Source organism: Pedobacter polysacchareus (assembly GCF_019802255.1).
Taxonomy (GTDB): Bacteria; Bacteroidota; Bacteroidia; order Sphingobacteriales; family Sphingobacteriaceae; genus Pedobacter; species Pedobacter polysacchareus.
In genome coordinates this window covers 1-57,671 of record NZ_JAHYSS010000011.1, presented here as the reverse complement: position 1 = coordinate 57,671, position 57,671 = coordinate 1, and the positions used below count along the sequence as shown (strand labels likewise).

The following is a 57,671-nucleotide window of genomic DNA, read 5'->3' as shown; positions in this document are numbered from 1 at the left end:
GTAAAATGCTGCGGGTATTTGAAGCCGAGTTCATAAGCAACTTCGCTAATGAATTTCTCTCTATCAAAAATCCTTTCTTTAGCCACATCGATCACTTTCGACTGGATGTATTCCTGTGCTGACTTCCCGGTTTCTTTCTTCATCAAATCTCCGAAATAATTAGGAGAAAGGTTCAATTCCGAAGCACGATACTTCATTCACATCATAAGCGCTGAGGCTAATCAGTAAGTAGGAAGCCCCAGCCAGGTTAAAGGTGAATTTTTATCGCCAATACAAGCCTCCAGGACAGCTCCATATACCCCTTCATAGTTCTCACTGTTACTCAATAAAACAACTGCAATCCCTTTATCAGGATAGGCCACCATATAATTTATATTAGCTTCACCACGGCCGGTATGAAAGAATGCCGTGCCATCTGGGCTTTTGAACAGCCCAATTCCCATTCCCCAAGCCAATTCAATACGGTCATTATCCGTCGTCAGTGTATCTTTCAAGGGACCAAAGCCACGTTTACTTTTTACCAGAATCTGAGGCGATAACAGCTGGTCATACCCCTTCTTCGACAAACCTTTTTTATTCATCAGGTTCGCCACAAACTTCGCGTAATCAGCTGCAGTGGTCGTCATTGATCCTGCTGCACGCGTACTTTCCCTTCTTTCAGAACCGTATTTTTTACCATCTTTAAAATAAGCATAAGAAAAGTTCTTTTCAAACTCAGGCTCCCAAACCATACTCGTGTGTTTCATTTGTAACGGTCCGAATACCTCTTCTATGGTCCATACTTTAAGGCTTTTGCCAGTATACTCTTCCATCACGAAGCCCAGCAAGTTCATTCCTTCGTTGGAGTAATAGAATTTCTCTCCTGGTTTGGCGATCAATCGGAGTTGATCACCATATTCGGAACGCAAGACCGGCATTCCTGAACTATGGCTCAGGATCATTCTTGGCGTGATTTTATCAAAAGAGACCGTGTCCTCCCCCAGCTGTTTCCATTTCGGGTATTCAGTGATGGGCAGTTTCAGGTAGTCTCGAATGGGTTTATCCAGGTCTAAAATGCCTTTATCCACCAAACGCATAAAAAGATAGCCAAAAACCGCTTTGGTCAGAGAAGCAGCGTACATCACGGTACTGTCGTTGAGCGGCATTTGTCTTTCTACATCTTTAAAACCGAAGCTTTTAGCCCATACAGGTTTTTTGTTATTAAGTATCACGACCTGTAAACCGGCCACTTCTGCGCTATCTAAGAGCTGGTTCAACCGGGTTGTCAATGCCTCTGTAGACACTGTCCGGCCATTTAACTGTTTGATGGTTTTGGCATTTTGTGCATTACTTGCTGTTAATCCCAAACAGAAAGCAATAGCTAGCATTAGCTTTTTCATGTTGTCTATTTTTTACTAAATCTCCAACAAAATCCAATTGACTACAACGACATCCTTACGTCATATACCCGACAAATCATGCCTTATTTATTCAAAAAGCGTCATTTGTCAATTCTTAGTTTCCCAGATTTAAAAAAACACGTAAGAGAATGGATATTTTACAGGTTGTAATTTGATGGAACGGTACAGGTTTAACAGGGTCATGATCACCATGAATACATAGATCAACACGGTTAAGGGGAAGCCCAATGGAAAATAGAAGACCATCAGCGCAATTGCTGGAAAAAGCAGCATACTCATGCTGAGTTGAAAATTCAATACCTGCTTGCCTTGATGGTTATATTCCTGATTCTCCTCTCTTTTGAGCAGCCACAACAGAAATGGAAGTAAGATATTCAAAACAGGCAGACTCAAACCGATCAGGGCTAAAAGATGGAATAATGGCGTAATGGAAGCCGTATTTGCAGTCCCCTCCGGTTCATCCATTAACAGCTCCGGATCTATTTCGAGGCAGTCTGCCAATATTTTCAAAGTTTGGATATGTGGGACTACGCTTCCTTTTTCTATCCGTTGAATGGTACGAGTAGTCACACCCGATAGTTCAGCGAGGTGTTCCTGAGTCATTCCTTTTTTACGGCGATAAAGGGCAAGCTTTGAGGGAGGCATAATTTTACTTTAAGCTAAAATCGGAAAAATAATTGGGAATATGGAACGGAAGATTAAAGCCTTAACAATTTACTCCCCATCATTCTGGACAGCATTCCTTCTTTGAAAGTCCTAGACATATTCAACTGATGATCACCGATACTGATGATATTGCCATCAATACCGGTGATCATTTCTGTATTCAGCACATATGATTTATGGATTTGTATAAATGCTGCAGGCATTTTCATCAAAATCGTTTTTAAAGTCATCAGGACCATGTGTTTTTTATTCGCAGTATGGATCCCTACATAGTTTTCCATTCCTTCGATAAACAGAATTTCCTTCCAGCTAAGTTTCAGCAACTTTCCTTCTGTTTTGATAAAAAAGGCATCATTTTCAATTTCTCTTTCCTGCCTGATCAGTGCTAAGGCTTTGTTGGAGGCTTTTAAGAACCGGTCAAATGAGATGGGTTTAAGCAGGAAATCAACAATATCCAGGTCATATCCGTTTATCGCATACTTTTCAAAGGCTGTGGTGAAAATTACCTTTGGCGGAGCGGAGAGCGATTGTAATACGGCCAATCCAGAGCGATAAGGCATTTCAATATCCAGGAACAGCAAATCAACAGTATTTGCGTTTAAAAACACTTCTAATTCATTTGCATCCCTGCATACGGCACTGAGTTCCAGGAATTCGATCTCTTCTACATATCCCTTTAGCCCTTTTCTGGCTACAGGTTCATCATCCGTAATGACACAGGTTATCTTCATATAGTGATTTTTAAAATGGCCAGGAAATGATCATGATCTTTTGCTGTGATCAATTGATGTTGATTGGGATAAAGCAAATCTAATCTTCTTTGTAGGTTTTCCAGACCGATCCCAGCCTTTTTCTTTTCATATTCTGGAAGTACCGGGATGGAATTGCAGACCTCGAACCTCAGTTCATTGTTAGTTATAGTCATAGCAATTCGAATCGAGCCTGTACCTCCTACGTATTTAAAGGCGTTTTCTACTAAAGGTAAGAGTAATAAAGGATAGATTTGCACTGTGCTGTCCCCCTCCTCCTGCAGCTGAATACTCAGGTTTAAATCCTCTTCCATTCTTTGTCTTTGCAAGGCGATGTAAGTTTGCAGATAATCCAGCTCCCGGCTCAATGGAACCTTTTCCGACTGATCATACAGCTGATACCTGAGTAATTCTGATAGCTTTTCTATGCTAAACTTTGCCGCTGTATTGGCTTTATCGACTTGAAAATAAATCGTATTTAAAGCATTAAATAAGAAATGCGGATGAAATTGTGCCTTCAGAAATTGCAATTCGGTCTGCAGTTTATCGCTTGTAATCTGCTCTATTTTAACCTGCTGCTCATGTGCTTTTTTCAACAGATTTATACTTCTGGCAAAAGAAAAATGTAAAAGCCAGAATAAAACTGGGATCAAGCTCAGGTTAATGGCATCGTACCATTGCAATCCGTCGTCTGTAAAAGCAGCTAAAGGAAAAAATGTTATGACCACCAATAGTTCCAATGCGAGAATTAGACTTAAGAACTCTTTAAGGGCGGATCCAGAATTAAATACCACTTTTTTTAGGCTAGCACGAAGGAAGTAGTCGACCAGCCCTTTAAAAAGGTAACCGAATATAATGGAGCAGCCAATCTCTATTGCATTCGTTCTCCAGTCCCTGGTCCAGAATTGTTCTCCGGAAATCACATCATTGACTAGTCGGATGCAAGCATAAATCAATAACCCATAAACGGCAGGAAAAACAGTTTGCAAGTATTTAGATGACATCTTCTATTCTAGCTTTTTTTAGGGCTTTCATACCAAACAGCAACCTCATTGGAGGATAGGGTCTGATAAAAAGATGAAAGATAAGCATGCAGATGGCAAAAGAAGTCAGCAGGATAAACAAATATTTCATTCCTACAGTATCGTCTGTACGCACTACATAATAGGCGACCACTACAATGATGGTTTGGTGGAGAATAAAAAAAGGATAAGCACATTGATTGAGGTAAGGTAAAATATCATGCGATTTATTCAGGTAATGCTTTCCATATCCAAGAATGGCAAAAACCCAGAACCAGGAGTTTATAGGCTGTCTGGCTAAAAACAGGTAAGCCCTCCAACCATGTCCGCCAGGATACTGCGCAAAAAAATCGTAGTCATTCCAGCGCATCACGTTGATCAGCACTAAGGTTAAAAACGCAATTTTTAGAGAAAAATGACGATTACGGTCCAGGCTATCCATTATTTTTGGCTGCAGCATAGCGATAAAACCTACCATTAGAAAGAGCAGCCAGTAAAAGAAATACAGCGGGTCATGGATGAGGTCATTTGTACCTGGATAATCATAAGCCATTACTGCAAAAATGAATATTGAGGGTAATGTGAGCAGATATACATATTTGCTTCTGCCAAAAAACTCCAGCTTTTTAATGAAGCGACTGGCATTTGCTGATCTGCACCACACAAAGAATGGGGCTAGCATCAGGTCATAAAGAAAAAGGTAAGCAATGAACCAAAGGTGGTGCCAGCTGAAGTTTCCTTTTGGATAGGGATGAAAAGTGAAAATACTGGGATAGAAATCTAAATAGGTTCCGCTGTAACCCTGATTAACACGCTCCAGGTAAACCTGAGGAGGAACAATGATCAGCATACCAAAGAGCAATGGAATAAACAGCCTCCGAAGCCTTAAAATGATAAACCCGCCAATTGTTTTTCCTTTAATCATAAACCAGGAGACTGCTCCTGAAATGAAAAACAATAAAGGCATTCTGAAACGACTCAGCCAATAGCTGAATTCCCCTAGTATTTCAGATTTAACGGCATTGTTGACGTGCCAGGGATCTTCGGGTTGAAATGGCCTTGCGGAATGGAATAAAAGCACGCCTATAATGGCAAATATCCGGAGCCAATCGAGGTAAATTACACGGGAATTAAAGTCTTTCATTGTCTTAATTTTCCCTAAAACTATTCCTGTTTTTGATTCTAAAGAAATCAGATTGACCAAATGCAGGATATTATTGACAAGATGAAAACAGGTACTAAAGCACGTCAATTTATCAGTTGAATGGTGTGATGACAGGAAAATAAAAATAGTTCAATTCTCCTACATCACACCATCCTGATGGTTAAAAATGATCTTTAGTTCGATAAATCGTCGTTCTTGATGCCACGCTTATTCTTTTTTATCTCGTCTTTCAGCTTACCAAAACGATAGTTCAGACTGACCTTAAATCGTCTGAAATATGTCTGGTAATTATTGGTTTGCAGAAAATCAGGACCGATGGTCTCTTCATTCACAAATCTGTATTTTGTAAATGGATTACTCACTGCTCCTGAGAGCGTTAGTTTATTTTGAATAAAATCTTTGTTTACAATAAAAGTGGAAGATTTAAATCCATTGGTTTTCCCTAATGGCAATAAAAGTCCGCCAGACTTTAACGTGAAATCTGCATTGGCTCGCCATCCTTTTTCAAAACGGTATCCAGTAGAAATATACACGTAGGCTTCAAAACTTGAATTCTTAACTTCCACCTGATCGACCTTGCCATAGAACGCAACATGTCTTAAGTCACTATTAAAGCTGGCATCCCAACGTTCCGTGAAGGGATAACTAAGATAGATATTGGTTTTAAAGACGCGGCCTTTACCATAATTTTCATAGCGCGTGAGGGTTACATTGGTTGAAGGGTTATAGGAAGAAAATGCATTGATGACACTGTTAAAGTAAAGATAGCCCAAGGAAATACTGACCACACCTTTCTTAGCTTTCAGGTAACTGAGCTGAAAAGCATTAGAAGTAATCGGCTTCAGATCCGGGTTTCCACTGGTTTCAAAGTTTGGGTTGGAGCGGTCTACAAAAGGATTTAACTGCGCAATAGCCGGTCGCTGTATCCTTTTGGAAAAAGAGGCGCTCACACTACTCTCGTCTTTAAACTTTCTATTGGCAACAATAGCGGGCACTACATTCAGGTATTTCTGCTGCAGTTTCGCATTACCTTCCAAATAATCTCCATTAATGATGGTCTCTTCTGCTCTTAATCCAGCCTTGAACTGCCAGTTTCGCGTCTGGTAAGCATAGCTGTTATAAAGGGCGAGCACATCCTGATTGTTATTGAAAACATTGGAACGTGCAGCATCTATTTCATATTGGCCGGTCAGCGGATTTAGGTTCTGGTATTGAAAATCACTTTTGTTTGTCCGGAAAATTCCTTTTATACCAGTCTCCATTCTTACTTTTCCAATCGGCTGGACATAATCTGCCTGCACCGTATGTTCATCCATGCTTGCGGCATTAGACTGACGGTAGTCCGACAGATCATAATTGACCTGATCGAATAGATCGATCACATTAAACAGCGAACTGTTGTTTTTCATATAGCGGTAAGAAATCGTCAATAGCTGGTCTTTATTTGCTTTAAAACCTAACTGATAATTCATGGCCGCATCCAGTCCGTCTCCCTTATTACGCTGATCATTTGACAAACGGTATTGCTGCTGATTTGCTCCGGTCAATACAGAATTTTGTGTAGCCCAGCCTGTAGTATTGGTCTTACTCCAATTGAATTGGCTGGAAAGCAGCTGCAGGGAATCCAGTTCGTAACTGGCTTCCAGACCGGCATAACTGGTATGACTATTGGTCTGATTCGTGTTCTGCTGTTCTAAATGTGTAGGCGCACTCCCTCTGGTTGTCCGAATCATTTCTCCTATAGTCTCAGGAGCATTATTTCTGCTTATTCCTGCAAATGAAGACAAACCAAATTTCCCTTCTTTAAAAGCGAAGGATCCAGCACCTCCAGGGCCACCTACCGGCCCTTTTTCGCTCACATTAACCGTTCCCTGATAGCCATTAGCGATCTCTTTATTGGTAATGATATTGATAATTCCGGCCAGCCCTTCTGCATCATATTTAGAAGGTGGTGTGGTAATTACCTCGATACTTTTAATGGTAGAGGCAGGAATACTGCGGAGTACATCTTTTGGGTTTCTTTCAATCATCGCCGATGGCTTTCCATTGATAAAAATACGGTAACTAGAGCTGCCTTTCAGCAACACGTTTTCTTGTCCATCTACCGACAGAAAAGGGACTTTTCGCATCATGTCCAGCAAACTACTGACCTTGCTTTGTGGATCTTCCTGAAGATTATAAATGATCCGATCTGCTTCCTGACTAATGACTGGCCTGCGACTGGTAATCGTGACATTGTGGAGTTGTTTACTGGAAGAATTGAGTACGATATCCGGCAGTTGAATTGACGTCATATCATTTACGGTGATCTTTTGTGTCAGGCTATCTGCTCCGATAGAAGATACTTTGATCAGGTAATCTCCTTTTTCATAAACCGTCAGATTAAACTTGCCATCCACATCTGCGAGTGCCGTAGCAATGATCTTTTGATGAGCTGCTCTGATGATCCGGAGGGTTGCAAATTCAATCGCTTGCTGGTTATTGCCAATTACCCTGCCTTTTATAGTATAAACAGCTTGCTGTTTCCGCTTTTCCAGTAAGATATTGTTGTCCATCTGACGAAATGAAAAGTCGGTATTTTTCAGCAGTTCAGTTAAGGTTTTTTCCAGGGTTCTGGTGTTTAAACTGAGCTGGAGCCCTTTGATTTCCTTAACATCAGCTTTGCGATAGTAAAAACGAAAGGTAGTTTGAGCCTCTATCTTTTTTATGCCGGATAATAGCCCTTCATTATCGAGTTTCATTGTCACTTTTGTATCGCCCATCCCCTGTCCATTTACGGGTAGAGCGAGCAACAATTGAAAAGAGCATAACAGAAATAAGGAAATGATAAAACTTACACGCATCAGCCAGATGATAAATTGTTTATTTAATGATATTGCAATAGTGAAAGGTGCATAAAACCTCCCTTTCCTCCACACATGTGCAGAATTTTTCATAGTTTTAAATGTTTTAAATGAGTCCAATTGTTTAAAACTCCGGAATTCCGGGATCCCTGTAGGCCGATAGCCGTCGGCTTACAGGTGATTATAGCTGCAGATGCTTCCTTGAGCATATTTGAGCAGTTTGATGAAGCTTAGCTGATATCCATTGTTCTATTATTTTGATTGTGGTTAATTGCAGCCTGGACCATCAATCATGATGATTCCATCTGGCCTGGTCTCCCATGTAGCGTTATTAAAAGCACAAATCACTTTTAAGATCTTTTCCAGATTGTCTCCATTCAAGGCGCTGCCACTAAATCTACAGTGCTTTAGCTGCTCATTATTAAAGGCAATCCTGACCTGGAAATGTTGTTGAAGTTGTAGGGCAGCATCAGCAAAAGTGATGTCATCAAATAACAGATCGCTGTCTTTCCAGTTGATAACAGCTTTAGCGTCGACTGTCTTTTCGGTAATAGCGCTGTTTGATAAATTGACGCTGACTTGCTGGTTGGGTGTAAGAATACTCAACAGTTTGCCATCGTCCTCTACTTTCACCTTCCCACGCGTGACAGTAACAACCAGCATTTGCGCATCCGATTTGATGTTAAAAGCCGTCCCAAGAACGGTAGTTAGCAACTTACCAGTATGGATCAGAAATGGTTTACTGCGGTCATGCTGGATATCGAAATAAGCTTCTCCGGAAAGATAAACTGCTCTTGATTTGCCATTAAAGGCTTTAGGATATTCCAGTTTTGAACCTTCATTTAACCAGACTTTACTCCCATCAGGCAGCGTGATCTGTTTATTTTGATGATCAGGAACCGTAACAGCAGTTAAGTCGGAGAACAACCTTCCTTTTTCCAGAAGCGGCCAGCCAAAGTAAACACTTAGAGAAATAAACAGTATGGCCGCAGCGGCAGCAATTTTATAAGCCCGTTTCTTTTCAGGCTTCATTTTAACTACGATAGGTTCATTTACAGGAATGCTATCTTTAATATCTGTAAATACGCTGGCAAGCCATTGATTTTTACCAGACTGGTCCAATGCCTGCCATTCAGTACCTGGGTTTCCCTGTTCTGCCAGCCATTTTTCAACGAGTTGATTTTCTTCGGCGGAAGTTTCCTTTTTTAGGTAACGGTCCAGTAAATCTTCAATATGATCTTGATTCATTTTCTCGGAATTTCACAATAGCCGTTTGAACCAGGGTTTGGTACTATAAGAAAATGAAATATATTTTTAAGGTTGGAGTATTTCTTGAATTAATGACACCAAAGGATCAATGCGGTGACAGATAGATACGCCAGCGATTCCCGTAAATGCTTGAGCGCAAAAGTCAGCTGATTTTTTACGGTCTGCTCAGAAAGCTGTAATTTTGCTGCTATTTCGGGGATACTGAGCTGTTCTTCGCGACTTAACAGATAAATTTCCTTCACTCTGGGAGATAGTCTATCCAGCGCCTGTCCGATTCCTTGTTTAATCTCCTTCGCAGCGATTAATTTTTCTGTTTCTGATTCGTAATTAACGCGTAAAGCCTGTACGATTGCAGCATAATCTTCACAGGTGATGTTCTTCCTGATTTTATCAACAATCCGGTAACGAATTAAGGTAAACAAATAAGCTTCCAGGTTTCGATCTACTTGTAATTGCTTCCGCTCCTCCCATAATTTCACAAAAACATCATGGATTACATCGCGGGAATCTTCTAAACTGTAAAGTTTAGCACTGGCAAAACCAGTTAGTTTTTCTGCATAACGGCTGTAAATCTCTGCAAAAGCGTGTTGATCATCTTCTTTTAAAAGATGGATCAATTGAAGATCGCTTAGAGGTTGATGGAAGGCCATTAGCTTTTAGAGTAGATGCTAAGGGCTAAGTTACAATAAATAGCTGCTTAACCTACAAATGACCTTCCCTCATCCCGCTCAAAATCAGAAAGTACGCTTAAAATCCCAGGCCACAATATTCCAATGCTCTACGCCATCATGATAAGTACCAATCACCTCAAAGCCCATCTTTTGATGCACCTTTAGTGACCGTGGGTTTCTAATAGAAATTTCAGTAACGCAAGCCTCATAATCTTTTGACACCCTGTTTTTTGTTTCACAGTAAAGTCTTTTTAACAAACCATGGCCTCTAAAATCTTCAGCTACACATACCTGCCCTCCTACTAAATACTGATAATCAGTTAATGGTTTTTGATTAAAAATGCAGGTTTCGAAAGCATTAAACATGGGTGTGATGGATGGCAACACGGTTTTCATCGAAGCGGTCATCGCTAAATTATAGCCGACCACTTTGCCTTGATGAACTGCAACAATCTGTGGTAACTCCATTGCAAGCGTTTCCAATAGGTCCAAGGTATGTTCTGCGAATACAAATCCTTGCTTTTCCTGATCTTCTTTACTGATCAAAGTATATAAATTTTGTCGTTGAAGTGCTAATATCTGTTCAAAATCCTGCTTCGTTGAAGCGCGCTTAAATGTAAATTCCATAGTTATTCATTTCTGATCAAATTTATTAGCTTTACGAATAGCATAACAGATACAATTTCGATAAAAACGACCATAACAGTTTGGTAAAATAACGGCGCAAATGAAGACAGACACCTTTTTGTATGAGAAAATTGCGGCCGACTTTAGTCGGCAGATGATCAATGGATTGCTTTTGGCCAATGATCAGCTGCCTTCTATCAGAAGTATCTGCAGCAGTTATCAAGTGAGCATGAGCACTGCTTTGAAAGCGTATGATATCCTGGAAAGTCAGGGTTTGATACATAGCAAACCTCAGTCTGGGTATTTCGTAAACCCTATCCGCAAACTGCCGGCATTACCAAATGTAAGTGTTCCATCTCCCAATATGGGGAACGAAGATCCATCTGCGCTGGTGAGTAAGGTATACCAAGCAGTCAATTCAGGTCAGGTGATGTTTTCTTTAGGTGTCCCCTCAAAAGCATACCTACCACTTGCTAAATTAAACAAGCTAGTGTGTAAGACCGTTTGGCAATTGGAAGACCATGCATCAGGTTATGAAAACCTCAATGGCAGTGCAAATCTACGCAGACAGATCGCCAGGATGTCTTATCAATGGGGCGGACAGCTCAGGGAAGATGAAATCTTACCAACAGCCGGCTGCACCGCTGCTATGGCTCATTGTTTAATGGCATTAACGGAAAAAGGTGACACTATAGTGGTAGAAAGCCCCATCTATTTTGGCATCCTGCAATTGGCAAAATCACTCGGTTTAAACATATTGGAATTGCCCAGTCATCCGCAAACAGGAATAGATCTGGAAGCTTTAAAAAAATCACTGCAGACAAATAAAGTGAAACTGTGTTTATTAGTTCCTAATTTCAGCAATCCAATGGGAGGAACTATGCCTGTTGAACATAAAAAGGAGTTGGTCCGTTTGCTGGAACAGTATGATATTCCCCTGGTAGAAAATGACATGTATGGCGACCTGTATTTTGGTAATGAGAGACCGGTTAACTGCAAAGCTTTTGATGAAACTGGCTTGGTCCTGCTGTGCAGTTCTGTCTCTAAAACACTGGCGCCAGGTTATCGCGTGGGTTGGCTTACACCAGGGAAGTTTGCAGAAAAAATCAATAGGGTTAAGTTTTCAAACACCATATCTTCCAGCAGACTGACGCAGGAAGTTGTAGCTTCATTCTTAGAGAAAGGGCGTTATGAACAGCATTTGAAAACATTGAGAAGAATTTTACATTTTAATAGTATGCGTTATCTAGAGGCTATTGAAAAGTACTTTCCGGATGACGTAAAAGTCAGCAGACCAGACGGTGGTTTTATGCTATGGATCGAGCTTGCAAAATATATCAATACAGCTGATTTATATGATAAAGCGATGAAACTGAACATCAGCATTGCACCAGGAAGGATGTTTACGCTACAAAATCAGTTCAACAATTGCATGAGATTAAGCTATGGATTACCGTGGAATGAAAGCAGCCATCAAGCCATTAAGACGATAGGCGCTTTACTATAATTTAACTAATCAATTTTAGCATTCCTAAGCCTTAATGAGTTTAGAATCACGGAAACAGAGCTAAAGCTCATGGCCAATGCAGCGATCATTGGAGAAAGCAAGATTCCAAAAAACGGGTATAAAAGACCTGCTGCTACTGGAATTCCCAGTACATTATAGCCCAAGGCAAAGAAAAGATTTCCTTTGATATTGCCCATTACTTTATGACTCAGTAATCTGGCTTTGGCAATTCCATTCAAATCGCCTTTTACTAAGGTAATTGCCGCGCTTTGAATCGCTACATCTGTTCCTGTACCCATTGCAATCCCAATATCAGCCTGCGATAATGCCGGGGCATCATTAATCCCATCGCCGGCCATGGCTACCATTTTACCCGCAGCCTGTAGTTTCTTGATTTCATTTAACTTGTCTTCCGGCAGCATCTGCGCTATGAAACCATCTAGGTTTAAAGTCTGACTTACCGCTTTTGCAGTATCTTCGTTATCCCCGGTAAACATTAAAACCTGCAATCCCTCCTCCTGTAATTTACGGATTGCAGCTGCACTGGTTTCTTTAATCTTATCTGAAATGACCACGAAACCTACCGCAAACTTCCCTACCGATAAGTAGGAAACTGTTTTACCCAGTTTTTGTGCAGACTTCACCTGTTCATTCATCTCAGCAGAAATTTCAGCACCTACATGCTCCATCAACTTCTGGTTGCCTAAAGCAAGATCCTCAGCTCCGAGTTTCCCAATAACGCCTTTACCTGTTACGGCTTCAAAATCAGATATGGGTTGTACCGCGACTTTCTTTTCTTCGCCATAACGAAGGGTTGCTGCCGCCAGTGGATGCTCACTGCTGCTGTTCAAAGCAACTATTCTTTCTAAAATATCATTTTCGCTGAAATCCGGCTGGACGCTGATTACTTTTTCAACGGATGGCTTTCCCTCCGTTACTGTCCCTGTTTTATCAATGATGACTACCTCAATCTTATTCATTTTCTCCAGGGATTCTGCGTTTTTAATGAGGATACCAGACTGGGCACCCTTTCCTACACCCACCATTACAGACATTGGCGTAGCTAACCCTAGGGCACATGGACAAGCAATAATCAGTACGGCAATCGCGTTTACAAAAGCGTACACATAGGCTGGATCGGGTCCATAAATAGCCCAGACCACGAATGTTGCGATCGCAATCAATACCACAACTGGCACAAAATATCCAGAGATTTCATCGGCTAGCTTTTGAATAGGTGCCTTAGAACGACTCGCAGAATTGACCATTTCTATGATTTGAGAAAGCAAGGTTTCCGAGCCTACTTTTTCGGCCAGCATCACAAAGGTTTTATTCCCATTGATCGTTCCTGAACTCACTTTGTCGCCAGGGTTTTTCTCTACCGGTACGGGTTCACCGGTGATCATTGATTCATCAATAGTCACCTCACCGGTTTTGATGCTGCCATCTACAGGGATTTTTTCTCCAGGTTTCACACGCAGCAGATCCCCTTTTTGAATGTCATCAATGGATACCATCAGCTCTTTTCCATCCACAATTTTTGTCGCCGTATTGGGCGCCAATTTTAAAAGCTCTTTGATGGCTGAATTCGTTTTTCCGTGTGCTCTGGCTTCCAAAAGTTGCCCCAGCAACACTAAGGTCAGGATCACTGTTGCGGCTTCAAAATAGACGTACACTGTTCCATGATGGGTTTTAAACTGATCTGGAAAGATATCCGGGAAAAGCATGGCGACAATACTAAACCACCAGGCCACTCCTGCACCAATTCCAATCAGCGTAAACATATTCAGCTTCCAGGTTGCAATTGATCTCCAGGCGCGTTCAAAGAACATCCAGGTTGCATAAAACACCACTGGTAAAGAAAAAACGAATTGAACCCAGTTCCAATATTTAAGGGCCATTAGTTTAAATAATGGGTTATCAGGCACCATTTCGGTCATGGCGATGATGAAAATAGGAACTGTAAATATTGCCGCTATCTTAAATTTACGCAGCAAATCTTCATAAGTATGGTCCTCTGCTTCCACATCCAATCCAGTGGGCACCAGGTCCATCCCACATATTGGGCATGCCCCAGGTTGATCACTAATGATTTCCGGGTGCATTGGACAGGTAAATTGGGAGGCCTTTTGTACAACTGGCTGCTTTAAAAGATCCATACCACAGACAGGGCAATTACCCGGTTGATCATAAGTCTTCTCTCCCTCACAATGCATCGGGCAATAATATACGCCAGCGGCTTCATTAACTTTAGGTGCCGGGGATACATGAGCTGCTTGATGTACCTGTGCTTTCTGAGGAGTCGAATGATGACTCGCCATTTCAATCTTATAATTTCCCACAACTGATAATGCTTCCTGCAATTTTTCAGTTGGAATATGGGTATCCATCGTAATCACAGCTTCTCCGGGGTCCAGAGTTACTGTTGCTGCTACTCCATCCATTCCATTTAAGGCGCTTTCAACTTTGGTTCTACAACCATCGCAGGTCATTCCGGTGATTTGGTAAGTATGCTTCATCATAGGAGGATTATAAGGTTAGTATTAGAAGATCAACAAAATGTCTGTACATATGTTTTTCTGCCATAAAACACGAGCAGTTTTACATTTCATGAAGAAACAAACCTAGAATAAAGACGCTACTTAAATTTATATAATTCTGTCCTTTTTTTATATAATCGGTATTCCTATCGAGTCATCTTTTTATAATCATTTCATAAAAAAAAGCCCCCAAATAGTTGGCTAACTTTTTGGGGGCAGTGCATAAAGGCTAAGCCTCTTTCATTTAATTATCGCTTATCTATTGAGGGAAAACGATGTCGGTAATCTGGTACCCTGCTTTCTTCACTTCTTTCCTAAGCTTTCCGCTTTTATCAAAAATGAAAAGATTACTGAATGGTTCAGCTCCCGAGAATATCTCCGGACTATCAGCGACATAAAGTTCTCCATTTTTAGGGTTCACTTTCCAGCTAGTGGCAAATATGATTCCTGCATTTGCATGGTCTACAAATTCTTCTGCTGTTTTAGTACGGGTATTAAATCTGCAGATGACGCCTCTGGAGGTTTCCTGCCAGTACAAATACTCATCTTTTCCACCAGAAGTCAGGATGCCATTAGCAGGGACTTTGAAATTAGCAGTCAGCTCTACTGAGTCTACCCCTTTATTGCTTTTATCTAATTTCACAAATTTGGCTTTGTTGGCCGTGCTTCCCTGAACGCCTACCCAATAGCTGTTATCACCACTTTTGACCACCCCAGCTACATTTTCTTTGTAAGTATTCAAGACCACGACTTTAGCACCTTCTACTTTTATCAGCTGTTTTCCTGCCCCAGTAACAATCGCTTGATTAACTGTATTGATGGGTACCAGGGATACTTCTTTACTTCCTTCCAGAATTGTTGATCCAATACTTTTATTCGTCAGATCAACCGTGTACAGACCTGATTTCCTACGATTGGTTACATTCACATAACCTGTTTTCCCATCTGTTGTGGCAAAATAGGTGACTTCGCTCGCAGCAGATTTATTGACAACATAGTTTAACTTCATCGTTTGTGCATCCACAACGCTCAGGAAATTTGGTCCAAAAGAAGAGGTGATGTAGTATTGGTTATTGAAGTAATACAAGTTGTTTGCTTCAGGAGATAAGGCTGCGCCAGGATTAGCCTTTGAAAAAACATTCAGTTGAATGGTTCCATCTTCGTCCATATGTGATAAACTAGAATTTCCAAAACCAGTTTCATCGGTATAACTCAACAGTAAAACCCCATCTCCATAAGGTCCAAGCACTTTTACACGATAATTTAGGGAAGTTTTACCTTTATCATTCTCTACAACGAACTCGATGTTGTAAATTCCTGGTTCGGCTTTTTTAAAGGTATAAGTTGCGGTACCCGCTACTTCTTTTCCATTCTCTAGCCATTGATATCGGTTGGTTTTACCTATGATTTGAGGTGACAGGATCAACTCCTTCCCTACCTTGACGGTCATCAGACTGTCGCTCTCCGCCTGATAGGTTAATCTGGCGATTTCTGTCTCTTCTTTTTTGCAGGATACAGCGAGTATACCCAGGCAAAACATTGCTACTATGGTTTGTTTTATATTCATCTTTTGCTTTAAACCACAGCAAACGGAATAAAAAGAATATGGGTACCCCAAAAAGAGTATCCTCATTCCAGCTTCAATCCCCGAAAGCTATGAATTATAAATGCTAAAGGCAGGTCTTCTGACTTGCTCCCCTAAGTACGGTCTTCCCATTACGTTAATAACAGTGACCTTGAATTGTACCTCGGTTAAGGAGCTTACAGCTGCGGGACAGTTCCGGATTTACACCAGATTCCCTTTTAATTCCGGGTGTATGCCGGAAACCAAAAGCGCCGCAAAGATATAAATCTAACTGAATAATTTAGCAGATGCGCTGAGCTTCCAGCAGGTATTAGGAGAAATGAGGTCATTTTTCTTAAGCTTAAAATCCACTATTTCCTTAAATAACAAAGCGCCCGAGTCATAACGACCCGGACGCTCCCCCAATATTATATTCCAGGTAGGCTTCTTTATTTTGAAACCTGCCCTTTATTTAAATAACCTTTACTGATCTCCTGATCAGAAAGCATTTTATTAAATACTTTCAAATCGTCTACCGCACCAGAGAAACCATTTTTTGCACTGCCTAAATTCTGCAATGGAAACACCAATGTTTCTACTTTTAACATTTTTGCTTTAGTATCCGGGAATAAGATTTCCTTACCCATCATTTTCTCCTGAAGTTTTCCATTGATGTACAATGAAGTTCCTTTATGGTCACCAGTGATCACTACCTGTGTCCATTCATTTGCTGGCAATTGGTAATTAAATTCATAATCCATTCCTTCTCTGGAGAAGCCTAGCTTTTGAGATTTAGTGGAGGATTTAACTACCCCATTTTCTGAGCTAAATAAGATCCGCTCTCCTACCGAGTTTTGATCCGGTTTTAACCACATAGAAACGGTATAACCATAGCCAATTTCTTTAAGCGGCAATTGCAGGAAGCTGTTCTCGCCTGATAAAACCAGGGCATTACCATTGATCCCTTTAGCAAAGTTTACCTTATTTTTAACTGCAGCTCCACGCTTATAGCTGGATTGATCTTTAAGTTTTGAATCTTCAAAAGTATAATTCAGCACCAATGAGTCTTTCCCTAAAACATAACCAGCTACGTTAACGCCAGGTCCTTCTTTAATTCCTTTTCCTTTAACCAGGAAATCTTTAAAAGGAATGCTGTCTGTTCCAGCCCACATCTTTTGAGATAAAACTTGTAATGCAGGGAAAACGCGGTCATGAACATCTTTCTCTGTAATACCGTTTCCAGCTGGTGATTTATCATTCCACACGGCAAACATTCCTCCAATAACGGCAGGATCTCCGGCCTGGAAAGTCACATCACCAATATTTACGGGCTCCCATTTTCTATACAAATTCTTTAAGTTCAGGTAATCATAGTAATAGCCTGCTGCCGGAACGATGTATAGCCAACCATCAGGAGTACTGATTTGCGGATAACCTAGTTTTTTCATTGCCCTGGGTTCACCGTAACCATTGTACCAGGCATTCATCGCCACCCCTTTAACCGTCACAGGAGTTTTCCCTTTTGCGTGAGTCAAGGCACCCCAAACACGAACATCTTTTCCAAATCCCTGTGCATATTTGATAAAGTAATCCGTGAAATACCTGAATTTTTCGGCTTCCTCTTTCGCATATTCGTCGGTACCAATGTGGACTACCTTCCCTTTAAAAACTGGGTTTGGGCCCTCCAGGTATTCTTTAAATATATTACTTACAATCTCGTAAGTTTTAGGATGATACAGATCCAGGTGATCCATACCATATTTTTTACTGCCAATTTCAGGGAGAATTCTGGTGATGGCTAAGGAGTGTGCAGGCACATCAATTTCAGGAATAATCACTACGCCATAATCATCGGCCATCTCCTGAAGTGCAATAAATTCTTTCTTCGTATAATGTCCATCTTTAGCCGTTAGCGCTGGGTAAGTTGTACTTTCCAGACGGAAAGCAGCGTACACATCTTCCCATTTGTTCTTAAAATAGATGGGAAATCCGTTGTCATTTAAGTGAATGTGGAATTCGCTCATTTTATAGTAGGACATCATTTTCACATATTCTCTGAGGAAATCCATGGTAAAGAACTTTCTTCCTACGTCAAGCACTAATCCTCTGACCGCATATTTAGGATAATCTCTACTTTGTCCTTTTACGATATGGTGATTTACGGGGTCCTGTTCCAGCAATTGCAGTAGTGTTCTTGTGCCCCAGATCGCTCCTTTTTTATGCAAAGCATTGATCTGAAGGTAATCGTCAATGATCATTTCATATCCTTCCTCGCCTAATCCTTTGTCGGATGTTTTCAGGGATAATACAATATCGCCAGTTGCAGGTTTCCCTATTTTGATTTCCAAAGGAAGATTCATGGCCTTCAGGTCTTTTTGCAATAGATCAGCAATTCCTCGTAAAACAGGATCATGGTCTGCCAGGACAATGCGGCTTTTCTTTTTCAATTGAAAACTACCTGTTGCCCCATGCCATTCTCTTAAGGCTGGAATCACAAAAGGTTTAGCATTGATTGCTTTTCCCTGGTCATTGAACTGACCTGGCACCTTTAAAGTGATCGTTTGCATATCCATGGTCAGCTGATCACTTTCCCGTTTCAGCTGATAGAACAAAGAAACGTCTACATTTTCGAGTGGCATAAAAACCTTTCCATCGGCATTGACGACTGTTAGGCGATCGGTTCCTTTTAAAACGGCAGAAAATCCGTTAGGTACTTTCAGTTTAGGGATGGCAGTATCACCAGATTTCAGAGCGGCAGAAAAAGCCACCTGTTTCCCAATTTCTCCAAACAAGACACTATCGGTCTGCTGGGCAAATACCTGTCCGCCAAATAAAAAGGCGCAGGATACCATTGCGTATAGTTTTTTCATATTCATATTTTAGGTTTCATTGAAAACAGCGCATCTCTCCGCCTTTCCAGCGATTATACTTTAGAGAAGTCTAGAGCTTCTTAATGGTTCAGTATGGTATCGCTTACACAATGCTAATAAAATATCAGGCAATAAGACGACAAATGAAGGCACTGAAATCGCACAAACGTTTGCGGTATGGTATTATCCCTATTTTTAAATGAAGAATTTGTTCTGCTTAATTAAGATTGCTATATTCCAAGTTGTCGCATATCCCCCCTAAATATGTCATGTTATCCCAGTACCTTCCTATCTCTGAAAGAATATATTTGTATTAGGATGACCTTGTTACAATTTACAAAATCTGTTTTTGATCCCTCCTGGTTTGGGATGAACGACGATTCCATCGGGTGGAACGAATCGGTAATGATCGTCGTATTTATAATATGGGCGTCCAGTTATACCTATTTATTGCTCAGTCTGCGTTTCCAGATAAAAAAAGTTAAAAGCAATATCAGTTTAGCTTTATTATTCATCAGTTCCATCGGGCTAATCATTGTTGGTTTCCTCAATACAGGTACTGTTTGCCAAATAATAGATGAAAAGCCAGTTTGCAACCCCACTAAAGTTGATTCAAATGAAAAGCACGTCAAGTACCACTAATCCAAAAAGCATCTCAGATTACATTTCTAATTTTCCAGATCAGGTACAGATGATGCTGGAGGAACTTAGGAAAACCATTAGGGAAGCCGCTCCTGAGGCGGAGGAAACCATTAATTATGCCATCCCTACTTTTACTTTAAATGGCAATCTGGTCCATTTTGCAGCTTATAAAAACCACATCGGTTTTTACCCGGCGCCCTCTGGAATTGAGGCTTTTCATTCAGAATTATCAGGCTATCAAATGGCCAAAGGTTCTGTAAAATTCCCAATTGAGCAGGCGCTTCCCCTCGAGCTGATTCGCAGGATTGTTGCTTTTAGAAGGCAGGAAAACTTAGGCAAAGCAAAAAAAACAAAACCAGCTAAGTAATTTTCTGAGTACTTATTTATTTCTAACCGGTTTATTTCTAGGTGGGCTGATGTGATAACTTCCCCTACTAAATTTCAATACGCTTTTATTCAGCTTGTTTTTTACAACTTTTGCTTCGCATTCTTCTCCCATCTTAAACGATTCGGTATTGGTGATTTTACTATTGATGAGCAGATCGGCGTAACCATTAGTTTTGCTGCTGGACACTTCAATATTAGTCATTTTGTTTTCGAAAACTCCAGCACAATGCATGTCCCATTCTCCATTGTACTGCTCTAAAACCAGTTTGTCGACTACTTTAATTAAGGTATTTCCCTGTGGAACAAACAAAGAGATCGTTGTCTGGCTAAAAGGATTTGGGCTGGAACTGCCTACAAATTGTGTCGTGATACCAAAAGCCCTGGTCTGTGGATTTAACCGATAAGGCGCTGTATCTATGCCAATATCCTCGATACGAACCGCGTCGGATTCCCAATAACCTTCTTCATCATACTTTTGCAGGATCTTACCTGTTGCCGATTCCACCACTAGAACATAAGCATCCATGGTATAGGAACTTCCCCCATCTTCTTCGCTAACCAATACAGGAATACTGAAGATCGTTTTACCAGGGTCATTTGGCATTGCTTTCGTGCGGATAAACTCTTCTTTAGTTTTGGCAAGCGGAATTCCCAGCTCCTTGAGCACCCGACTAATCAACAGGCTATCTGGCTCAATAGCTGCAGCCCTAACCCACAAGCAAGAAGTAGTACAGAGCAATAATATTATAAGGTGTTTTTTCATAAATCAACTCTTATTAAGCGCTTCCAACTAAAAATCGGGGAGAACGTCAGCTCTAAAATAACATAACCATCTTGAAATATCAGCTAAAATAATTATGGATTAGTTGAGCGTCGCTGTCAAAGTCTGTCCTTTATTCAAATTAACCTCGTAAACCTCTCCTATTTTAGCCACAGATTTAACATTCCATACGGGTTGAATCCCATTAAAATTATCCTTAATCTGGAGCTTACCAGTTCTGCCTGCAGTAATGCGGAAGCTAGTTGTTTTGTTATTTTTACGAATCGCTGAAACCAGGTGACCACCTTCTGCCCTAAGGTCTGTAAAAGAAGCATCTGCCCATTTCTTAGGCATGGCAGCAAAAATACGGATCAGGCCTGTATGAGGATCTCCAGGCGTAACGCTCCAGCTTTGCATCAACATTTCATGTACTGCCTGCGAAGCCAGAAAATTACCTTCCAGCGTAAATGGGCGGTAAGTAAAACCCGAATAACCGCGCTTAGTTTGATCGCCGTTTACATGGAAACCATTGCGCAAGATAAAAGCTTTAACGAAAATATCCAGGTTTTTCACAGCCCCTTCTCCATCACCTACCCTTGCTTTCAGGCAGCTCATCCAGGAGAAAGTATAACCTACCCAAGATCGGGTGCCTAATTTATCCCAGCTTTTCAAACTAGCTTCTATTACTTTCGCATCGGCTTTGCCAGACTCATTGTTGATCAAATTGAAAGGATAAATCCCGATGATGTTGGATAAATGTCTGTGGCTTTCGGTCAACTCATATTTTGCATCTAAAAGTAATGTACTATCCTCTTTCGTATGGAAATCACCTAACGCTATTGCCGCGTCTCCCCATTTCTTCACTTCTTCGTTTTTACCCATTTCTCCAGCCATTTCCTTTAGAGAGAGGAACAGCATTTTTAAGCTCATCAGGTCGTAATTGCTATTGGGCTCCAACCATGCCTTCGGACTGTTATCAAAAATTTCCGGAGAAGAAGAAAGCGGCAATTTCAACAGGCCATTGCTGTCTTTCTGCAGTAAACCCAGCATACATTCTCCCACTTCGGAACTCCATGGATAAGCTTTTTCCTTCAGGAAAGTATCATCAGCCGTATAAAGCCAATGTAAATAAAACAGGTGTGCACTCCATGCGCTCATGGTTGGCGACATACTATATTGTCCCCATCCGCCTAATGGCTGACCAGAATAAGACATCACACCCGGACAAGCCAGCCCTTTAGTACCATAAAAATCTCTCGCAAAATCCCTGAAGAAATCCCGGCGATCCCAAAGGAAATTCAGGTACGAAGCCCCTTCATCGTATCTTCCGGATTCCTGATAAGCCATATAAGTCATCTGCGTATTCAGGTCGTTATGGTAATCGCCTTTCCATGGTGGTAAAGTGCCGTTATCTGCAGTCCAGACTCCTTGGAGTGGCATAGGCGGGGCATTTAAGCGAGATGCTGCACCATAAAAATACTGCACCAGGTTGTATTGTTTCTGAACCGCTGTATCTGGAATCTGAACACTCGATTTCTTCCAAAAATCCGCCCACCACTGTACATGAGGTTTGCGCATCGCGGGATATCCCTTGTTTAAAGCAATGGCACATCGCTGACGGGCCAATGCCAAAGGGTCTTTGCTATCGGCTGTAGAAGTAATGCTCAAAGCGATCAAAGTTTCTTTATTACTTTTCTTTCTCTCGATATATACGCAATATTTCAGGCCCTCGGCAGCTTCCTGGATATACCATTCGGCATTGGCCGATTTTCCTTTTATCGCTTCAGGATAACCCAGTTTACTGACAGATCCGCCGCTGCTTGGTCCACCGTCGCCCTTTACGGTTTTCCGATACACCTCCATCGGACTGAACAACTGAACTTCATCCGGTACTACTCCTTTAATAGACAGCATCGCCACCGGATCTTTCGCACTATAAAAAGCATGCATTTGTCCTCCGGAATTGAACCTTGCCACGCCTTCTGCCGTCGCTTCCAGCAGTTCAAAATTCTTCAGTACTTCTCCTTTAGGAAATCTAAATTCAATCCTCCCCGCAGGCAATTTCGTCGGACTCACCCCATTATAAGCTTCATCCCACCAGGAATTTACCGTATTGAATTCCTTTTGAGCAATGAGTGCTGCTCCCTTATGATAAGTATATTTTTTCCACCATTCTTTCTCTCCATGCGTACGCTCGTCCCATAAATCACCTCTATCTAAAGAGAGTTTGACGGTGTTATTCTCCCCCCATAACAAGCCTCCCATCAATCCATTACCGAGTGGCAATGCTTCATCCCAGGCAATTACAGGTGCTTTAAGTACGAGATTATAAGCAGATTCAGGTAAGACTGCCTGCTGAGCACTGGCCGAAAGGCCCATGCAGCTATTTAAGATCAGGAAACAGGTTTTTAAGATTTTAGGTTTAAGCATTAACGTCTAGGTTTTTCGTTGTTTTACATTTGTGGTTAATGGCAAAGATAAATGCCACCACCTGGTCGGCGAATAGATTAATTAACTATTTTAATGGATTATCTGATGAAGCCATTCCAGTTTTTTAGCTAATCTGTATATTCGTGCCATGAGTATCAATGCACAATTTCCGCTACTCTCGAATTGCACCTATCTAAACACTGCCAGTTCGGGTATACTATCTACTTCTATTTTAGAATGGAGAAAATCACATGATGAAGATTTTTTCCGTCGCGGTAGTGACTTCCGCCTCGAGCAACGGAGTTTTTTACAGGATGTGAGGGAGCATGTGGCCAGATTCTTTCATAGCAAGGCAGAAAACACTTTTCTTGTTCAAAACATGTCTTACGGTTTTAATACCTTCCTGGATGGCCTGGCGCCGGATCATAAATTTTTGCTGATCAGCAGCGATTATCCATCAGTGAATTACCCAGTAGAAAGCAGAGGGTTTCCATGTGAGTATGCCCTTGCGGATGAAGCTCTTGAACAGCACATTTTGGATAAAATTAAAACATTTAACCCATCCATCTTGGCCATCAGTTTGGTTCAATATGCCAGTGGCATTCAAATAGATCTCAATTTCATCAAAACTCTAAAGGAAAGCTACCCAGATTTGCTGATTGTAGGCGATGGAACTCAGTTCTGTGGTACAGGTAGTTTTAACTTTGAAGCATCGGGATTGGATGTACTCATCAGCAGTGGCTATAAATGGATGCTTTCGGGATATGGCAATGGATTTGTTCTCCTCAAAGATCAGGCTTGCGCGAGCTTATATCAGAAAAGAATTAGTTATTCACTCCCTACAGAGATCTTTTTAAAAGACAGAAGCATGTTGTCGCTTTGTTTTGAACCAGGCCACCTGGATACCTTTAATTTTGGCACGCTGAAACAGGCTATTTTAAACTTTGAATCCATTGGTATGGATGTCATTCAGCAAAAATTGCAATCCATTGGCGGACGGGCAAAAAAGGCATTAACGGATCGTGGACTGCTGTCTAACACTGTTGCAGCAAGGAAACTGCATAGTACCATCTTTAATATTTCTACAGATGTTGAATTGACGCAACGCCTGCAGGAAGCTAACATCTTGCTTACTCCACGTGGGGAAGGATTAAGACTTTCCTTCCATTTTTACAATACCGAGGAAGATCTTGAAAAGCTATTAAGCGTATTGGATCAGCATTAACAGTGATAGATTCATGTTATTTCAATAAAAAAGCCGAATTCCCTAAAGAGAATTCGGCTTTCTTGCTGGCAGTTGCAGCAATGAGTGCTCCTATTTATTTTTTGGCCCGTAAGCATTGATTTTTTCCAGTAACTCTTCTGCATTAAAATCGATGTGTGAGGCCGTCAGGTACACCAAAAAGTGTCCATTTTCGTCAGTATTATTGCTAACAGCCATCTTCGACAACTTCTTACTGATCATTGCTTTGTAGTGATCTACATTACTCAAATGAAGTGTCACTAATACGTCTGCGCCCATTTTAGTCAGGCTAAGTTCTTCAATATCTTTCCAATTGATCAGCCCGGCAGCCTTACTTGCAGGAGTAACCCTGGACGTAATGCCTTCTGGTTTTAGGGAAATCATTGGCGACTTATCTTTAGCGGCGATTAATGATTTAATCAGACAGAAGGTGAAAATAAGCACACCAATCCCGGAGATCACCGCTGGTTTAGGTAAATATCTATCTGAAATAAGACCTGTACTATAAAGTAGAATACCCAATAGCAATGCGATAATACCAACATAAATTAAAACGAGTTGATTTGATTTTTTTTGATTTCTATAAAATTCCATGTTAATTTTTAATTAACCTTCCACATTTACAAAGAGCAGGTTAAGGTTGAGTAATGATAAAGGCGTTTATACACCTTAATTATCGGCCTTGGTTTCAAAAATCAAGCCATACAAAAGTAAATTACCAAATTAGAACCTATCCTATTGAATACCTGAAACATCTCTTTTTTATCTATTTCTCGCCCGTTTTGAATATTGGCCTGAAAAATGAGCAATGATTATTTATGAAAATGTTCCTCAGCTTTGCACTCCTTTTTCTATCTGGTATTTCATATGGGCAAACCAGCAAATATGAAATGACCGCTGATTCGCTGAACAACATCGGACAAAGAGTAAAGATCATTCCTTATCTGGAGCAGGAACTAAAAGCAAAGCCAAAGAATGAAATTTTACTGAGGATGCTGGGCTTCTTCCATATTGAGAATAAAAACCCGGATGTTGGACAACAATATTACCGGGAAGCCTTACTGGTTAACCCGAACTGCGCAAAATGTTATATGCACATCGGGAGGACTTACGCAATGCGCAACGACTTCAAAAAGGCCTTGGAGTACTTTAATCTGGCGGTGCTTACTGATCCCAAAGACGGTGATCTGTTTTTGTGGAGGGCAAAATTAAAAACACGTCAAGGTGATCTGACTGCTGCTATGGCTGATTATAATCAGGCCATTACCCTATTGCCAAACGATTTAATCCCGTACCTGCAACGTGGCTCCCTTCAATACAAAATGGAAAACCTGGACGGTGCTTGTCAGGATTACCAAACTGCTAAAAAATTAAACCTTCAGCAAAAGACCATAGATACCTTGTTCAGGAGCCAGATCAATGCTGCCCTGGAGGACATCTGTAATCCCGCAAAACCCAGCTATTTTTACCAGAGAGGCATCGCCTATTATAACTTAAAACAATACCCATCTGCATTGGGTATTTATGAGCAGGGGCTAAAAAAATTCCCCAGCGACGGCATGACCCTAAATTTCATAGGGAACACCTACCTGGCACTGAAACAATACCATAAAGCATTATCATCCTATCAGCTTGCTTTAAAAAACAAGGAAAACCTGATACAAGCCATCAAAACTAATACAAAGTTTTCTATAGGCTCCCAGGAAGCAGTTTCAAAACCTGAAAACGAGACTGTAAATACCTTTCTTGCAGAAATCCATTACCATATTGCCGAATGTAAAATGTATACCGGTGCTGATGAAGACGCACTCTGCGAGATCAATATCGCCATAGCATTGGCACCAGATTCAGCCGATTTCCCTAAAGACAGTTATCTAGCTCTGCGGGAAAAGATCTCAAAAAAATTAGCTTCCAAAAATATTCGTACACATTAGTAACCAATCAATAATTTTAATTAATATTACAGTGTTAGAAGTCTAGCGAAAGATTTCAAGTAATAATTTATAACTTTAATCTTAATACCATTCTAATTTTAAAACAAAGTATGAGATTAGACTCCTATCCGGGGATTGAAAAAGTTGGCTTCATCCAGTTGCAGCAGCTATTAGATGAAGAAAACAAAGGTAGTTTTAACAGCATTATATCATTAGCTGAACTGCTTTGTGAAGTACCGATTGCTTTTATTGCAATTGAGAATGAAGACCAGACCTTACTAAAAACAAGTACCATATCCCTTGATACCGAACAGTCATGGACACTTCCATTCAGCGCTCTTTCCATTTTAGTTGTCCCAGATATCAGACTTGACAATCGTTTTTCTAACCACTATTTATTAAAATCAGGGATCTGTTTCTATGCCAGTTTCCCAGTCATAGACACTAAAAACGTTCTTTTGGCTTATCTGTGTGTGATGGACAAAAGACCTCGTGAACTGAGCAGCAGACAGATTAAAGGAATGGAACACCTCGCAAATCAGGCTGCTGAAAGTATCAGACTTAAGCTGGATCAGCAGGACTTTAAAAAACTGGCAAATGACAGTATTACCGCAACTCAGGAAATCGACACTATTTTTCACAATGCGATAGATGCAGTGATTATTGTGGATGATAATGGTGCCATATCTCAATGGAATCCAAAGGCTGAAGTCATCTTTGGATGGCTAAAAGCAGAAGTTATTGGCCAATCCTTTCAGGAAGTCATCCTTCCAAGCGCCTATCATGAGCAGTATATCCAACTCATGGCACATTTTAAATATGATGTAGCAGAAGACTATCCCAATTCTACTGTAGAAATTTCGGCCATTAGAAAGGACCAGAGTATTTTTGATATTGCGCTGAGCATTTCTCCGGCAACGATTCAGGGAAGGCATTTTTACATCTGTTTTGTGAGGGACATTACGAACCTCAATCAAATTGCTCAGGAACTGGATAAACAGCAAAAGTTTTATGAGAATATATTAAACAAACTCCCTACAGATATTGCAGTTTTTGATCCTGATCATAAATACCTGTTTGTAAACCCGGGAGCAATTAGTATTAAAGAATACCGCGACTTTATTGTAGGCAAAGACGATTATCAATACGCCGCATATCGCAATAGAGACACCGCTACCGCAGATTTAAGAAGGGCTCAATTTCTGGAAGTAAAAAACCGCGGTAAGGAAATCCGCTGGGAAGATAGCTTGAAAGACCCTGAAGGCAATACCATTACCCATTTACGTCGTATGTATCCCGTTTATGATGAAAACGGTGCGCTCTCCATGGTAATTGGTTTCGGCATAGACATTACTGAGCGGAAGATCATGGAAGAAAAACAAGCTGCATTGGTGCAGCAATTGTCCTCCCAAAATACACAGCTGATCGATTTCTGTAATATCGTTTCCCATAACCTGAGGGCACCACTGGTCAATATGTCTATGCTGGTAGAATTTATAGAAGACACGAACAATCCTGAAGAACAAAAAACACTAATTTCCAAACTAAAGCCGGTTATTGACAACCTGCACACCACTTTTAATGAATTGGTAGAATCCATCCAAATTAAACAAGACCTGGAAATTAAATCAGAAGACATCCTGTTGACAGACTGTATCCGCCGGACTTTTGAAGGATTACAGTCGGAGATTAACAAATCAGAAGCCATCATAGAAACGGACTTTGAAGAGGCGCCTTCAGTTTATTTTCCAGCAAAATACCTATATAGTATTTTTCACAACCTTTTTAGCAACTGCCTCAAATACCAGAGTCCAAAAAGAAAACTAGTCATACAGCTTAAAAGCCAAAAATTAGATGGAAAAATATTGCTGTCATTTACAGACAATGGATTAGGAATTGACATGGAGAAACATAAAGACAACTGCTTTAAGATCGGAAAAGTATTCCATCATCACCCAAACTCAAAAGGATTTGGCTTATACATGACCAAAACTCAGGTAGAAGCGATGAAAGGTAAAATATGGGTAGAAAGCAAAATTGATGTTGGTTCTACCTTTTTTATTGAATTTATAAATCAAAGAGCATGAATTCGTTAAAAAAAATAGCCCTTATAGATGACGATAGCACGTTTGTTTTTTTGACAAAACGCATGATTAAGGCCGCAAATATCGCCACCCACATTGATGAATTTAATGACGGTCTTCAAGCCCTTACTTTCTTCAAAGCCAATCAAAATAATTATGAGCTACTGCCTGATGTGATATTTCTGGACCTCAGCATGCCCATTATGGATGGCTGGGAGTTTCTGGAGGAGTATACCGTTGTGCAGCCAAGGATAAGAAAAAGAATCATTTTGTACATCGTATCTTCTTCTATTTCCCCTCATGACATTGAAAGGTCCAGAAATTTCAGTGTGGTATCCGATTTCATTATTAAACCATTAAACAAAGAAAGATTTATCCAGATTATGGGCGAATTATCTTAGTGCATTTATGTCTATTTATTGCATTTAAAAACAATATACGCGATCTAATAATCCCAAAACATGTTCTCCTCTCCAACAGTTGACCTTGACATTCTAAAAAAAAGGGCTTTTAATTTAAGGTGGGCCACCGTTCCAAACGGTGTCATTCCTTTAACGGCAGCAGATCCAGATTTCCCCTGTGCCCCGGAAATCGCCGACGGCATTATCCGATTTACTAAAGACAGGTACTTATCTTATGGTCCGCCGGAAGGCTTACCAGAGTTCAAAGAAAGTATGGCCGGATTCTTTCAGGAAAAAAGAAATATCCCTGCAGATCCAGCGCTGCTTTTTCCGGTAGATAGTGCTGCTTTTGGAATATGGCTAACCTGTAAAGCATTTCTAACGATCGCTGATGAGGCGATTATTTTTGACCCGGTAGATTTCCTTTTCAGGTATTCTATAGAAGCAGTAGGCGCCACAGCTATCTCTTTTTCTATCCCTCCGGGAGAGATCCCTGTTGATTTTGACCGATTAGAGAGGCTCATCAGCAAGCGAACAAAAATGATTTGCCTCTGCAATCCATTAAATCCAACAGGAAAGGTTTTTACTAAAGAAGAACTGATTCGTTTTGGGGAAATCGCCTGCAAATACGACCTGATCATCTTGTCCGACGAGATCTGGAGCGACATTATTTATGCGCCGCACGTTTTCACCAGTATGGCTTCCCTGGATGAAGAAATTCGGAACAGGACCATTACCATCACAGGTTTCAGTAAATCTTATGGACTGGCCGGTTTAAGAATTGGTACGGTGATGGCTTCCAATCCAACTCATTATAACCAGCTCTTTGAAGCTTCGCTCCATGGATCTACCATTCATGGCGCCAATGTATTGTCGCAAATTGGGGCAACAGCTGCATTAGATGAATGTGGATATTACCTGGATGCTTTCAAGAACCACTTGCATCAGATGCGGGAGTTAATTGTAACGGAACTGAATAGCATCGATGGTTTCCATTGCATCGCACCGGAAGGTTGTTATGTGGCCTTTACAAACATTACAGGAACAAACAAAACCAGTTTAGAGATTCGGGATTTACTTTTTAATGAAGCAAAAGTTTCGGTCGTACCTGGATTAAAACAATGGTTTGGCGAAGGTGCAGAAGGCTATATCCGCCTTAGTTTTGCCACTTCTGAAGAAATACTTACCGATGCGCTCTCCCGTATCAAGAACACTATAAAACTACTATGAAAGTTGTCATAATTGGAGGAGGCATTGCCGGACTCACCCTTGGTATATTTTTACGAAAAAACAATATAGAGGTTGTCATCAACGAAAGACTGGTCAATATGCCAGAACGCGGACATGCTTTTTTAATGCATAGCGATGGCCTCAGTAAATTAAAAGAACTTAGTCCAGACGACCACACGATGGTTCCCGGCAAAATGGTCCATGATTTTATCTTAAAAAGACCATCAGGAAAAGAAATCAAACATTTACACCTCGATTCCTGGAAATGCATCAAACGAGGCGACCTGATTCGTTTTCTGAAACAGTCTTATCCTTGCAATCTGGTGAAGGAAGGAAGAGAGTTTTCGCATTTCATCTATGAAAATGACAAGATTACTGCCGCTGCCTTTAGCAATGGAGAACTGGAATATGGCGATATTTTTGTGGGTGCTGATGGTGGAAATTCAAAAGTAAGGCAGCAAATTATGGGCGAAGTCACCTTTAGTCCTGTAGCCGTCAAGGAAGTAGTAGGCGTTTCTTATAATGAAAAGCTAGGAAAAACACATGGGCAGAACTTTACCAAGTTCCAGGACAACACCAAAGGTTTAGCCTTCGGAATGATTCCTACAGATCAAAACGAATTTGTCTGGTTTATACAGTATGATGCCAATGCAAATGATGTTGAGGATCAAAGTCCGGAGGGTATCAAAGCGTTTTGCAGCCATCTTTTAAAGGATTTCCCTGCAGAAGTCAACGAATTACTGTCGACCAATGATTTTACCAGCAGTTACATCTGGAATACACGTGATTTTGACCTGTTGCCTAAATTTCATCACGAAAATGTAGTGCTAATCGGCGATGCGGCGCACCTCTCCCTGCCATTTACCAGTGCAGGGACCACCAATGCGATTGTGGATGCGAGAACGCTGGCCGATGAACTGATGCTTCAGGAAACCCTGGAACAAGCTTTTGAGCAGTATTATGCCACCCGGGCACCACAAATAGAAAAACACATCCTGCTGGGCAGAGAACTTAAACACATCTTCCTAAATCCCACAGATCAAAATGATGATGATATTCCTGTGCCATTAATCGTGAGTAAGGAAGAACAGGATGAAGTAGCTGCGAGCATGCAGATTGATGTGCTTTATTTTACAGACCCGATTTGCTCTACCTGCTGGACGATACAGCCCTTACTTAGAAAACTTAAACTGGAATACGGCAGTTACCTGAACATTAAATATTGTATGGGTGGCATGCTGCCTTCCTGGGGAGAATACCCTAAAGGAAAAGTAAACAACCCTGGCGAGGTAGCCAAACACTGGGATGAAGTTTGTGCCATTCATGAGATGCCCATAGATGGTGATTTATGGATTGAAGATCCGATGAATTCTTCCTACCCACCTTCTATTGCCTTTAAAGCTGCACAGATGCAAGACAACGACCTTGCTCCGCTTTTCTTAAGGCGGATCAATGAAATGGTTTTTGTAGAGAAGAAGAACATTATTAAATGGGAATTTCTGGAGACGGCCGCTTTAGAAGTAGGATTGGATTCCGCGAGATTATTACGGGATTTCGAAGGCCGTGCAAAGGAATTGTTTACAGAAGACCTGAACACTGGAAAAACCCATGGGGTAACGAGTTTCCCTACCCTTATCTTTTCAGATCAACACAATGAGCATGTAACCATCAAAGGGCATCAAACCTATGACCATTTCGTGGACATCATTTTAAAACGCATTCCTCATGCTAAAAAAGCGGAAATAAATACCGATCCGAAAACCTTGTTCAGCCACTTCCCTACCATGGCGGATAAAGAATTTGCTTATTTGAGCAATATCTCCATGGAGGCAGCGGCAGCTCAACTGGAAGAGTTATATGACCAGGGTTTCATCAAAAAGATGGAAAGTAAGAATGGAACGCTCTGGAAAAGTAATTACTACGAACTGATCTAAAAAAACTCCTCAGTTTAAAAAAGAATCAAGGCTCAATGCAACAATTTGATTCCATAACGCTTGTGCGGCTATCTTTTTTAAGGGTAGCCGCTTTTTTTTAAGGAATAATAACCATCTTAGGTGATGAAAAAAATAGCGCTCTACCTACTGCTGATCAACCTATTGACCTCAACTGACAGCTTTTCACAATCCTTAGATCCAGCTCAAGAACAGCAGCTTTCCGGTAAAGTGATCGATGAAAAACAGCTCCCACTAAGTCTTGTGGTCGTTAGCCTGAAACAAGGCGCTAAACTTATCGGCAATGCCATTACCGACCCTAAAGGAAATTACCAATTTAAAAATATCAGTAAAGGAGATTACCAGCTCTTGTTTAAATATGTGGCCTATAAGGACACCACTTTAACAGCTGCGATCAATGGTGATACTTTTGTTCCTCTGCAATACCAGCATTCCCATGCTTTAAATGAAGTAGCGATCAGTGCTAAAAAACCCATCTTTCAGCGACAAATAGATCGCCTTCGCTTTAATGTTGGGGAAACGGATCTGGTTTTTGGGAGCAATATCTGGGAAGTGGTTGAAAAGACCCCATTGGTCAGTGTTTCCGCAGATGGTGGGATTCAGATTAGTGGGACTACCGGTGCGGTAGTTTACCTGAATAATAAAAGAAAAGTGCTCAGTGGAAACGCTTTAAAGAACTACTTGAGCAGTATTCCTGCTGAAAACCTGGAGGCCATTGAAGTGATGACCAGCCCTTCCAGCAAATACGATGCAGAAGGTGGCGCTGGCATCATCAATATCATAACCAGAAAGAACAAAGAAGAAGGATTTATAGGAAATGCAGCGCTGAGCGGCCGACAAACGGTAGTAAACTCTCAGGCGGGCAGCATTTATGGGAACAACCGCTCAGGAAAATGGAATGTTTTCTCTAATCTTAACATGAGCAACAGAAATCGGAAGCCGGAGTTCAAAAAGGACATCTATTATCCTGCAGGCAGCCCTGATCATTTACTGCATAGGAGCATACAATCTGCCAATGATTTTCAGATCTTGTCGCCCGGCGGGAATTTCGGAATAGACCGTCAAATTAATGCCGATCATATCGTAGGTCTGTTATTTGACTACTCAGGAGAAAAACATAGGGAAAACCGCAACGCCTTTACAAGAGATCGTTACACGGCCATCAATGACTCTTTGCGTTTAACCCACAACAAAGATGATTTAAGTACCAACACCTACTCCTTGAACCTGAATTATCAGGGGAAACTAGACGGCAAAGGCAAGACCGTAAGCATAGATGTGGATGCCCTGGAATACAATTCAAAAAACAAATCTATCAGTAAAACCGAGGCTTTAGACCTTGGCAATCAGCAATCCTTATTTGTAAAAGACTGGTTTAGAAGTTCTGCACCACAAAAGATCAGTAACCAATCTGTGAAAGCTGATTTCGAATGGCCGGTAGATAAAAACCTGTCCATAGATTTTGGCGTTAAAACGGCGCTATCCAAGATTGATAACAACCTGGTTTTTGAAGACACTGGCAATGGTGAAAACTGGATAAAAGACGAAAAAAGAAGTAACTTCTTCCAATATAAGGAACACATCAATTCCCTTTATGGCATTGTAAATGGAAAAGTTAATGCCAGCTGGTCTTATCAATTCGGCCTCCGCGTAGAAAACACCATCGCCAAAGGATGGCTGGAGGGCCTTAGGGTAGTGGATAGAAATTATACCAACTTATTCCCGACTGTCTTCTTAAAATATACGAGCAGTAAGGAAAAATCTTATGTACTTGCGGTTTCCAGCAGGATCAACAGACCAGGTTTCTGGGATGTAAACCCCTTCAGGACTTACACCACGGATCAGACTTATTATGAAGGAAACCCATTCTTAATGCCTTCTAAGTACTATAGAGAGGAATTGAACCATACCATCACTAGCAAATCGGGAACCTTTACTTTCCAGCTTGCCGCTAGTCAGTCGCTGGATGAGATCTATGCCCTTCCCAGTAATCCCAGCGCTAATATCATCGCCAATAAGAAAGTCAATTATGGCAATAAATACAGCTTCAGCAGTACCCTCACCTATTACCAGCAGATTTTACCCTGGTGGAGATTTTCAGGTACCGGATTAACCGGCTATGTGCTTTCTAAAGGCAATTATGCAGATCACATATTGATCGAGAACAAAACATTCCTGCTGAGCCTTTCCACCAATCAGACCTTTAACATTTCCAGGAAAAATGGCCTTTCTTGCACGGTAATCGCAAATAATACCTTTCCTGTGACCATTGTAAACACAGAAATAGGCAACAGATTGGAAACTGAGCTGAGGTTAAGAAAATCTATGGGTGCATGGAATGTTACCTTATCTGGCCAGGACTTTTTTAGGAGCAACAAAGACCATTACAAAATACTGGTCAATGAATTGAGGATCATAGATGAAAACTATTATGATACGCAAAGTGTAGCGGTGTCGCTGAGTTACAACTTCGGAAAAATGACGGTAAAAGACAAAAGGGACAGGGATACCGGATCAGATGAAGTGAAAAGAAGGATCTAAATGCAAGCCCCTATTTCTGCTGGAAATAGGGGTATTATAAAGAAAACTGGGCTTATTTTAATGGAAACTAAGTTTATCATAAAATTGTAAAGACAATTATCTCTAAAAAAAGCAGGGTGCTAAAATTCTATATTTGGCACAATATGTTCATCAAGTTGTTTCATTTTTTATCGCTGTTCGCCTACCTGAACATTATTGCCTATGAAGCGGGAGACGCTTCTGTGAAGCAATATTCGTTTGCCGGCGACTCTTTACTTGAAATTGTACTTGATGACCTTTTGGACATTCCAATGCACAATTATGAAGATGGCATTGAAATTCCAAATGAGAACTACCGTCTTTTCCAAACCGGGATTTACATCCTTCCAGCCATCCTGATCCTTTTTTCTTTCTTTCTCTTTAAGCAGATTGGAAAAATCATCAAGATCAGCCACCCTTTCTACAAAACGAAAAGCACCTGTTTACCAAGTTACTACACCCACCTGTTTAGATTAAAGCCGTTCTAAGCAAAATCTCTATTTAGTATTTCTAATTGAAAACCAGACCGTTGATACTCTTGTCCGACCTAAAGTCTGGGCGCTGTCCTGCTTTTGTCTGCGTCCTATCCATTAAAAAATACTAATGCCTTTCCGGCAAGGGTTTTAAGCGCCAAGCAGCCTTAAAACCAGTTATTTAACTGCATTTTTTTTCAAAAACCATCCATATCACGGGGCGCATTGACGCGTCCCTAAAAATCATTATGACCATGAAAGTTAAGTATTTAGCTTATTTCCCAATTTTAGCTGCCGTTACCATTGCCGGCTGTACTTCAAAGAGCCAGGAGCCCCTTGCTGCAGACCAGGCCAAAACCGTCCCTATCGCTGCTGTCAGCGTATTAGACACCCTGATTTTTAAAGAATACATAGCCGATATCCAGGCGGCAAAAAACGTAGAAGTAAGGTCCAGGTTATCCGGGTTCTTAGAAAAGATCTATGTAGAAGAAGGTGCAGCAGTTAAAGCCGGACAAATCCTCTTCAAAATCAATGATGAGGAATACAAAGCTGATCTGAGTAAGGCCGAAGCGGTATTGAACAATGCCATTGCTGATGCTAAAACTGTAGATTTAGAACAACAAAGAACTAAGGTTTTGGTGCAGAGTAACATCGTTTCCAAAACAGAATTAGATTTAGGCGCTGCTAAGCTGAAAGCTGCAGAATCGCGTGTAGCAGAAGCCAGATCCGTGCTGCGTTACGCGAAATCCAGACTTTCTCATACTTTGATCAAATCTCCTTTCACAGGAAGGATCGACAGAATGCCTTTAAAAGCAGGAAGTTTATTGGAGGAAGGTTCCCTCCTGACCTCTGTATCTGATTTAAGCACGGTAAACGTGTATTTTTCGATCACAGAGAAGGAATACCTGAATATTGCCAGCGATACGGCCTACTCAAAAAACAACTTCAAAAAGCACGTTAAGCTGACATTAGCGAATGGCGTCGTTTATCCTTTTCAAGGAATTGCAAGATTTGCCGAAAGTGAATTTGCGAGTCAGACCGGCTCTTTATCACTGAAAGCCAGCTTTCCAAATGCGGACGGACTGCTAAAACATGGTGCTTCCGGTAAAATCAGCGTACCCGTAGAAACAGGAGAAATTTTGGCAGTTCATCAGAAATCTGTGTTTGAGATTCAGGACCGGACTTATGTGTATGTGCTGAATGCAAATAACACGATAAAAATGACGCCTTTTGAAGCCGGACAGCGCATTGGACACTATTATATGGTGAACTCCGGACTAAAAAAATCAGATAAAATTGTCTATGAAGGCACCCAAAGCCTGCGCGATGGGCTGACGGTTAAACCAATGGACATCAAAACAAACCCTATCGCTAAAAACTAAATCCTGCGTATAAATCATCACAGATCATGTTTGAACAATTTATAAAACGACCGGTATTATCACTGGTTATTTCCCTATTTATCACCCTGTTGGGTTTACTGGCGCTATTTACCTTGCCGGTTACCCAATTCCCGGACATCGTTCCGCCTTCCGTAGTGGTGACGGCCAATTATACCGGTGCAAATGCCGAAGTAAGTACCAATGCCGTTGCGATTCCTCTGGAGCGGGCCATCAATGGCGTAGCCGGAATGACCTACATGAGTTCTGTGTCTACCAACAACGGAACTACCCTGATCCAGGTCTTCTTTAAAGTGGGTACCGACCCAGATATTGCGGCGGTAAACGTGCAGAACAGGGTCACTACCGTGCTCGATGAATTGCCTGAAGAGGTGATCAAAGCCGGAGTAACGACCGAAAAAGAAGTCAACAGTATGCTGATGTATTTGAATATATACAGCGACGACAAAACTGCAGATGAGCGCTTTATCTACAACTTTACCGACATCAATATCTTAAAAGAATTGAAACGAATTGAAGGTGTTGGTTTTGCCCAGATCATGGGTTTAAGGGATTATGCAATGCGTGTTTGGCTGAAACCTGATCGCCTTGCGGCTTACAACATCTCTTCTGATGATGTGATTGCAGCCCTAAGGAAGCAAAATGTGGAAGCCGCCCCCGGACAAACCGGGATTGGTTCTGATAAATCAATCAACATGCAGCAATATGTATTGCGTTACCCAGGTAAGTTTTCGGAAGCTGAAGAGTACAAAAACATTCCCATCAGGGCAAACGCGGATGGTTCTATCATCCGGATTAAAGACGTAGCAGATGTGGAGTTTGGTTCACTCGACTATGAGATGGTCTCTAAAACGGATGGCAGGCCCTCTGCTTCAATCATGTTAAAACAATTGCCAGGATCAAACGCTCAGGAAGTCATTAAAAATGTAAAAGAGCGGATGGCTGCTTTACAGGAGAACTCTTTCCCCCCGGGTATGAAATACACCATGGGTTACGACGTATCCAGATTCCTTGATGCTTCTATATCAAGTGTATTGATCACCTTACTTGAAGCGTTCATACTCGTATTCATTGTAGTATTTATCTTCCTGCAGGATTTCCGATCCACCTTAATTCCAGCGCTGGCAGTTCCAGTTTGTCTGATTGGAGCCTTGTTTTTCATGCAGATGCTGGGCTTCTCGATCAACTTACTAACGCTGTTTGCACTCGTGTTAGCGATTGGTATCGTGGTGGATAATGCCATTGTAGTAGTGGAAGCCGTGTACTCCAAAATGGAAGAAGAACACCTGCAGCCGATGGAAGCCACCATTGCTGCGATGAAAGAAGTGGGTAAACCGGTGGTAGCGATCACCCTGGTGATGTCGGCGGTATTTATCCCGGTCGCTTTTCTTTCCGGTCCGGTGGGTATTTTTTACCGACAATTCTCCTTAACACTGGCTTCCGCAATTATCATTTCCGGAATCAATGCCTTAACATTAACTCCTGCGCTATGTGCGATCATTTTGCGCTCTCCACATGACAAACCAGCTGCTAAAGGCTGGATGGCCAGGTTCTTTGCAGGCTTTAACAGGGCTTACAATAGAATGGCGGGCGGTTATAAAGGTTTATTGACCAGAATCGCAGGTCGGAGAATCCTGACTTTTGGATTGCTGATCGCGTTCTTTATCACCACCTGGGGCATGAGCAGCATCCTGCCTTCCGGATTTATCCCAACAGAGGATCAGGGCATGATTTACGTGAATGTAACCACTCCTCCAGGAGCAACAGTAGACAGGACGGAAAGCGTGCTGAATGAAATTGATGCCATCAGCAGAAAAATGCAGGCCGTAGAAACTGTTTCCACCCTTGCAGGATATAGCCTGGTGAATGAGGTTTCCGGTGCTTCTTATGGTATGGGTATGATCAACCTTGTGGCCTGGAAAGACCGTAAAGAATCTGTAACTGACATGATTGAAAACCTTAAAAAGGCGACTTCACATATCATGGACGCGGATATTGAGTTCTTCCCTCCGCCTACTGTACCTGGTTTTGGGAACTCTTCAGGCTTTGAACTCCGCCTTTTAGATAAAACCGGTGCGGACGACCTGAACAGGACTTCTGAGGTGATGAAGAAGTTCATTGAAGACTTGAAAGCGACCCCGGAAATCGGCAATGTATTTACCACTTTCGACGTTAGTTTCCCGCAATACCTCATCAAAGTAGACCATGATTTAGCGGCTAAGAAAGGCATCAGCGTAGAGAATGCGATGAACACCCTTCAAACCTTAATGGGGAGTTATTATGCAACCAACTTTATTCGTTACGGACAAATGTACAAGGTGATGGTACAGGCAGGCCCTAATTACCGGGAGAAACCAGAGGATGTGTTAAACCTTTTCATTAAGAATGACCAGGGAGAAACCATGCCTTTCTCTACATTTATTACGATGGAACGCGTTTATGGCCCGGAGCAAATTACGCGTTACAATATGTTCTCTTCGGCAATGCTGAATGGTGATGCTGCGGCTGGTTTCAGCAGCGGGCAAGCGATTGATGCTGTAGAGGCCGTGGCGAACAAGCTTCCTACTGGTTACGAAATTGAGTGGTCTGGGATGACAAGGGAACAGATTCTTTCCGGAAATCAGGCTTTATACATCTTTGCACTGTGTTTATTGTTTGTTTACCTGATCCTTGCCGCACAATATGAAAGCTTCCTGCTGCCATTGCCAGTATTGCTTTCTTTGCCGGCAGGTATTTTTGGTGCCTTCCTGTTCTTATGGATGTTCGGACTGGAAAACAATATTTATGCGCAGGTTGCGCTGGTGATGCTCATCGGTTTACTCGGAAAAAATGCGATCCTAATCGTCGAGTATGCCATTATTAAACAAGAACAAGGTATGACTTTCTTAAATGCCGCAATAGAAGGCTCCGTTGCCCGTTTACGCCCTATTTTAATGACCTCTTTTGCTTTTGCAGCAGGATTGGTTCCTTTAATGATTGCTACCGGTGCAGGTGCATTAGGTAACCGCTCTATCGGAACAGCCGCTGTAGGCGGAATGATTATCGGTACTGTGGTTGGTGTAATTGTGATCCCAGGCCTATATGTACTCTTTTCCTCTTTGATGAAAAAGAAAGCTGGAGCGAGTGCTAAAGTGGTCATCGCCATTACCGCAGTGATGTTGATCAGCAGCTGCTCGATGAAAAAAGACATCCCAGTGTACGAACATCAGACACTTCCGGAAAGCTTCCAAACCAGTAAAGACACAGTGACCGTTGCCCATACCGGATGGAAGGAATTCTTTAAAGATGAGCAGCTCATTTCTTTAATTGAAACTGCTTTGGCCAATAATACGGATATGAAGCAAACCTTGCACCATATCGAGCTGGCGAAAGCAAACCTAAGAATGCGAAAAGGTGCAGCACTACCTAATATAGACCTTGCAATTGAAGGAGGATTAAGGAAATATGGTTTTCACACCGCAGATGGAATTGGTAATTATGACACCAATTTCTCCCCTAATCTGAAACCCGGAGAGCAGGTACCCAACCCATTTCCTGACTATTTCATAGGGTTCAGAACCTCTTGGGAGCTGGATTTATGGGGTAAACTGAAAAATAAAAAGCAGGCGGCTGTCCACAAGTTTCTAGCTTCTTATGAGGGGCAAAAGCTGGTACAGACGGAACTCATCAGCAACGTATCCGCGGCCTATTTTGAGCTGCTGGCCCTGGAGGAGGAGCTTCAGATTTTAAGCAGAAACATCCAGCTGCAGCAGAACGGATTAAAACTGATCCAGGTTCAAAAAGAAGCCGGTGTGGCTACTGAATTGGGCGTGCAGCAATTCAAAGCGGTGCTTGCCAATTCTAGAGGTAAAGCACAGGAAGTTTTACAGCAGCAGCTGCTCATGCAAAATCACCTGAACTTTCTGACGGGAAAATTTACTGCTGTTATTTCCTTAAAAAAGAATGGATTAGAAGAATTCAATTCCAGCAGCACTTTAGCAACAGGCACACCTTTACAAATGATTGCTTTGAGGCCAGACATCAGACAGGCAGGACTGGAATTGATTGCATCGCAGAAAGAAACCAAGGCCGCAAGCGCAGCATTCTTACCTGCAATTGTACTGGCGCCTCAGATCGGATTGCAATCTTTTGACCTGGGTAAGTTGTTTCAGCCACAAACGGCTTTAGCTTATGGTTTGATGGGTGGTATCACTGCTCCTATTTTTAATCAGCACCGTATAAAAGCAGAATATGAGAGCTACAAAGCATATTACGGTATAGCATTCCAAAATTATGAGAAAATCGTTCTGAAGGCTTACAATGAAGTACAGGATGCAGTGAAATCACAGGCTTTCATTAAAGCAAAAAGAGAATACCTCTCGGAAGAAGTGAAAGCGTTAAATGCTTCCGTAAAAGCGGCCAATGCGTTGTTTTTAGCAGGAAGGGTGACGTATCTGGACATCATTACCACACAAAGAAATGTTTTAGAGGCAGAAATCAATGAAGTTCTTGCCAAGAAGCAAGAAGTATTGAATCAGATATCTATTTACAAGGCCTTAGGAGGCGGTTGGAAATAAACCTGATAAACAAGTCCTGATCCTATAAATCAGGGCTTGTTTTTTAGTTGATTTATCCCATTACGCAGGTAAGCTGATCTCGTCATTTTAACATTATGCTCCAACCGTATTTTGCAGAAATGTCAAATTCCCTTCTTCTATCTCCAGGTTTATGGCATCAGACGACCTGAGCAGCTCCAGAAACTTTATAGGTTCATGTAACTGGTGACTAAAGAAAACACCTTTCTTCGGAGCTGATTTCATCATGTTTTCCAAGTGTAATACCGTGCTGAAGGCGGTTAGATGTGCTTGTCCCATTGCATCCTTCAAGGCGATTTTCCTGATTACCTTTCCATCATCTACCAGGACATCAAATATCGTTTGATCTCCTTTTCCATTAGCACTAAAAATCAGCCTCCTCATCGATAACGAAAGTACATCGAACAATTTGACCCTTTGAAAAGCACCCAGCAACCAGGTAATAAATTCAGAATTGTACGTCATTTTTACCTGTACCGTAGGCACTCCTTCCGCTTTATGAAGGATGTATAAGTCGGGTGTATCAAAATTATAGGCCTGTCTCTTGCCTATTCCAAATGAATAAGTATACTTTTCAGAATTCAGGAAGTGTTTTAGCCAGACCAGCTTATTTTGCACATATCCTTTAAAGGGTGTTGCTACATGCTCTGCCATGAAATGCGCTGAACTTTCACCAGCCAGGTCATTCACAGAATAATAAACAAACAGTTTTATAGATTTGATACTTTCTTTATCCGGCACAGCGAGAAAAGCCAGACTGCTCACCAAACCGCCCATCCAACCGGAGCTGAAAACAATCTGACTATTAATTGCTTTGTTTTGCGTCGATAGCAAGGCCTTTTCCAGGTCGGGAGTAGGTTTTGTAATGTCGATATAATCGATCCCACTGTCGATACAGTATTGTAAGATATGGTTGGATTTGTCGTTGGCACACAATACGACAAAATGGATGTTCTTTTCTTTGATGGAGGAAAAGGTTTGAGGATTGTTGACGTCTATCTGCAGAGCATTTGGCAAGGAAGCACTGAGGTTACGGCTTCCTATAAAGATCTGCACCGTTGGATTTCTTTCTTTGATCAGTTCCACAATCTTGTTTCCTACCAGCCCTTTTCCACCTACTACAAGGATATTGTTCTTTACGCTTTCCATATTTAAATGATAAATTTATATCGCAAAGTTGTTTCAAAAGACCAGGCTTCCAGCAGACAAATGTCCTAAAAGCTTCCAGTGCAAATAAACAAATGGCACGCTGAAAATAAGCCCAGAACGTGTAAGATTAATCACAATGCAGGATTAATAGAATAAAATTAGGACATGCAAAACAAAAATCATACTATATAAAAAAACTGCAAATGAATGTGCTTTTTTAAGTCATTCATTTGCAGCGTAAGAAGCATCCTTAAAGGCAGCGGCTGTTATTTTTCTAGTCCCATTTTACATTTAAATCATGCTTTTGAGCATAATTTTTTCCTATTTCAAGTAATAAGGCAAACTTTTTTTCGAAGGCAGGGACATATTTCTTTTCTATATTCTGAATAATTTGCTGTTTTTGATCTTCTGGACCTTTCGTATCGCAAAGCTTCGCATAAGCGGTGTATTCATTTTTATAAACAGGGATTACATATTCATATATGCTTAAGGATAAATCCTTAATTTCTTTGGTATCGTCATTTTCAGGAAGCTCTTTGATGTCTTTCAACACCTTTTCCATGTACAGTACATTATTATTTACATAAGTTACTGCCTCATCCCCCTTTTTCTTTGTCGAAGGTCGGTCGGCAAACTCCAGTGTTTGCAATTGGATGTGTTTTGCCAATCTATCCGTTCCAAAATCATTGATGGTATTGGTGTTCAGTACGGTTACCCCAAAAAATTTATCAGGTGAAGTGTTCAAGTTACAGGAAACAAAAAAGAAAGCGGCAGCTGCAGTCACCATTACTAATTTAGCAAGTGCTTTTAGGGAAAAAATATTCATTAAGTTCAATTGGAATAGAAAGATTATCTATCCATCTTAATCAAAGAGCAGGCCATATCTACTGAAAAAATGGGATAAAAAGCTATCCTGCTCATTACCTGAGCACTTAAATTACGGATATAATTCCCTCTGTCCTGGAAATTCAGAAATACTGGTCAATGAATTTTCATCATTACTTGTATCTTGTAAAGAAAAGACAACTCAACTTTGCTCAATGAAAGCAGACTGATTTTAAAAAGAAGATATATCATGAGTAAACTAAAGCTATTACTGACCTGGTTTTTTGGCCTTTTTATGCTGGGTGCCGGCATCAATCACCTCATCAAACCGGCATTTTACAACCCATTTATTCCAGAATGGATGCATGCCCTTGCTGTCAACTACCTTGTTGGATGTTTTGAGGCTGCTATTGGCCTGGGTTTACTCCTGCCAAAGTTCAGAAGAATTACGGCCATTGCCAATTTGCTGCTGATGATATTTTTCCTTCCCTTCCACCTCGCTGATGTTTTTAAGGCAAATCCGGCAATAGGTTCTCATTTATTAGCGTACATCCGACTACCTATTCAATTTCTTTTCATTTATTGGGCTTGGTTTATCATTCCGAAAGCAAAATAAACTGTTGATCACTGTAACTTTTTAGATCTTTGTAACGTTATCCTACTATTAAAACCTATCAAATGAATAAAAAAATATACCTGTCCTGCCTGATTCTATTGTCTGTTTGCTTCCATAGTGTGGCTCAGAAAAACCAGTTAAGGAACCAGATCAAGCAAGTGATTTCCAATAAAAAAGCAGATGTTGGTATTTCCGTTTATGCCATAGAAAGCAAGGATACCATTAGTGTGAATGGCGACGAGCACTACCCGATGCAGAGTGTTTTCAAATTCCACATTGCTATGGCGGTTTTGAATCAGGTCGATAAAGGTAAGTTTAGCTTATCACAGAAAATCCACATTAAGAAAAGTGACCTTTTACCGGATACCTGGAGCCCTATCCGCGATGCGCATCCAAATGGTGAGGTAGATTTGCCACTCTCTGAAATCATCAAATATACAGTGTCACAAAGTGACAATAACGGCTGCGACATCCTGATGAGGCTTCTTGGCGGCCCTAAACCGATCAACGACTATATCCACAGCCTTGGCGTTAAAGATGTAGCCATCAAGGCAAATGAAGAAGAAATGCATAAGGAATGGAATGTTCAATTCTCCAACTGGAGTACGCCAAAAGCCATTACCCAACTGCTGGTTAAATTCTATACTAAAAACCTATTGTCAAAAGAGAGTTTCAACTTCCTGTGGACTACCATGGTAGAAACTTCTACAGGCGTCAATAGAATCAAAGGGCAACTGCCAAAAGGAACCATCGTTGGCCATAAAACAGGTACTTCGGGCACCAATAATGCGGGTATTACAGCGGCAATTAACGATATGGGAATTGTTCGTCTACCAAATGGGCAACATTATGCCATCGCTGTATTTGTCTGTAATACAAAGGAAAATGAAGCCACTAATGATAAGATCATTTCGGACATTTCGAAACTGGTTTGGGATTACTACACGCATAAATCTAAATAATTATTGGAGTATAACTTAGCTTTGTATCCCTCCTTACCAGTTTTAAACCGTCATGAGTTTTAGGGCTCATGACGGTTTGTAATTTACATCACGAAACGACGGGTCAATTTGAAGGACCTCATCAGCAATACTACCAAAGCGCTGATGGCAAAAGTAAAGCAGGCAATACTTATAATTTTAACCAATGGGTGCAGCGGTGCGGCGATTGCCTCCACCACATCATAACCAACTTCTACAAAGACAAAGTGACAAAGGTAAATTCCAAAAGTCAGGGAAGCCAATTTCGACAATCCCGCAGAAGAAGCAATATTCATTTTCTGAACGATGACAAACACAGCAAAAGTCATCATAAATACGTTGATACCGGCAAAATACCATACAATTTCCAGGTTGGCATAATTGCCAGGGAAGTGCTTTTGAGTCTCAATGAATCCAAAAGAAGTGATCAGGTAGCCCAGTAAAAACATAGGAATGGTAATGCTCAGCATCTTATTCCAACTCCAATCCAATGGATATTTTACTAAATAATAAGCCAGAACCAGATAACCAGTAAAACCGGAGATGTAATAAAAAGTACCATAATCATTCCAGTCGCACACCCCAAAAAGCCCCATATTGCCGTAATTTCCGTTGTATCCCAATAATGGCGCTGCCATTTTGATGTAAGGCAAAAGCAAAGCGATCCCCCATACCCCTAGAAAAACCTCTATATCTTTTTTGGTTGCTTGTTTCAACCAGCCACTAAAAACCGGCATAATCAGGTAAAGACCAACCAGCATATACATATACCACAATGGAATGGTAGCAAAGCTAAAGTTGAAAATGAACGTGTATAACTTACCGAAGGTGGCATCAAAAGTATGATTAGCCAGGTTGAGTGCTTTATTTTGAGTACCTGGATTCACAAAATTCAGGTAAACGTAGAATAAAATAGGCAAGACAATCGACCAGAAAGCAAGGGGAATCAGAATCCTGACAATTCGTTTTTTATAGAAATCGGCTAGACTCATGTTGATGGGCAGCAATAAAACGCCAGACATCATCACGAATAAAGGAACACAGGCCCGGACAAAGCTTCCGGTAAACACTCCAGTAAGAAATGACTGCCGATTGGTATCAAACTGCGATACAAAAGGGTCACAACTGTGGGATAAAACCACTAAAAAACAAGCAATAATTCGCAATAGATTCACCCACCCCATCTCTCCCTGCACCTTTTTTTCCATATGATATATTTATTAAATTTCTAAAAGAGATCCATCCCAAAAAGACGCTATCCTTCCTCTACGAAATCGTATAAAATGGTAAAATGGTGTCGGTTAGTTTGAATGTTAATGCAAAGTAGCCAAAAGTTCCAACACAAATGAACAATAACGAAAATATTTAACCAAATAGTTCAGTATTCTCATCAAGGGTTCATCCCCTTCTTATCCTGTCTTAATCTCTTTCTTCTTTATTTGTAATATATAATAACAGGTAAATGAACACTTTATGAAACACAGCAGGAATATAATCAGTAAAAACAGCACAATGGTATTATTGATCGCTATACTATCCATTTCAGGCACGTTGATTCTTTCCGGATGTACACATCGCAGCAGCGCTGATACTGGAAATAAGAAATCCATCTCTGTAAAAGATGCTTTGGGACATCCCATTGAACTCGATAAACCTGTAGAAAGAATCGTGTGCTTATATGAACCGGCGTTGGATGCTTTATATATGTTAAAGGCAGAGGCGAAAATCGTTGGTATTTTCAACAGCATTTATACGAGTGATGAATTATACCCCTATTACGCTAAATTAGACGATAGAATCCAGCAAAAGCAACTCGCAGTTCCAGGAAACAATGGAGATGGGAACATAGAAAGCATCATGATGTTAAACCCTGATATCGTGATCCTGCAAGCGGCTCAGGAAGAGCTTGCAGCTGCATTAAGGTCGGTTGGTGTAAAGGTTTATACTGCCAATGTAGAAAAATACAATGAAGTGTTTCAAACCATGCGTGATCTGGCGGTGCTGACTGGAACTTCCGAAAGAGCCCATGACTTGATTGCTTACGTAGAGGGCGAATATGAGGCACTGAAAGCCAGATCAAGTACCCTACAGGCCAAGAAAAAAGCTTATTTCTCCTGGGCGTATGGTCGAATATTCTCAACTGCCGGCAGAAATAGCATGATGAACTTATGTCTGGAGATCGCTGGTGTAGAAAATGCCTGTCCTTTTGAGTTAGATCAACCCAATATCAATCCTGAAACCTTGGTGGGCTGGAATCCAGATTTGATCATTATGTGGAACGATAGTCCTGATGAGTTCTACAAGAGAAAAGAACTGGGAGAGGTTTCCACAGTCAAAAATAAGCAAATTTACAACCTGCTGCCTATGTTTTTCTATAACCCGCATACCTTAAAGTCGCTCAGCACTGCTGTGAGTATCCATAATTGGGCCTATCCAAATCCGGATGTGGATGTAAAACATCAAGTGGAACTGATAATGTTAAAGCTATATGGAGAAAAAGGCAAGGCACTTTAATTATTGAGATAGCAGAGGCGTCCATAATTAAAATTAGTCTTATTTCCACTCTAAATCCTCATCATCGTTTTCAAATTCGTCTTCACCATATTCTTCATCATTTCCTGAATTATCTATGTACAGATCATCGTCATCTTCAGAAAAATCATCGTCGTCATCCTCACCATCTTCCGGTATTGTAGGTCCTTTTGGGTCAATTTCTATATTTTCATCGATCAGCTTTTGTTCCCAATCCTGATCATTTAGATTTGTAGTTTCCATCGTCGTTTTGATTTAATGAAATAAGAATTACAAAGAGCGCGAACTAAATATTTACCATCCAAATAACATTCAGGCTACCAACTTGTTTCAAGAAAAAACAGAAATAATTATTAATGAAATACCCATGAAAATCTACAAATTACTCAATGGATCTTCCGGGTATTTTTGCGTTAATTACAGTATCTGTAGCATGCTTCTGCAGCTCCGCCTTTCCAGGCTTTTAAAGTAAAAAGAAAACTAATATGCTATGATACGCTTGGATAGGGTTTCATAAAAATTCTTCTCTTCTTTTTGCCTGACTTTTTCTTTTTTCCCCACCAAATCACAAAGCCTGTAATTGGTAATGAAGCACAGATCAGACTGACTATGAAAAAGAGAATTTTTGTCGGCAACTCTCCTATTGCACCAATATGGACGCCATAATTCAGCCTCCGGATCAAGTCGGCAAAGTTTTCATCCATCAATTTCTTATTAGAGGCTGGCAGGACCTCTAAAGTATGTTGATCCAGGTAAACATCCCGCCAGGTACCATTAAACATATCTGTGCAGACATAAATAGCCTCAGAAGCCTTCTCAGGGAAGCTTACAATGATTTCTTTCGGATTGTGCGCTGCGAGTTCGTTCATTCCTTTATACCAGGCTTGATCTACCTGTTCCAGCATTTTTGTCTGAGGATTATTTAGCGTATCTGAAACCGCTTCTATTCTAGCTTTATCCGTTCCTCCTGCGATCCAGAAAACCCCTTTATTGAACCACTGGAAGCTCATCATTAAGCCAGTGATCGCAAATAAAAGCGCAACAATGATGGAGTAGAACCCCAAAACATTATGTAGATCATAGTTCAGGCGCTTAAACCTGGCTTTCCATTTGATTTTAAAGCTTTGATCCCGGCCTTTCTTATTCCATCTTTTTGGCCACCATAAAACCAGCCCGCTAAGCAGCAAAATGAAAAATATGAAGGTTCCCCAACCTACGATTACACTACCTATTTCTTTCGGTAGCCAAAGGTAAAAGTGGCCTTCTTCTACGAGATGAAAAAAGTCTTCGTGATCAACCATAGCCACCACTTTGGCAGTATAGGGATCTACGAATACCGTAGAATCTGAATTTACTGTGACCTGTGCGGTACGGTTTTCACCATAATACCAGACGGAATGTACTTCTTTATGAGGCAACACTTTAAGCACTGCCTCTTGAATTTTAGATGGAGGCAATAATGCTTTTCCATTTGATTCTGCGTGGTGCCATGGAGAAGAAACATTTCTGATTTCCTGTTCAAAAACAAGGATGCAACCGGTGATGCCCAGAACCACCACGACGATGCCGGAAGCGATTCCAAACCAGAGGTGAACCCAGGCATTTATTTTTTTAAAGATCATTTAAGAAATATAAAATGTTCAATTATTTCAGTTTCTCTATGCGAAGGATATAGTCGATACCGCCTACAAATTCCACTCCTTTTGTCAATTGATCAGTTGCAGGATTATATTGCCAGATGTAATCTCTGTCGGCTGCATTTACCGCAATGAAGGCCTTACCACCCTCTACAATTACTGCATTCACCATACGCTCCCCTTTATCTGCAGGGAGATCCAATTTCTTGATCATCGTACCAGATTTTATGTCAATCAATCTGTAATAATGGTCCAGATCAATATTATCCCCACTAATTCTAGAGCGGACAATTGCTTTCCCATTTCCTATGTACCACATTGCTGCGCCTTTTTCATTATTAGATGCAGCGGAGAAATTAAAGAAATAGTCAGGATCAATCTCTGTAGATCCACTTTTAATGCGGTACATGACAGATGGAGATTTGTAGTCATAACCTGTTACCGGATCACTGATAAAGTATAAATCATTGTTTTCATCTACAAAAGAGGAAGGTGCATAAATGTTCAAACTGCCTAATCCGGTGGTACGGGTTTCTTCCAGGGACTTTTCAACCGCCATCGTATGGTAATCAATTACAGCAACAAAAGATTTTGGATAAACTGGCATATTTGGAAACACACTCCAATCATTGGAGGCAAAACTGTAACCAAGAAATAGTTTACTGTCTCTATACTGTGCAAATCCAAAGCTGTATTGCTGGAATCCAGCAGGGATTTTACCTAGATCAAATTTGCCAGTTTTAATGGTCATCTTGTCCACTTTAACTACTGCAAAACGAGCTTCGCCATTTCCTTCACCAAAAATTACCAGGGTATTGTTGTCTGCCCAAGCGTAAGAACTCCAGCTCAGGTAAGCGAAAGGAATCTCTTTATCAATGAGTAATGATCCGTTTTCCACATGATATTTGCCGAAACGTCCGCTGGTAGAATTCATGTGGTAATACAAACCGTCTCTTTGAATCACATCCTGCGCATAAACCTTACCGGTCATCTCCGCACCATTTCCTTTCAGGCTGATGGTTCCGCTCGTTAAAGAGGGAATACTGGAGATATAATAAGCGGTATTTGGCCAGCTCCCTACACAAAGAATTGCCGCATAATTGGTGCCTTCTTCTACCTGTCCTTCTTTTCTTTTTTCACAACCGCTGATGCTAAGCACTAAGATAGTTAGCATTAAAAGTTTAGCCGTATGTCTAAATAATGTATTCATATATATGATGATAATAGATTGGTATTCTTGTTATTATTTTATAATTACTGAATAAAGTATCTGAATTTTACTGAGAATGACCTGCCTGGTTTCTGAAGTTTAAAATTGTCGTAAGTCAGCTGATCCGTTAAGTTTCTACATTCTGCGGAAATGTTGTATTTGCCTTTTTGCAGGGAGTAACTCAGTGATGCACTATGGACAAACTGAGTTGGAATATCCGACTTATCAATTGGGTTTCCTTTACTTTCCCAGGTCAGGTAAAACCAGTTTACATACTGTGTGAACCAGTTGAATTGCAGTCGGGTATCCTTTCCAAGCAGGTTATCCTGTCCAATGGTAAAGTCGGCATTTCCAAACAACCAGGGTTGATTAGGGATTTTATTCAGGTAAGTACCTGGCACGCTATAAGATTCCGTTTGTCCTTCTTTTGTGGTATTTATCGCGTTTTGATAAGTCAGATTCAGTGTTAAGGATAGCAACTGAGCATAACTATATCTGGCTTCGGATTCAAATCCTGTAATGCGTACACTGCTTTGGTTTTCACTTTTGATCAATTTGGATCGAACATCAGGTACGGGAAAGATAAAATCTTTGGCGTTACGATAGAATCCTGAAGCTTCGAAGAAGAAGCTGTTTTTATTAATCTGGAAACCATAATAGGCGCCAAGGTTTAAATTGTGACTGCTTTCTGGTTTTAAATTAGGGTTTCCCAGTACATTTAATCCATCACCAAATACTTCTTCTGTTTCCTGAAGCCTGTAGGAATGTTCATATGAAGCCTTTAGGCCGATCCCATCTGTCAATTTATATCTGGAAGCGATTCCATAGCCAAAATTCGAGAAAGTGGTATCCTGCGTTACATAACGGCCAGTTATAGATTTTGACCTCTCTAAACCCAGGTGATAATATTTAGCAAAGATGGTATTGGATAACCTATTGTCTAACAGATTTTGCTGATAAGCAAAGCCTAGAATTTGTTTATTAATTAATCCTGGTACACTATCGTGATCTGTTTGCAATTGATTGAAGTTCTTATTTTTCAAATGATCAATCGTATAATTCAGGTTCAAAGAGTGCTCATTGTTGATGACATAACTGAGGTTGGCCATTAAATAAGTACGGGGTCTGACGATGTTACTAATCGATTTGACACTATTTCCCATTTCCGTATATCCTTTGGTAAAATAAGTACCATCCCAGTTGTAATTGCGGAAAGCGGTATCAGTAGTCTTATAAGTATCTTTTGATCGGGCTGCGAATACGCTTAAGTTTAGCCCTTCTGTAATAAAATTGTTCTTTTTATAGCGTAAAGTGGCGCTTTTCGCGAAATTGGTACGTTTTACTTTACCATAAACAGTCTGTTGATCAAAACCAGTTTGCAGGTCTTGATGGCCTTCATTATAGCCTCCGCCAACAAATAACACATCTGCCCAGCTTTTATTTGTGATCCCTACTTCAACTTGTCCGAGGGCCGACAAGTAATTATCGTGGAAACGTCTGGCATCTCCTTTATAATATTCTGCACCGTTTACATCGTAAATGAAGTTGCCATCCCTCAGTCCACCGCTTACAAGATCTACGTTTTTCATCTTGTAACTATTTTCTGAGGAGTTGAAGAATCCATTTCCTTTAATAATCAGACCCGTTTGTTGGTTTACATACTGCCCTGTTAAGGACGACCTATTCGTTTGAAAAGAGCCATAGCTATGGCTTAAATCCAGGTAATTGCTTACTTTTTGATTGGTCACCACGTTTACCGCGCCGCCCATCGCATCGGCACCTAATTGTACAGGTACTACGCCTTTGTAAACTTCCAATCGCTCGGCCATGTTTACCGGGATATTGTTTAAAGACATTGCGCTGCCCATCACATCCATTGGAATCCCGTCGATGAAAAACTTGACCTGCTTTCCGGATAAACCATTGATAGAGAACTTAAAATCAGACCCTAAACCTCCTTGCTCTCGAATCCTCACCCCTGTACTTCTGTTTAAGATCTGGTTCAGGTCGGCAGTAGTATTCGCATATTTCTTCGTTTCAATAGCGTTTACAGAGAAACCAGACTCTTTTACCTGCTGGGTTTTCGTTTTCCCATTGATGTTTACATCATGAAGCTGCTGCTGGTCTTTTTTTAAAGAAAAGTTTAGGTTTAAATTCTGAGCTGGTTTTAACGTTACCTGTTTACTGTCCTTTTCGTAACCAAGAAAGGAAATGCTGACGGTGTAAGTTCCAGGCACCAGATTTTTCAGTTCATAATAACCCTGAGCATTGGACACTACCCCTTGCTTAGTGCCTTTTAAAAAGATGGAAGCTCCTGTAATCGGTTCGCTGCCGTCTTTTACATATCCCGAAATGGTAGCAGTAGTTTGTGAATGTGCAGCAAATGAAAAGCTGCTGAGGAGAATGAGTAGTAGAATTTTTCCGTAGGTCATTATTTTAATATTGTGCATTTATACCTGTTAGTAGCATAAGCACAATATTCCCGAAGGTGCAACTGGAAAAAAAATAAAGAATTATCTCAGCTGATCAATTCTAAGGATGAAATCTGTATTTCCAGCAAGCTCCAATCCTTTGCTTAGAGCACCGGTTTTAAGGTCATATTTCCAGATAAAGTTACCTTCTGCTGAGGAGTTTATGGAAATGTAGGCGATGTTATCCTTTAACAATACGCATTCCCTTCTGGTTCCTTTATCTAAAGGAAGTGCCAGCTTATTGATCACTTTATTATTTTTCACATCTACCAGGTAGAATTCAAAATGTGGCGTACTGTAATGATCCCAAAGCCCTTTGAATAGGTCTTTTCGCTCTGCTCGGACGATGGCTTTGTTGCCTCCAACAGGCCACATTCCATAGGCATGATTGCCAATTGACCTGGATATATTGAAAAAGTAATGAGGGTCTGGGGAAGTTTCATTTTTATTGATGCGCAGGATTCCAGTAGCGAGTTCCGGGCGATTTCCCAAGGCGATCCCTGGACAGTCCATGAAGTAGAAATCACCTTCTGCATCCTCAAAAGAAGAGGTTTGAACGGTATTCACACCACCTGGATAGGTAGAACGTGTATCCTTTGCTGTTTTTACGGCGGTCATTTGCGGGTAATTCAGTTCGGTCACATAGGTGGTATCACTTGTAGTGTAATTGAGCAGTCCAAGTTCCTGATGGTAAGTATAGCCAACCAGCAGCTTTGAACCCTGCTTTTTCACAAAGCCTACCGACATATTGTCGAAATTTCCAGAAGGAACCGGAATTTCCATATTTCCCTCACTGATGGGCTTCATTGCTGCCACCTTGAGCATGTTATATTTCACTTGCGTAAATTCTGGCGTATTTAAACCTGTGAGCAGCAAAGTATCTCTGCCTAGCCAATGAAAGTTTTCAATAGAGAACTTTGCTAAAGGCATAGATTGAACTTCCCTCAGTTGTTTGTCTTTTAGCTCATACTTTACCAATGCCGCTTTTTTCCTGTTGAGGTGATAATAGTAGCCGTTTTTCACGATCACGCTACGATCCATTTCCTTGGTGTTCAGCTCAGCACCCTCCTTTTCAGGGAGGATCACTCCTGCATCGAGCTGATCAGTTTCTACTATATACTCGCTTCCATCCTTAGCCAGGATGTAAATACTGTATTTGTGAGCACCTTCATTTTTAGCGGTCAACGCGCCGTCTGTACACCCAAAAAGGCTGGTCAGCAGCAACAAAAGAAAAGAGAGAGAACGATTAGATGTTGAATTCATTGATAATTTGCTTTTGAAGAATCGGAGGCAGATCCATCAGGTTCTTCTCACTAACGATGATCTGATTTGTTCCTTCTTTGCTTTTAAGTATGATATAAGTTTGACCTTTTTTGAAAGTGATCTTTTCAGGACTACCTTCAAATTGTAGTGTCATGTCTTTTTTAGGGGAAATGAGTATGCTTCCGGATAGGTCTACCACACCGGTTAGGTTGTCGATTTTAGCAGATGTACTGGTTCCAACCGATAAGGCATAGCCTTTTACTTCCAGATGATGTACCTTTACGGTCGAAGTATTGTTCACTGATACCAGCTCAGGATCTGTTTGCTGCCGGTTTTTCTGCAATTGCACTATGGCTAAACTAGACATCGCTAGCACTATAGTGGCCGCTGTCCCAAGCATCCAAAAGGAATACTTACGGATTGGTTTTTCAGGTAAAGGCTTTGCTTTTGTTTCAATATGCGCTTCCTCCGGAAGAATATCAGCGATTCCCCTCCAGATGTCTGCTTTATGAGCTGCTTTAGACTCGCCCAATGGCAATTGAAGACCTTCATCGGTATGGCTGGAAAATAACCATTCCTCCACTGCATCACGCTCTTCGGTGCTGCATTGATTGCGATGGTATTTTTCTATGAGGTCTTTGTCAATGTTCATTTTCGTGTAAACGCCTACTTTTATCGGAATACAAACTTATATAAAATATTAGTAGCATAATGACTCGTTTTCCGTAATGCCCCAGCTAATTTCATTCAGAATATTCGGAAAGACGTTGTCTGAGGGCAGCTAGACTTTTGGTAATGTGGTATTCTACAGCCCTTTCGCTGATGAATAAGGCAATAGCAATTTCTTTGTTGCTCATACCTTGCTCCCTACTCATCCGGTATACCTTTTTACACTGACAAGGGAGGGTATCAACGAGAAGATTGACACTTTCCTTAAGGTTGGTGTAGTTGATGTGTTCTTCTGTGCAATTTGTAGAATGTGTACAATCCTGGTATTTGATACATATGTGCTTTTCACGGCTCACTTTGTTTCGGATGTATTCAAAAGTTTTGAATTTTGCAGAGCGGATCAGGTAATTGCTCACGTTTTCGAGTTCGAGCTCCGCTCTTCTCTCCCACAGTGATTTAAAGATGTCCTGAACCATTTCTTTTGCCGGTTCAATCTCTCTGATGTTGTTGTAACATACGGCGTAAACCTTGTCCCAATACATATTGTATATGGTTTCAAAAGTTTGTCGGTTGATACGGGTAAAGGTATCAGCTGCGTGTATGTTTGTGGTTTTTGGCAAAATTGGTTCTAAAGACTGTGCAGCAAATATATACTATTTAGACTAATTACAAACAAAGGCCTTACGAAATATTTAAGCGTGGTATCACTTATCATTAGATAATATTAAAAAAGAGAATTGCATTGAAAACAACACAGGCCAACCCTGTTATTGGATTGGCCTGTGTTTTCAATATGTATATAAAAAATGAGCGTTAGTTGTAATAACTGCTATTTAGATTTGCATTTGCTTTTTCTGCAGCTTCAATTGGGGAATAGTCGGAAAGGAGAATTGGAGCGCCCTTTTTCACACAAACATTGTGTTCGAAATGAACTGCTGGTAAACCATCTTGCGTAGAAATCGTCCAGCCGTCCTCTTCTGTAAAGATTTGACGACTTCCCATAGTGATCATCGGCTCAATTGCCAACACCATGTTTTCAATTAACTTTTTACCGCTTCCTTTTCTGCCGTAATTTGGCACTTGAGGATCTTCATGCATCTCTCTGCCTACACCATGGCCTACCATCTCGCGTACTACGCCATAACCATGTTTTCCATTGGTATACTGCTCAATAGCATAACCTATATCGCCAGTACGGTTGCCCGCTACTGCTTGTTTTATTCCAACATAAAGTGATTCTTTGGTAATTCTTACCAAGTCAAGCACTTTTTGCGCCACTTCACCCATAATAAAAGTATAGGCATGATCACCATGAAAACCATTCTTATCAACCACAGTATCAATAGAAACTACATCACCTTCTTTTATAATATATTCACTCGGGAAACCATGAACAACCTGCTCATTTATAGAAATACAAAGGCTGTAAGGGAAACCGTGGTAACCTTTACAAGTTGGATTTGCACCATTGTCTCTAATAAACTGCTCTGCCATTACATCAAGAGACACCGTAGTGATTCCTGGTTTAAGAATCTTAGCCACCTCTGTAATCGTAGCACTTACCAATAAACAACTTTCACGTTGAATCTCAACTTCCTCATCCGTCTTATACATACTCTTTTGCTATTTAACTCTGAACGACCTGATATCTGTTCAGAAGATTTATTTTTTAAGTTTAGAATTACAAATATATGGGAAGAATGGTATTTATATGTAAAAAATATTCATATCCGTGTAATTTCAAGAGAAATATGATAAAGTACTTAACATCAATTGATTTGTTTAAAAAAGTGCGTATAGAGTGCTTTAAAGCACTTTATTCAAAAGTTGAGGAAATTATGATCAAGGAAAAATAAGCATAAAATTATTCAGCTAAAATACAGCAGCTTACAGAGTAAAAGCGTTTTTTTAGCATCGTTAAGGCTGATTTTACATAATAATTAATATCTTTGCATTACCAAACAACGAAATAATAATTGATTCCGTAGCTCAGCTGGTAGAGCATTACACTTTTAATGTAGTGGTCCTGGGTTCGAATCCCAGCGGGATCACCAGAAATAGTAACAAAACGTTTAAAAGCCTGCAAATCAATTGATTGCAGGCTTTTTGTTTTTACCCAAACCTACAGTTTATTCAATAAATCACATTTAAAAAGTGAGTGATTCGGTGAGTAAATTGAAGTTCCCCCGACTCACCGAATAAACGTGTTAACATTCTGATATACAGAAAGTTCATTCATTAAACGACTTGACGTCAATTAACTGCAAGGCTACATTTGTTTAACCTTAAATCAGTTGATTATGAAAACGAATTTCAGTATGCTATTCTACATGAAAAAGCAAAAAAACTATTCTTGCGGTGATTCCCCTATCTATTTAAGGATTACCGTAGAAGGAAATCGTGTGGAAATTACTACAGGACAAGAATGCAAACCGGAACACTGGAATCCCAAAACCGGACGATTAACCGGAACTAAAGAAGATACAAAAAGGTTTAATGCCTATCTGGACAACTTACAGGCAATGGTTTATCGGGCACACAAAGATCTTACCCAAGCTGGTGTTGCAGTTACCGCAGAAAGTATCAGAAACAAATTTCAAGGAAAAGACACCGCAACACACACCCTTTTAGAGGCTGTGAAGAATCACAACAGAAAAATGAAAGCTTTGGTAGGTAAACAATATGCGATTGGAACTTTAAAAAGATTTGAGATACTGGAACGCCACCTTCAAGCCTTTATGCTCGAAAAGCACAAGGTCAATGATGTAGATATCAAAGAAATAAACCATGCGTTTATCAGCGATTTCGAATTTTACCTGAGAACAGAAAACAGCTGTGCGAATAATACAGCTATACGATACCTTAAAAACTTCGGCAAGATCATCCGCATTTGTTTAAATCTAAAATGGATAGACAATGACCCAATGTTTGGCTATAAGCTTAAATCTAAACCGGTAGAGCGCCCATTTCTGTCGGAGGAAGAACTACAACGCATTGCGCAAAAACAGTTTAGTACTACAAGGCTTTTGCAAGTTAGGGATGTGTTTCTGTTTTGCTGTTTTACCGGACTTGCTTATGCTGACGTTCAAAAACTAAAGCTGTCCAACATCACCAAAGGAGTTGATGGTAACCACTGGATCTTCACCAATAGAAAGAAAACCAATATCCGTTCGGCGATCCCTCTGTTACCTTCTGCAATGACGATTTTAGACCGATATGCCGAGAATGAATATTGTGTTGTTAAAGACAGAGCGATGCCAGTGGCGAGCAACCAAAAGACGAATGAGTATTGTGCGCCCGTAAAGGTTTTGTAATGAATGTCTCTTTGGCAAGAGACTAGACTAGGTTCCAAGTCTA

43 protein-coding genes, 1 tRNA gene and 1 riboswitch (1 of these 45 running past the window's edge) are annotated in these 57,671 nt (G+C 40.8%); of the genes, 17 read left to right on the top strand and 27 right to left on the bottom strand.

Going from position 1 to position 57,671, the window contains the following annotated elements; translation table 11 throughout:
- The 10 genes from K7X70_RS24060 to K7X70_RS24015 all read right to left on the bottom strand — a co-directional run.
- Positions 1–197, bottom strand: partial view of a helix-turn-helix domain-containing protein gene (locus tag K7X70_RS24060; protein WP_222539469.1) — the 5' portion only. It extends 58 nt beyond the left edge of the window; only the first 197 of its 255 coding nucleotides appear in the window; its start codon is at positions 195–197; its stop codon lies beyond the left edge, outside the window.
- 24 nt (positions 198–221) lie between these two features.
- Positions 222–1,379, bottom strand: coding sequence for a serine hydrolase domain-containing protein (locus tag K7X70_RS24055; RefSeq protein WP_222539468.1), 1,158 nt, complete (start codon positions 1,377–1,379; stop codon positions 222–224).
- Positions 1,380–1,508: 129 nt separating this feature from the next.
- Complete coding sequence (locus K7X70_RS24050; protein ID WP_222539467.1) at positions 1,509–2,045, bottom strand: helix-turn-helix domain-containing protein; 537 nt, start codon at positions 2,043–2,045, stop codon at positions 1,509–1,511.
- Positions 2,046–2,098: 53 nt separating this feature from the next.
- Positions 2,099–2,797, bottom strand: coding sequence for a LytR/AlgR family response regulator transcription factor (locus K7X70_RS24045; RefSeq protein WP_222539466.1), 699 nt, complete (start codon positions 2,795–2,797; stop codon positions 2,099–2,101).
- Positions 2,794–3,819, bottom strand: coding sequence for a sensor histidine kinase (locus K7X70_RS24040; RefSeq protein WP_222539465.1), 1,026 nt, complete (start codon positions 3,817–3,819; stop codon positions 2,794–2,796). The genes K7X70_RS24045 and K7X70_RS24040 overlap by 4 nt, the downstream gene beginning before the upstream one ends.
- Positions 3,809–4,981, bottom strand: a complete 1,173-nt coding sequence (locus K7X70_RS24035; protein ID WP_222539464.1) for an acyltransferase family protein — start codon at positions 4,979–4,981, stop codon at positions 3,809–3,811. The genes K7X70_RS24040 and K7X70_RS24035 overlap by 11 nt, the downstream gene beginning before the upstream one ends.
- Positions 4,982–5,175: 194 nt before the next feature.
- The gene (locus tag K7X70_RS24030) at positions 5,176–7,938 is read right to left on the bottom strand and encodes a TonB-dependent receptor (protein WP_222539463.1); all 2,763 of its coding nucleotides are present in this window, start codon (positions 7,936–7,938) and stop codon (positions 5,176–5,178) included.
- Positions 7,939–8,112: 174 nt separating this feature from the next.
- Positions 8,113–9,093 carry a FecR family protein gene (locus K7X70_RS24025; protein WP_222539462.1) on the bottom strand — a complete coding sequence of 327 codons (981 nt, stop codon included), beginning with the start codon at positions 9,091–9,093 and terminating at the stop codon, positions 8,113–8,115.
- Between the two features lie 89 nt (positions 9,094–9,182).
- Complete coding sequence (locus tag K7X70_RS24020; protein WP_222539461.1) at positions 9,183–9,764, bottom strand: RNA polymerase sigma factor; 582 nt, start codon at positions 9,762–9,764, stop codon at positions 9,183–9,185.
- Between the two features lie 84 nt (positions 9,765–9,848).
- A complete protein-coding gene (locus tag K7X70_RS24015) occupies positions 9,849–10,412 on the bottom strand; it encodes a GNAT family N-acetyltransferase (RefSeq protein ID WP_222539460.1) in 564 nt (187 codons plus the stop codon).
- Positions 10,413–10,512: 100 nt separating this feature from the next.
- On the opposite strand from K7X70_RS24015, the gene K7X70_RS24010 reads away from it, so the two are divergent.
- Complete coding sequence (locus tag K7X70_RS24010) at positions 10,513–11,919, top strand: aminotransferase-like domain-containing protein (protein ID WP_222539459.1); 1,407 nt, start codon at positions 10,513–10,515, stop codon at positions 11,917–11,919.
- Positions 11,920–11,924: 5 nt separating this feature from the next.
- Here K7X70_RS24010 and K7X70_RS24005 read toward each other — a convergent pair whose 3' ends face one another.
- The 3 genes from K7X70_RS24005 to K7X70_RS23995 form a co-directional block, all read right to left on the bottom strand.
- On the bottom strand, positions 11,925–14,441 hold the full coding sequence (locus K7X70_RS24005) for a heavy metal translocating P-type ATPase (protein ID WP_348636378.1): 2,517 nt from the start codon (positions 14,439–14,441) through the stop codon (positions 11,925–11,927).
- A 277-nt stretch (positions 14,442–14,718) separates the two neighbouring features.
- Positions 14,719–16,026, bottom strand: coding sequence for a DUF5074 domain-containing protein (locus K7X70_RS24000; protein ID WP_222539458.1), 1,308 nt, complete (start codon positions 16,024–16,026; stop codon positions 14,719–14,721).
- Between the two features lie 91 nt (positions 16,027–16,117).
- A riboswitch (cobalamin riboswitch) is annotated at positions 16,118–16,306 on the bottom strand.
- 166 nt (positions 16,307–16,472) lie between these two features.
- Positions 16,473–18,893 carry a glycoside hydrolase family 20 protein gene (locus K7X70_RS23995; protein ID WP_222539457.1) on the bottom strand — a complete coding sequence of 807 codons (2,421 nt, stop codon included), beginning with the start codon at positions 18,891–18,893 and terminating at the stop codon, positions 16,473–16,475.
- 616 nt (positions 18,894–19,509) lie between these two features.
- Here K7X70_RS23995 and K7X70_RS23990 point away from each other — a divergent pair.
- Positions 19,510–19,902: an iron chaperone gene (locus tag K7X70_RS23990; RefSeq protein WP_222539456.1), complete on the top strand. Its 393-nt coding sequence runs from the start codon at positions 19,510–19,512 to the stop codon at positions 19,900–19,902.
- 12 nt (positions 19,903–19,914) lie between these two features.
- Here K7X70_RS23990 and K7X70_RS23985 read toward each other — a convergent pair whose 3' ends face one another.
- A complete protein-coding gene (locus K7X70_RS23985) occupies positions 19,915–20,685 on the bottom strand; it encodes a PA3715 family protein (protein WP_222539455.1) in 771 nt (256 codons plus the stop codon).
- Positions 20,686–20,784: 99 nt separating this feature from the next.
- Positions 20,785–23,112 (bottom strand): glycosyl hydrolase family 95 catalytic domain-containing protein, encoded by a 2,328-nt coding sequence (locus tag K7X70_RS23980; RefSeq protein WP_222539454.1) that lies wholly within the window; start codon positions 23,110–23,112, stop codon positions 20,785–20,787.
- A gap of 148 nt (positions 23,113–23,260) precedes the next feature.
- Between K7X70_RS23980 and K7X70_RS23975 the strand changes: the two genes are divergently transcribed.
- Positions 23,261–24,337 (top strand): aminotransferase class V-fold PLP-dependent enzyme, encoded by a 1,077-nt coding sequence (locus K7X70_RS23975; RefSeq protein WP_222539453.1) that lies wholly within the window; start codon positions 23,261–23,263, stop codon positions 24,335–24,337.
- A 90-nt stretch (positions 24,338–24,427) separates the two neighbouring features.
- On the opposite strand, the gene K7X70_RS23970 is transcribed toward K7X70_RS23975, so the two are convergent.
- Positions 24,428–24,949, bottom strand: a complete 522-nt coding sequence (locus K7X70_RS23970; RefSeq protein WP_222539452.1) for an STM3941 family protein — start codon at positions 24,947–24,949, stop codon at positions 24,428–24,430.
- Between the two features lie 224 nt (positions 24,950–25,173).
- On the opposite strand from K7X70_RS23970, the gene K7X70_RS23965 reads away from it, so the two are divergent.
- The 9 genes from K7X70_RS23965 (at position 25,174) to K7X70_RS23925 (ending at position 40,944) form a co-directional block, all read left to right on the top strand.
- Positions 25,174–26,289: a tetratricopeptide repeat protein gene (locus K7X70_RS23965; RefSeq protein ID WP_222539451.1), complete on the top strand. Its 1,116-nt coding sequence runs from the start codon at positions 25,174–25,176 to the stop codon at positions 26,287–26,289.
- A 110-nt stretch (positions 26,290–26,399) separates the two neighbouring features.
- Entirely contained in the window at positions 26,400–28,376 is a 1,977-nt protein-coding gene (locus K7X70_RS23960) for a GAF domain-containing sensor histidine kinase (RefSeq protein WP_222539450.1), read from the top strand.
- Entirely contained in the window at positions 28,373–28,774 is a 402-nt protein-coding gene (locus K7X70_RS23955; protein ID WP_222539449.1) for a response regulator, read from the top strand. Before K7X70_RS23960 ends, K7X70_RS23955 begins: the two co-directional genes overlap by 4 nt.
- Before the next feature lie 60 nt (positions 28,775–28,834).
- Positions 28,835–30,004 carry a pyridoxal phosphate-dependent aminotransferase gene (locus tag K7X70_RS23950; RefSeq protein WP_222539448.1) on the top strand — a complete coding sequence of 390 codons (1,170 nt, stop codon included), beginning with the start codon at positions 28,835–28,837 and terminating at the stop codon, positions 30,002–30,004.
- Entirely contained in the window at positions 30,001–31,938 is a 1,938-nt protein-coding gene (locus tag K7X70_RS23945) for a DsbA family protein (protein WP_222539447.1), read from the top strand. The genes K7X70_RS23950 and K7X70_RS23945 overlap by 4 nt, the downstream gene beginning before the upstream one ends.
- Before the next feature lie 123 nt (positions 31,939–32,061).
- Complete coding sequence (locus tag K7X70_RS23940) at positions 32,062–34,497, top strand: TonB-dependent receptor (protein WP_222539446.1); 2,436 nt, start codon at positions 32,062–32,064, stop codon at positions 34,495–34,497.
- Between the two features lie 143 nt (positions 34,498–34,640).
- Positions 34,641–35,003 (top strand): hypothetical protein, encoded by a 363-nt coding sequence (locus K7X70_RS23935; RefSeq protein ID WP_222539445.1) that lies wholly within the window; start codon positions 34,641–34,643, stop codon positions 35,001–35,003.
- Positions 35,004–35,242: 239 nt separating this feature from the next.
- Entirely contained in the window at positions 35,243–36,370 is a 1,128-nt protein-coding gene (locus K7X70_RS23930) for an efflux RND transporter periplasmic adaptor subunit (protein WP_255607628.1), read from the top strand.
- 26 nt (positions 36,371–36,396) lie between these two features.
- Positions 36,397–40,944 (top strand): efflux RND transporter permease subunit, encoded by a 4,548-nt coding sequence (locus tag K7X70_RS23925; protein ID WP_222539443.1) that lies wholly within the window; start codon positions 36,397–36,399, stop codon positions 40,942–40,944.
- A gap of 93 nt (positions 40,945–41,037) precedes the next feature.
- On the opposite strand, the gene K7X70_RS23920 is transcribed toward K7X70_RS23925, so the two are convergent.
- Both K7X70_RS23920 and K7X70_RS23915 read right to left on the bottom strand, forming a co-directional pair.
- Complete coding sequence (locus tag K7X70_RS23920) at positions 41,038–42,111, bottom strand: saccharopine dehydrogenase NADP-binding domain-containing protein (protein ID WP_222539442.1); 1,074 nt, start codon at positions 42,109–42,111, stop codon at positions 41,038–41,040.
- A 274-nt stretch (positions 42,112–42,385) separates the two neighbouring features.
- Positions 42,386–42,937 carry a hypothetical protein gene (locus K7X70_RS23915; protein WP_222539441.1) on the bottom strand — a complete coding sequence of 184 codons (552 nt, stop codon included), beginning with the start codon at positions 42,935–42,937 and terminating at the stop codon, positions 42,386–42,388.
- Between the two features lie 249 nt (positions 42,938–43,186).
- Between K7X70_RS23915 and K7X70_RS23910 the strand changes: the two genes are divergently transcribed.
- Both K7X70_RS23910 and bla read left to right on the top strand, forming a co-directional pair.
- A complete protein-coding gene (locus tag K7X70_RS23910) occupies positions 43,187–43,552 on the top strand; it encodes a DoxX family protein (RefSeq protein WP_222539440.1) in 366 nt (121 codons plus the stop codon).
- A 62-nt stretch (positions 43,553–43,614) separates the two neighbouring features.
- A complete protein-coding gene (gene bla, locus K7X70_RS23905) occupies positions 43,615–44,514 on the top strand; it encodes a class A beta-lactamase, subclass A2 (RefSeq protein ID WP_222539439.1) in 900 nt (299 codons plus the stop codon).
- Positions 44,515–44,597: 83 nt separating this feature from the next.
- On the opposite strand, the gene K7X70_RS23900 is transcribed toward bla, so the two are convergent.
- Complete coding sequence (locus K7X70_RS23900) at positions 44,598–45,740, bottom strand: acyltransferase (RefSeq protein ID WP_222539438.1); 1,143 nt, start codon at positions 45,738–45,740, stop codon at positions 44,598–44,600.
- 265 nt (positions 45,741–46,005) lie between these two features.
- Here K7X70_RS23900 and K7X70_RS23895 point away from each other — a divergent pair, with 265 nt between their 5' ends.
- A complete protein-coding gene (locus tag K7X70_RS23895) occupies positions 46,006–47,046 on the top strand; it encodes an ABC transporter substrate-binding protein (protein ID WP_222539437.1) in 1,041 nt (346 codons plus the stop codon).
- A gap of 39 nt (positions 47,047–47,085) precedes the next feature.
- Here K7X70_RS23895 and K7X70_RS23890 read toward each other — a convergent pair whose 3' ends face one another.
- The 8 genes from K7X70_RS23890 to map all read right to left on the bottom strand — a co-directional run bounded on the left by K7X70_RS23890 (position 47,086) and on the right by map (position 55,928).
- Positions 47,086–47,307 (bottom strand): hypothetical protein, encoded by a 222-nt coding sequence (locus K7X70_RS23890; protein ID WP_222539436.1) that lies wholly within the window; start codon positions 47,305–47,307, stop codon positions 47,086–47,088.
- A 245-nt stretch (positions 47,308–47,552) separates the two neighbouring features.
- Positions 47,553–48,686 (bottom strand): PepSY-associated TM helix domain-containing protein, encoded by a 1,134-nt coding sequence (locus K7X70_RS23885; RefSeq protein ID WP_222539435.1) that lies wholly within the window; start codon positions 48,684–48,686, stop codon positions 47,553–47,555.
- Between the two features lie 22 nt (positions 48,687–48,708).
- Positions 48,709–49,911 (bottom strand): DUF4374 domain-containing protein, encoded by a 1,203-nt coding sequence (locus K7X70_RS23880; RefSeq protein WP_255607626.1) that lies wholly within the window; start codon positions 49,909–49,911, stop codon positions 48,709–48,711.
- Positions 49,912–49,955: 44 nt separating this feature from the next.
- Positions 49,956–52,343 carry a TonB-dependent receptor gene (locus K7X70_RS23875; protein WP_222539434.1) on the bottom strand — a complete coding sequence of 796 codons (2,388 nt, stop codon included), beginning with the start codon at positions 52,341–52,343 and terminating at the stop codon, positions 49,956–49,958.
- A gap of 81 nt (positions 52,344–52,424) precedes the next feature.
- Positions 52,425–53,645: a DUF4374 domain-containing protein gene (locus tag K7X70_RS23870; RefSeq protein WP_222539433.1), complete on the bottom strand. Its 1,221-nt coding sequence runs from the start codon at positions 53,643–53,645 to the stop codon at positions 52,425–52,427.
- On the bottom strand, positions 53,629–54,297 hold the full coding sequence (locus tag K7X70_RS23865; RefSeq protein ID WP_222539432.1) for a hypothetical protein: 669 nt from the start codon (positions 54,295–54,297) through the stop codon (positions 53,629–53,631). Before K7X70_RS23865 ends, K7X70_RS23870 begins: the two co-directional genes overlap by 17 nt.
- Positions 54,298–54,388: 91 nt before the next feature.
- On the bottom strand, positions 54,389–54,934 hold the full coding sequence (locus K7X70_RS23860; protein WP_255607625.1) for an RNA polymerase sigma-70 factor: 546 nt from the start codon (positions 54,932–54,934) through the stop codon (positions 54,389–54,391).
- 193 nt (positions 54,935–55,127) lie between these two features.
- Entirely contained in the window at positions 55,128–55,928 is an 801-nt protein-coding gene (gene map / locus K7X70_RS23855; protein ID WP_222539430.1) for a type I methionyl aminopeptidase, read from the bottom strand.
- 364 nt (positions 55,929–56,292) lie between these two features.
- Here map and K7X70_RS23850 point away from each other — a divergent pair.
- Positions 56,293–56,368 (top strand) — tRNA-Lys (locus tag K7X70_RS23850).
- Positions 56,369–56,614: 246 nt separating this feature from the next.
- Complete coding sequence (locus tag K7X70_RS23845; protein ID WP_222539429.1) at positions 56,615–57,628, top strand: site-specific integrase; 1,014 nt, start codon at positions 56,615–56,617, stop codon at positions 57,626–57,628.
- Positions 57,629–57,671: the final 43 nt, after the last annotated feature.

What these genes read in the sequence shown, in the direction of transcription:
- K7X70_RS24055 (WP_222539468.1), bottom strand. Translation starts at nt 1,379, where the DNA reads ATGAAAAAGCTAATGCTAGCTATTGCTTTCTGTTTGGGATTAACAGCA.
- K7X70_RS24050 (WP_222539467.1), bottom strand. Translation starts at nt 2,045, where the DNA reads ATGCCTCCCTCAAAGCTTGCCCTTTATCGCCGTAAAAAAGGAATGACT.
- K7X70_RS24045 (WP_222539466.1), bottom strand. Translation starts at nt 2,797, where the DNA reads ATGAAGATAACCTGTGTCATTACGGATGATGAACCTGTAGCCAGAAAA.
- K7X70_RS24040 (WP_222539465.1), bottom strand. Translation starts at nt 3,819, where the DNA reads ATGTCATCTAAATACTTGCAAACTGTTTTTCCTGCCGTTTATGGGTTA.
- K7X70_RS24035 (WP_222539464.1), bottom strand. Translation starts at nt 4,981, where the DNA reads ATGAAAGACTTTAATTCCCGTGTAATTTACCTCGATTGGCTCCGGATA.
- K7X70_RS24030 (WP_222539463.1), bottom strand. Translation starts at nt 7,938, where the DNA reads ATGAAAAATTCTGCACATGTGTGGAGGAAAGGGAGGTTTTATGCACCT.
- K7X70_RS24025 (WP_222539462.1), bottom strand. Translation starts at nt 9,093, where the DNA reads ATGAATCAAGATCATATTGAAGATTTACTGGACCGTTACCTAAAAAAG.
- K7X70_RS24020 (WP_222539461.1), bottom strand. Translation starts at nt 9,764, where the DNA reads ATGGCCTTCCATCAACCTCTAAGCGATCTTCAATTGATCCATCTTTTA.
- K7X70_RS24015 (WP_222539460.1), bottom strand. Translation starts at nt 10,412, where the DNA reads ATGGAATTTACATTTAAGCGCGCTTCAACGAAGCAGGATTTTGAACAG.
- K7X70_RS24010 (WP_222539459.1), top strand. Translation starts at nt 10,513, where the DNA reads ATGAAGACAGACACCTTTTTGTATGAGAAAATTGCGGCCGACTTTAGT.
- K7X70_RS24005 (WP_348636378.1), bottom strand. Translation starts at nt 14,441, where the DNA reads ATGATGAAGCATACTTACCAAATCACCGGAATGACCTGCGATGGTTGT.
- K7X70_RS24000 (WP_222539458.1), bottom strand. Translation starts at nt 16,026, where the DNA reads ATGAATATAAAACAAACCATAGTAGCAATGTTTTGCCTGGGTATACTC.
- K7X70_RS23995 (WP_222539457.1), bottom strand. Translation starts at nt 18,893, where the DNA reads ATGAAAAAACTATACGCAATGGTATCCTGCGCCTTTTTATTTGGCGGA.
- K7X70_RS23990 (WP_222539456.1), top strand. Translation starts at nt 19,510, where the DNA reads ATGAAAAGCACGTCAAGTACCACTAATCCAAAAAGCATCTCAGATTAC.
- K7X70_RS23985 (WP_222539455.1), bottom strand. Translation starts at nt 20,685, where the DNA reads ATGAAAAAACACCTTATAATATTATTGCTCTGTACTACTTCTTGCTTG.
- K7X70_RS23980 (WP_222539454.1), bottom strand. Translation starts at nt 23,112, where the DNA reads ATGCTTAAACCTAAAATCTTAAAAACCTGTTTCCTGATCTTAAATAGC.
- K7X70_RS23975 (WP_222539453.1), top strand. Translation starts at nt 23,261, where the DNA reads ATGAGTATCAATGCACAATTTCCGCTACTCTCGAATTGCACCTATCTA.
- K7X70_RS23970 (WP_222539452.1), bottom strand. Translation starts at nt 24,949, where the DNA reads ATGGAATTTTATAGAAATCAAAAAAAATCAAATCAACTCGTTTTAATT.
- K7X70_RS23965 (WP_222539451.1), top strand. Translation starts at nt 25,174, where the DNA reads ATGAAAATGTTCCTCAGCTTTGCACTCCTTTTTCTATCTGGTATTTCA.
- K7X70_RS23960 (WP_222539450.1), top strand. Translation starts at nt 26,400, where the DNA reads ATGAGATTAGACTCCTATCCGGGGATTGAAAAAGTTGGCTTCATCCAG.
- K7X70_RS23955 (WP_222539449.1), top strand. Translation starts at nt 28,373, where the DNA reads ATGAATTCGTTAAAAAAAATAGCCCTTATAGATGACGATAGCACGTTT.
- K7X70_RS23950 (WP_222539448.1), top strand. Translation starts at nt 28,835, where the DNA reads ATGTTCTCCTCTCCAACAGTTGACCTTGACATTCTAAAAAAAAGGGCT.
- K7X70_RS23945 (WP_222539447.1), top strand. Translation starts at nt 30,001, where the DNA reads ATGAAAGTTGTCATAATTGGAGGAGGCATTGCCGGACTCACCCTTGGT.
- K7X70_RS23940 (WP_222539446.1), top strand. Translation starts at nt 32,062, where the DNA reads ATGAAAAAAATAGCGCTCTACCTACTGCTGATCAACCTATTGACCTCA.
- K7X70_RS23935 (WP_222539445.1), top strand. Translation starts at nt 34,641, where the DNA reads ATGTTCATCAAGTTGTTTCATTTTTTATCGCTGTTCGCCTACCTGAAC.
- K7X70_RS23930 (WP_255607628.1), top strand. Translation starts at nt 35,243, where the DNA reads ATGAAAGTTAAGTATTTAGCTTATTTCCCAATTTTAGCTGCCGTTACC.
- K7X70_RS23925 (WP_222539443.1), top strand. Translation starts at nt 36,397, where the DNA reads ATGTTTGAACAATTTATAAAACGACCGGTATTATCACTGGTTATTTCC.
- K7X70_RS23920 (WP_222539442.1), bottom strand. Translation starts at nt 42,111, where the DNA reads ATGGAAAGCGTAAAGAACAATATCCTTGTAGTAGGTGGAAAAGGGCTG.
- K7X70_RS23915 (WP_222539441.1), bottom strand. Translation starts at nt 42,937, where the DNA reads ATGAATATTTTTTCCCTAAAAGCACTTGCTAAATTAGTAATGGTGACT.
- K7X70_RS23910 (WP_222539440.1), top strand. Translation starts at nt 43,187, where the DNA reads ATGAGTAAACTAAAGCTATTACTGACCTGGTTTTTTGGCCTTTTTATG.
- bla (WP_222539439.1), top strand. Translation starts at nt 43,615, where the DNA reads ATGAATAAAAAAATATACCTGTCCTGCCTGATTCTATTGTCTGTTTGC.
- K7X70_RS23900 (WP_222539438.1), bottom strand. Translation starts at nt 45,740, where the DNA reads ATGGAAAAAAAGGTGCAGGGAGAGATGGGGTGGGTGAATCTATTGCGA.
- K7X70_RS23895 (WP_222539437.1), top strand. Translation starts at nt 46,006, where the DNA reads ATGAAACACAGCAGGAATATAATCAGTAAAAACAGCACAATGGTATTA.
- K7X70_RS23890 (WP_222539436.1), bottom strand. Translation starts at nt 47,307, where the DNA reads ATGGAAACTACAAATCTAAATGATCAGGATTGGGAACAAAAGCTGATC.
- K7X70_RS23885 (WP_222539435.1), bottom strand. Translation starts at nt 48,686, where the DNA reads ATGATCTTTAAAAAAATAAATGCCTGGGTTCACCTCTGGTTTGGAATC.
- K7X70_RS23880 (WP_255607626.1), bottom strand. Translation starts at nt 49,911, where the DNA reads ATGAATACATTATTTAGACATACGGCTAAACTTTTAATGCTAACTATC.
- K7X70_RS23875 (WP_222539434.1), bottom strand. Translation starts at nt 52,343, where the DNA reads ATGACCTACGGAAAAATTCTACTACTCATTCTCCTCAGCAGCTTTTCA.
- K7X70_RS23870 (WP_222539433.1), bottom strand. Translation starts at nt 53,645, where the DNA reads ATGAATTCAACATCTAATCGTTCTCTCTCTTTTCTTTTGTTGCTGCTG.
- K7X70_RS23865 (WP_222539432.1), bottom strand. Translation starts at nt 54,297, where the DNA reads ATGAACATTGACAAAGACCTCATAGAAAAATACCATCGCAATCAATGC.
- map (WP_222539430.1), bottom strand. Translation starts at nt 55,928, where the DNA reads ATGTATAAGACGGATGAGGAAGTTGAGATTCAACGTGAAAGTTGTTTA.
- K7X70_RS23845 (WP_222539429.1), top strand. Translation starts at nt 56,615, where the DNA reads ATGAAAACGAATTTCAGTATGCTATTCTACATGAAAAAGCAAAAAAAC.